This window comes from Variovorax sp. MSC1_012 (assembly GCF_023667525.1).
Taxonomy (GTDB): Bacteria; Pseudomonadota; Gammaproteobacteria; order Burkholderiales; family Burkholderiaceae_C; genus Variovorax; species Variovorax beijingensis_B.
Genome location: NZ_JAMOZJ020000002.1, coordinates 734633 through 790823 on the forward strand (window position 1 = coordinate 734633; position 56191 = coordinate 790823).

Annotated in this window: 56 protein-coding genes and 1 pseudogene (2 of these 57 cut by a window edge); 28 read left to right on the top strand and 29 right to left on the bottom strand. The window is 66.2% G+C overall.

Features of this window, described 5'->3' with window-relative positions; translation table 11 throughout:
• The 10 genes from L1081_RS28875 to L1081_RS28920 all read right to left on the bottom strand — a co-directional run.
• On the bottom strand, positions 1–1455 hold the 5' portion of the coding sequence (locus tag L1081_RS28875) for a hydantoinase/oxoprolinase family protein (protein WP_489416921.1). Its footprint begins 678 nt before the window's first position; the window shows 1455 of its 2133 coding nt (coding positions 1–1455); it begins with the start codon at positions 1453–1455; the stop codon falls past the left edge of the window.
• Entirely contained in the window at positions 1452–3128 is a 1677-nt protein-coding gene (locus tag L1081_RS28880) for a hydantoinase B/oxoprolinase family protein (protein WP_489416922.1), read from the bottom strand. The genes L1081_RS28875 and L1081_RS28880 overlap by 4 nt, the downstream gene beginning before the upstream one ends.
• Entirely contained in the window at positions 3121–4164 is a 1044-nt protein-coding gene (locus L1081_RS28885) for a LysR substrate-binding domain-containing protein (protein ID WP_489416923.1), read from the bottom strand. Before L1081_RS28885 ends, L1081_RS28880 begins: the two co-directional genes overlap by 8 nt.
• An 8-nt stretch (positions 4165–4172) precedes the next feature.
• The gene (locus L1081_RS28890; RefSeq protein ID WP_489416924.1) at positions 4173–5426 is read right to left on the bottom strand and encodes an MFS transporter; all 1254 of its coding nucleotides are present in this window, start codon (positions 5424–5426) and stop codon (positions 4173–4175) included.
• Positions 5427–5544: 118 nt separating this feature from the next.
• Positions 5545–7218, bottom strand: coding sequence for an AMP-binding protein (locus tag L1081_RS28895; protein ID WP_489416925.1), 1674 nt, complete (start codon positions 7216–7218; stop codon positions 5545–5547).
• Between the two features lie 5 nt (positions 7219–7223).
• Positions 7224–8285 (bottom strand): AbrB family transcriptional regulator, encoded by a 1062-nt coding sequence (locus L1081_RS28900; RefSeq protein WP_489416926.1) that lies wholly within the window; start codon positions 8283–8285, stop codon positions 7224–7226.
• A 48-nt stretch (positions 8286–8333) separates the two neighbouring features.
• Positions 8334–9317, bottom strand: a complete 984-nt coding sequence (locus tag L1081_RS28905) for a tripartite tricarboxylate transporter substrate-binding protein (protein WP_489416927.1) — start codon at positions 9315–9317, stop codon at positions 8334–8336.
• Between the two features lie 68 nt (positions 9318–9385).
• Complete coding sequence (locus L1081_RS28910; RefSeq protein WP_489416928.1) at positions 9386–9694, bottom strand: DUF4387 family protein; 309 nt, start codon at positions 9692–9694, stop codon at positions 9386–9388.
• Positions 9695–9697: 3 nt separating this feature from the next.
• Positions 9698–11113 (bottom strand): acyclic terpene utilization AtuA family protein, encoded by a 1416-nt coding sequence (locus tag L1081_RS28915; protein WP_489416929.1) that lies wholly within the window; start codon positions 11111–11113, stop codon positions 9698–9700.
• 77 nt (positions 11114–11190) lie between these two features.
• On the bottom strand, positions 11191–12279 hold the full coding sequence (locus L1081_RS28920) for a porin (RefSeq protein WP_489416930.1): 1089 nt from the start codon (positions 12277–12279) through the stop codon (positions 11191–11193).
• A 240-nt stretch (positions 12280–12519) separates the two neighbouring features.
• Here L1081_RS28920 and L1081_RS28925 point away from each other — a divergent pair, with 240 nt between their 5' ends.
• The 4 genes from L1081_RS28925 to L1081_RS28940 all read left to right on the top strand — a co-directional run bounded on the left by L1081_RS28925 (position 12520) and on the right by L1081_RS28940 (position 16359).
• Positions 12520–13320 (top strand): UTRA domain-containing protein, encoded by an 801-nt coding sequence (locus L1081_RS28925; protein WP_489416931.1) that lies wholly within the window; start codon positions 12520–12522, stop codon positions 13318–13320.
• Positions 13321–13469: 149 nt separating this feature from the next.
• Positions 13470–14315, top strand: a complete 846-nt coding sequence (locus L1081_RS28930; RefSeq protein ID WP_489416932.1) for a MipA/OmpV family protein — start codon at positions 13470–13472, stop codon at positions 14313–14315.
• A gap of 15 nt (positions 14316–14330) precedes the next feature.
• Positions 14331–15017, top strand: a complete 687-nt coding sequence (locus tag L1081_RS28935) for a response regulator (RefSeq protein ID WP_489416933.1) — start codon at positions 14331–14333, stop codon at positions 15015–15017.
• On the top strand, positions 14986–16359 hold the full coding sequence (locus L1081_RS28940; RefSeq protein ID WP_489416934.1) for an ATP-binding protein: 1374 nt from the start codon (positions 14986–14988) through the stop codon (positions 16357–16359). The genes L1081_RS28935 and L1081_RS28940 overlap by 32 nt, the downstream gene beginning before the upstream one ends.
• Before the next feature lie 32 nt (positions 16360–16391).
• Here the strand turns inward: L1081_RS28940 and L1081_RS28945 are convergent, their stop codons facing one another.
• Complete coding sequence (locus L1081_RS28945; protein ID WP_489416935.1) at positions 16392–16655, bottom strand: hypothetical protein; 264 nt, start codon at positions 16653–16655, stop codon at positions 16392–16394.
• Between the two features lie 287 nt (positions 16656–16942).
• Positions 16943–17242 (bottom strand): annotated as a pseudogene (locus L1081_RS28950) (DUF3363 domain-containing protein); the annotation flags it as partial.
• Between the two features lie 332 nt (positions 17243–17574).
• Here L1081_RS28950 and panD point away from each other — a divergent pair.
• The 4 genes from panD (at position 17575) to L1081_RS28970 (ending at position 19918) form a co-directional block, all read left to right on the top strand.
• A complete protein-coding gene (gene panD / locus L1081_RS28955) occupies positions 17575–17976 on the top strand; it encodes an aspartate 1-decarboxylase (protein ID WP_489416936.1) in 402 nt (133 codons plus the stop codon).
• Positions 17977–18267: 291 nt separating this feature from the next.
• A complete protein-coding gene (locus tag L1081_RS28960) occupies positions 18268–18660 on the top strand; it encodes a VOC family protein (protein WP_489416937.1) in 393 nt (130 codons plus the stop codon).
• A gap of 116 nt (positions 18661–18776) precedes the next feature.
• Positions 18777–19169, top strand: coding sequence for a DUF2845 domain-containing protein (locus L1081_RS28965; RefSeq protein ID WP_489416938.1), 393 nt, complete (start codon positions 18777–18779; stop codon positions 19167–19169).
• A gap of 347 nt (positions 19170–19516) precedes the next feature.
• Positions 19517–19918, top strand: coding sequence for a GreA/GreB family elongation factor (locus L1081_RS28970; protein WP_489416939.1), 402 nt, complete (start codon positions 19517–19519; stop codon positions 19916–19918).
• A 44-nt stretch (positions 19919–19962) separates the two neighbouring features.
• Here L1081_RS28970 and L1081_RS28975 read toward each other — a convergent pair whose 3' ends face one another.
• Complete coding sequence (locus L1081_RS28975; protein ID WP_489416940.1) at positions 19963–20613, bottom strand: hypothetical protein; 651 nt, start codon at positions 20611–20613, stop codon at positions 19963–19965.
• A 122-nt stretch (positions 20614–20735) separates the two neighbouring features.
• Between L1081_RS28975 and L1081_RS28980 the strand changes: the two genes are divergently transcribed.
• Positions 20736–21095 carry a hypothetical protein gene (locus L1081_RS28980; RefSeq protein WP_489416941.1) on the top strand — a complete coding sequence of 120 codons (360 nt, stop codon included), beginning with the start codon at positions 20736–20738 and terminating at the stop codon, positions 21093–21095.
• A 60-nt stretch (positions 21096–21155) separates the two neighbouring features.
• Complete coding sequence (locus L1081_RS28985) at positions 21156–22616, top strand: diguanylate cyclase domain-containing protein (protein WP_489416942.1); 1461 nt, start codon at positions 21156–21158, stop codon at positions 22614–22616.
• A gap of 25 nt (positions 22617–22641) precedes the next feature.
• On the opposite strand, the gene L1081_RS28990 is transcribed toward L1081_RS28985, so the two are convergent.
• Positions 22642–23901, bottom strand: coding sequence for an MFS transporter (locus L1081_RS28990; RefSeq protein ID WP_489416943.1), 1260 nt, complete (start codon positions 23899–23901; stop codon positions 22642–22644).
• Between the two features lie 346 nt (positions 23902–24247).
• On the opposite strand from L1081_RS28990, the gene L1081_RS28995 reads away from it, so the two are divergent.
• A complete protein-coding gene (locus tag L1081_RS28995; RefSeq protein ID WP_489416944.1) occupies positions 24248–24634 on the top strand; it encodes a tripartite tricarboxylate transporter TctB family protein in 387 nt (128 codons plus the stop codon).
• 10 nt (positions 24635–24644) lie between these two features.
• Positions 24645–26165, top strand: a complete 1521-nt coding sequence (locus L1081_RS29000; protein WP_489416945.1) for a tripartite tricarboxylate transporter permease — start codon at positions 24645–24647, stop codon at positions 26163–26165.
• A gap of 237 nt (positions 26166–26402) precedes the next feature.
• Here L1081_RS29000 and L1081_RS29005 read toward each other — a convergent pair whose 3' ends face one another.
• A complete protein-coding gene (locus L1081_RS29005) occupies positions 26403–27371 on the bottom strand; it encodes a helix-turn-helix domain-containing protein (RefSeq protein WP_489416946.1) in 969 nt (322 codons plus the stop codon).
• A 124-nt stretch (positions 27372–27495) separates the two neighbouring features.
• Between L1081_RS29005 and L1081_RS29010 the strand changes: the two genes are divergently transcribed.
• The 6 genes from L1081_RS29010 to L1081_RS29035 all read left to right on the top strand — a co-directional run bounded on the left by L1081_RS29010 (position 27496) and on the right by L1081_RS29035 (position 33816).
• The gene (locus L1081_RS29010; RefSeq protein ID WP_489416947.1) at positions 27496–28209 is read left to right on the top strand and encodes a fumarylacetoacetate hydrolase family protein; all 714 of its coding nucleotides are present in this window, start codon (positions 27496–27498) and stop codon (positions 28207–28209) included.
• A gap of 25 nt (positions 28210–28234) precedes the next feature.
• Positions 28235–29113 carry a polysaccharide deacetylase family protein gene (locus tag L1081_RS29015; protein ID WP_489416948.1) on the top strand — a complete coding sequence of 293 codons (879 nt, stop codon included), beginning with the start codon at positions 28235–28237 and terminating at the stop codon, positions 29111–29113.
• A gap of 63 nt (positions 29114–29176) precedes the next feature.
• On the top strand, positions 29177–30427 hold the full coding sequence (locus L1081_RS29020) for an MFS transporter (protein ID WP_489416949.1): 1251 nt from the start codon (positions 29177–29179) through the stop codon (positions 30425–30427).
• A gap of 5 nt (positions 30428–30432) precedes the next feature.
• On the top strand, positions 30433–31179 hold the full coding sequence (locus L1081_RS29025) for a TSUP family transporter (RefSeq protein ID WP_489418006.1): 747 nt from the start codon (positions 30433–30435) through the stop codon (positions 31177–31179).
• 93 nt (positions 31180–31272) lie between these two features.
• Positions 31273–32691 carry an amidohydrolase family protein gene (locus L1081_RS29030; protein WP_489416950.1) on the top strand — a complete coding sequence of 473 codons (1419 nt, stop codon included), beginning with the start codon at positions 31273–31275 and terminating at the stop codon, positions 32689–32691.
• Between the two features lie 69 nt (positions 32692–32760).
• On the top strand, positions 32761–33816 hold the full coding sequence (locus tag L1081_RS29035) for an RNA methyltransferase (protein ID WP_489416951.1): 1056 nt from the start codon (positions 32761–32763) through the stop codon (positions 33814–33816).
• Here L1081_RS29035 and L1081_RS29040 read toward each other — a convergent pair.
• From L1081_RS29040 to L1081_RS29075, 8 genes are all read right to left on the bottom strand, one after another.
• The gene (locus L1081_RS29040; protein ID WP_489416952.1) at positions 33783–34535 is read right to left on the bottom strand and encodes an alpha/beta fold hydrolase; all 753 of its coding nucleotides are present in this window, start codon (positions 34533–34535) and stop codon (positions 33783–33785) included. The genes L1081_RS29035 and L1081_RS29040 overlap by 34 nt on opposite strands.
• Positions 34536–34575: 40 nt before the next feature.
• Positions 34576–36216 carry an SMP-30/gluconolactonase/LRE family protein gene (locus L1081_RS29045; protein ID WP_489416953.1) on the bottom strand — a complete coding sequence of 547 codons (1641 nt, stop codon included), beginning with the start codon at positions 36214–36216 and terminating at the stop codon, positions 34576–34578.
• A 213-nt stretch (positions 36217–36429) separates the two neighbouring features.
• Positions 36430–37422 carry a tripartite tricarboxylate transporter substrate-binding protein gene (locus tag L1081_RS29050; protein WP_489416954.1) on the bottom strand — a complete coding sequence of 331 codons (993 nt, stop codon included), beginning with the start codon at positions 37420–37422 and terminating at the stop codon, positions 36430–36432.
• 23 nt (positions 37423–37445) lie between these two features.
• On the bottom strand, positions 37446–38444 hold the full coding sequence (locus L1081_RS29055; RefSeq protein WP_489416955.1) for a tripartite tricarboxylate transporter substrate-binding protein: 999 nt from the start codon (positions 38442–38444) through the stop codon (positions 37446–37448).
• Between the two features lie 24 nt (positions 38445–38468).
• Positions 38469–39065 carry a 2-dehydro-3-deoxy-6-phosphogalactonate aldolase gene (locus L1081_RS29060; protein WP_489416956.1) on the bottom strand — a complete coding sequence of 199 codons (597 nt, stop codon included), beginning with the start codon at positions 39063–39065 and terminating at the stop codon, positions 38469–38471.
• The gene (locus L1081_RS29065) at positions 39062–39973 is read right to left on the bottom strand and encodes a 2-dehydro-3-deoxygalactonokinase (RefSeq protein ID WP_489416957.1); all 912 of its coding nucleotides are present in this window, start codon (positions 39971–39973) and stop codon (positions 39062–39064) included. Before L1081_RS29065 ends, L1081_RS29060 begins: the two co-directional genes overlap by 4 nt.
• A complete protein-coding gene (locus tag L1081_RS29070) occupies positions 39970–41157 on the bottom strand; it encodes an enolase C-terminal domain-like protein (RefSeq protein WP_489416958.1) in 1188 nt (395 codons plus the stop codon). Before L1081_RS29070 ends, L1081_RS29065 begins: the two co-directional genes overlap by 4 nt.
• On the bottom strand, positions 41154–42074 hold the full coding sequence (locus tag L1081_RS29075) for a dihydrodipicolinate synthase family protein (protein WP_489416959.1): 921 nt from the start codon (positions 42072–42074) through the stop codon (positions 41154–41156). The genes L1081_RS29070 and L1081_RS29075 overlap by 4 nt, the downstream gene beginning before the upstream one ends.
• Positions 42075–42262: 188 nt before the next feature.
• On the opposite strand from L1081_RS29075, the gene L1081_RS29080 reads away from it, so the two are divergent.
• Both L1081_RS29080 and L1081_RS29085 read left to right on the top strand, forming a co-directional pair.
• On the top strand, positions 42263–44209 hold the full coding sequence (locus L1081_RS29080) for an ATP-binding protein (protein ID WP_489416960.1): 1947 nt from the start codon (positions 42263–42265) through the stop codon (positions 44207–44209).
• Positions 44210–44218: 9 nt separating this feature from the next.
• A complete protein-coding gene (locus L1081_RS29085) occupies positions 44219–44689 on the top strand; it encodes an AAC(3)-I family aminoglycoside N-acetyltransferase (RefSeq protein WP_489416961.1) in 471 nt (156 codons plus the stop codon).
• Positions 44690–44723: 34 nt separating this feature from the next.
• Here L1081_RS29085 and L1081_RS29090 read toward each other — a convergent pair whose 3' ends face one another.
• A complete protein-coding gene (locus L1081_RS29090) occupies positions 44724–45602 on the bottom strand; it encodes an oxidoreductase (protein WP_489416962.1) in 879 nt (292 codons plus the stop codon).
• A 116-nt stretch (positions 45603–45718) separates the two neighbouring features.
• Here L1081_RS29090 and L1081_RS29095 point away from each other — a divergent pair, with 116 nt between their 5' ends.
• Entirely contained in the window at positions 45719–46666 is a 948-nt protein-coding gene (locus L1081_RS29095; protein ID WP_489416963.1) for a LysR substrate-binding domain-containing protein, read from the top strand.
• Here L1081_RS29095 and L1081_RS29100 read toward each other — a convergent pair.
• From L1081_RS29100 to L1081_RS29115, 4 genes are all read right to left on the bottom strand, one after another.
• Positions 46630–47451 carry a glycosyltransferase family 25 protein gene (locus tag L1081_RS29100; protein WP_489416964.1) on the bottom strand — a complete coding sequence of 274 codons (822 nt, stop codon included), beginning with the start codon at positions 47449–47451 and terminating at the stop codon, positions 46630–46632. The two genes, L1081_RS29095 and L1081_RS29100, sit on opposite strands and share 37 nt — an antisense overlap.
• A gap of 86 nt (positions 47452–47537) precedes the next feature.
• Positions 47538–48923 (bottom strand): ATP-binding protein, encoded by a 1386-nt coding sequence (locus tag L1081_RS29105; RefSeq protein WP_489416965.1) that lies wholly within the window; start codon positions 48921–48923, stop codon positions 47538–47540.
• A complete protein-coding gene (locus tag L1081_RS29110; RefSeq protein WP_489416966.1) occupies positions 48892–49578 on the bottom strand; it encodes a response regulator in 687 nt (228 codons plus the stop codon). Before L1081_RS29110 ends, L1081_RS29105 begins: the two co-directional genes overlap by 32 nt.
• Positions 49575–50183, bottom strand: a complete 609-nt coding sequence (locus L1081_RS29115) for a MipA/OmpV family protein (RefSeq protein ID WP_489416967.1) — start codon at positions 50181–50183, stop codon at positions 49575–49577. The genes L1081_RS29110 and L1081_RS29115 overlap by 4 nt, the downstream gene beginning before the upstream one ends.
• Before the next feature lie 505 nt (positions 50184–50688).
• On the opposite strand from L1081_RS29115, the gene L1081_RS29120 reads away from it, so the two are divergent.
• From L1081_RS29120 to L1081_RS29130, 3 genes are read left to right on the top strand one after another with little or no spacing between them, the layout of a single operon-like run.
• Positions 50689–51033 carry a hypothetical protein gene (locus L1081_RS29120; RefSeq protein ID WP_489416968.1) on the top strand — a complete coding sequence of 115 codons (345 nt, stop codon included), beginning with the start codon at positions 50689–50691 and terminating at the stop codon, positions 51031–51033.
• On the top strand, positions 51030–52478 hold the full coding sequence (locus L1081_RS29125; RefSeq protein WP_489416969.1) for an efflux RND transporter permease subunit: 1449 nt from the start codon (positions 51030–51032) through the stop codon (positions 52476–52478). The genes L1081_RS29120 and L1081_RS29125 overlap by 4 nt, the downstream gene beginning before the upstream one ends.
• A gap of 46 nt (positions 52479–52524) precedes the next feature.
• Positions 52525–53283 carry an MlaA family lipoprotein gene (locus tag L1081_RS29130; protein ID WP_489416970.1) on the top strand — a complete coding sequence of 253 codons (759 nt, stop codon included), beginning with the start codon at positions 52525–52527 and terminating at the stop codon, positions 53281–53283.
• 35 nt (positions 53284–53318) lie between these two features.
• On the opposite strand, the gene L1081_RS29135 is transcribed toward L1081_RS29130, so the two are convergent.
• On the bottom strand, positions 53319–53996 hold the full coding sequence (locus tag L1081_RS29135; RefSeq protein WP_489416971.1) for a TonB family protein: 678 nt from the start codon (positions 53994–53996) through the stop codon (positions 53319–53321).
• A 162-nt stretch (positions 53997–54158) separates the two neighbouring features.
• Here L1081_RS29135 and L1081_RS29140 point away from each other — a divergent pair, with 162 nt between their 5' ends.
• The 4 genes from L1081_RS29140 to L1081_RS29155 form a co-directional block, all read left to right on the top strand.
• Complete coding sequence (locus L1081_RS29140) at positions 54159–54659, top strand: GNAT family N-acetyltransferase (RefSeq protein ID WP_489416972.1); 501 nt, start codon at positions 54159–54161, stop codon at positions 54657–54659.
• 121 nt (positions 54660–54780) lie between these two features.
• Complete coding sequence (locus tag L1081_RS29145; RefSeq protein ID WP_489416973.1) at positions 54781–55143, top strand: GNAT family N-acetyltransferase; 363 nt, start codon at positions 54781–54783, stop codon at positions 55141–55143.
• Positions 55144–55213: 70 nt separating this feature from the next.
• The gene (locus L1081_RS29150; RefSeq protein WP_489416974.1) at positions 55214–55858 is read left to right on the top strand and encodes an FMN-binding negative transcriptional regulator; all 645 of its coding nucleotides are present in this window, start codon (positions 55214–55216) and stop codon (positions 55856–55858) included.
• A 10-nt stretch (positions 55859–55868) separates the two neighbouring features.
• Positions 55869–56191, top strand: partial view of a TRIC cation channel family protein gene (locus L1081_RS29155; protein ID WP_489416975.1) — the 5' portion only. 286 nt of this gene lie beyond the right edge of the window; only the first 323 of its 609 coding nucleotides appear in the window; the start codon lies at positions 55869–55871; the stop codon falls past the right edge of the window.

Sequence of the window (56191 nt, forward strand, 5' to 3'; positions counted from 1 at the left end):
GCCCATCGGCACGATGAGGCGCGGAACCTTGAGCAGGCGCGCAAGCGCATAGCCGTGCACGGCGCCTGCGCCGCCAAACGCAATGAGCGAGTGCGCCCGCGGATCCTTGCCCTTCTCGGCGAGGTGCATCCGCGTTGCCGCGGCCATGGTCTCGTTGGCGATGGCCTGGATGCCTCGGGCCGCATCCATCGCGTCGATGCCGAGACGGTCGCCCAGACGCTCTTGCATCGCCCTCCTGACGGCTTCCAGCGACAGCGCCATCTCGCCACCCAGGAAGAACTTCGGGTTCAGATAGCCGAGCACCAGATCGGCATCGGTGACCGTTGGTTCGGTGCCGCCCCGCCCGTAGGCGACCGGACCCGGCTCCGAGCCTGCGCTACGCGGTCCGACCTTCATGAGCCCATTGGCATCGACGGCGGCGATGGACCCGCCACCGGTACCGATCTCGATCAGATCGACCACCGTGAGCTTCAACGGCAAGCCCGAGCCCTGCTTGAACTTGCGGATGCGACCGGCTTCGAACTCATGTTTGAGGTTGGGCTTGCCGCCCTCGATCAGGCACATCTTCGCGGTGGTTCCCCCCATGTCGAAGGAGATCATGTGGTCTTCACCGATCTGGCGCGCCACGAACGCGGCGGCCATGGCACCCGCTGCGGGGCCGGACTCGATGAGGCGCACCGGGAAGCGGCAGGCGTCCTCGATGGTCGTGATGCCCCCACCAGACAGCATGACGTAGAGCTCGCCTTCGAAGCCGATGCCCGCCAGGTCGCTCGCAAGCCGGCCCAGGTAGGCATGGACGCGAGGCTGGACGTAGGCGTTGACGCAGGCGGTGTTCGTGCGCTCGTACTCGCGGATTTCCGGCGCGACCTCTGAAGACAGGGTGACCAGCAGGTCCGGATACAGCGCGCGGACCGCCTCCAGCGCGCGCCGCTCGTGGTCCGGATTGCGATACGCGTGCATGAACGCGATCGCCAGCGCTTCGATCCGCTCCGTCTCCACGAGCCACCGCACTTCGCGCAACACGTCGTCGAGGTTCAGCGGCTCATGCTCGACGCCGCTGGCCAGCAGCCGGCCCCGCACGGGGCGGCGCAGCCGTCGTGCAACGATGACAGGCACCGGAGGCAGGAAGAGGTCATCGACGTCGTAGCGGCTCTCGCGTCCCATTTCCAAGACGTCGCGGAAGCCCTCGGTACACAGCAGCCCGATCTTGGCGCCCGTGCGCTCCAGCACGGTATTGGTGATGAGCGTGGTCCCGTGAACGATGCTGCCGATCTGGGCCGCATCGGTATTCGTCTCGGCCAGCAGCCGCTCGATGCCCTCCACGATGGCCCTGCTCGGTGCATCGGGCGTGGTCAGACGCTTGCCGATTCGCGTGACGCCACGCGAGTCGTCGTGCAGCACGAAGTCGGTGAAGGTGCCGCCGATGTCGACGCCGATGCGGGTGCTGCGCTTCATCGGGCACCTCCATGCACCTGCACGGAGCCCTGGGGATAGACCTTGCGGACCTGCTCCAGAGAGACGAAGCCATCCGCCACGTCTGCCGCCACCGCGGCGATGTCCCGCTGCGCCGGATCTCCGAACCCTCCCCCGCCGGCAAACCGGATCACCACGCGGCCCCCGGGCATCAGCGTGGATTGGGACTTCAGGCTTGCAGAGGAGCCGTCGGGCAGGATGACCTGCGCCACCGCACCCGGCATGCCACCGTGCAGGCCCAGCGCCGGATGAGACTCGCGGTCTCCGAGCATCCCCATCATCACGGGCCGCCCGGCAAGGCTCTGGACGATGCACTCCTGGCCCAGGCCTCCGCGGAACCGGCCAGGGCCACCGGAGTCCTGCCGATACTCCTTCCGGGTCAGGAGCAGCGGCACCACCGCCTCGAGCGCCTCGATGCTTCCGGCACCCGAGTTGGTCGGAAAGGCCGTCGTGGACAACCCATCCTGCCTGGCCGACGCGCCCATGCCGCCGCTGGCGAACAGGATCTGGCCGAAGCGCTCGCCCGCATCGTTCACGCCTGCGAACCCCAGCCGGAAGGCTGGCGCGCCGCCGCTGTCGGCGATGACCTGTTCCGGAATGACCTTGCCCAGGGCCTGGTAGATCGCGCATGAAAGCAGATGCCCGGTCAGGTGGCGTGCGGCGACTGCCGCCGGGTAGTGCGCGTTCACGATCGTGCGCTCGGGAGCCCGCACTTCGATGGCCCGGTACGAGCCCTCGTTCCTGCGCGTGAGCGGATCCACCGCGCACTTGATCGGGTAGACCGAGTAGGCCCGCGTGTAGTTGATCGTGCAGTTCGTGCCCTTGTCGACCTGCGCGGAAGTCCCGTCGTAGTCCACCACCATCTTGTCGCCCGCGACGGTGATCGTGCAGCGGATGCGGGTCGGATGGCCTGGGAAACCGTCGGCCTCGATGGTCGAGACATAGTGGCCGTCAGGAATCGCCGCGATGGCCTTGCGCATGGCCGAATCGGCCTTTTCCAGCACGGCCACCGAAAGGCGCTCGAAGTCGGGCTCACCGCTGTCGTGAAGGAAGTCGGCCGCGCGTTCGCAGCAGACCTGGTTCGCGGTGCACTGGGCCTCCAGATCGCCGAGCACCTGCTCCGGCAGCCGAACGTTGTTCAGGAAGAGTTCCACAAACGGCTCGTTGCGTTCGCCGGCCCGATACAGATGCATCGGCGGAATGCACACACCTTCCTCGAAGAGATCTCGACAGGTGGCCGACAGGTTGCCACCCACGTCGGGCGAGTGCGCGGCGCAGCCGGCGAAGCCGACGATTCGCCCCTGGTGGAACACCGGGCTCACCACCGTGATGTCCGGCAGGTGTCCGGTGGCGATCCAGGGATGGTTGGTGAGGACGCAATCGCCTTCGCGCCACGTCGCGAGCGGAAACTTCTCGAGCATGACCCGGATCGTTCGCGGGATGATTCCCGCGAAGGCGGGAATGCCGCCGCTGCACTCCGCGATCGACTCCCCGCGCAGGTTCGTCAGCACGGTGGCAAAGTCGTTGGACTCCCGAACGATCGTGGAGAAGGCGGTGCGAAGAAGCGCGGTCGCGCCTTCGTCGACGATCGCGACGAGTCGGCTCCACCATATCTCCAACGTAATGGGGTCGATGCCGTCTGCTTGCTCATTCATGCGTTGTCTCCGGGTCTTCATTGGGAAAGACTGGATCGTAGGAAGGGGGCAAGCTCGCGTGTTTAGCTTCGTGCGACAGGTCTTTCGCGGCAGACGAAACCTCTGCGGCCGCAGCGCTGCCGATCGGGCCCGGCAAGTGCCGTTGCGGCCGCGCCTCGCCAGCGTCGACGCAGCGGCGCAGGAAGGCCCGCGCCGCGCCGCTGAGCCCCTGCTTCGAGCGTGCGCCCACCAGCATCTGGCGCGCGGCCCAAGGCTCGTCGAGCTCGACCAGCGCGATCGAGAAGCAGTCCCGGTAGTTCTCCACGATCAGCCTGGGCGCTATGCAGATTCCCAGGCCCGCATGGACCATCCTGCAGGCCGCATCGACACTGCCGACGCGGATCCGCACGCGGTAGTCGACACCGCCCTCGGCCATCAGCTTCTGGCTCAACGAACTCTGGGTCTCGGTGCCGATGTGGCCGTAGACCAGCGTTTCGGCAAAGCCCACGCGTGCCTGCGCCGTGAGGTGGTGTCCTCTCGGCACGACGACGCAGAGCTCGTCGCGGCGGTACGGAAACGTGACCAGCCCGTTGCCCGCGACCGGTTCGAGAAAGATTCCCAGGTCGGCCCGCCCGTCCAGGACCGCCTCCACCACCTTCTGGCTCGTGCCTTCCGTGAGGTCGATGGCCACCCCGGGGTGCACGTCCGAGAACGACCGCAGCTCCTGCGGCAGGAACTCCGCAACGGCGGACGCGGTGGCCGCGATTCGCAGCAGTCCGTGGATTCCGCGGGAATAAAGCAGCAAGTCGCTTTGCATCCGCTCGACGCCGTAGATGATCTCCCGCGCGTGCTGCAGCAGCGCCCGGCCGGCCGGCGTGAGCGCCATGCCTCGGGCCTGCCGTTCGAAGAAGCGCGTGCCGGCCGAGGCCTCCAGGTCGGAGATCCGTTTGCTCAGCGCGGCGATGGCGATGTTGCACTTGTCGGCAGCCGTCGTCAGGCTGCCGCCATCGGCGACCGCCAGGAAGAGCTTCAGCGTCGTGAACTCGAACTGCTTCATGGCAAGGCTCAGACGCCCTCCGGCTGTTCGCGCGGCCGGGGCGCCGCGCCGCGCACCACCTTCAGCATCAGCAGCGCGGACAGGCAGGACAGCACGGCGGCATGCAGCATCATGTAGCGCCATGCCGTCAGGTCGACCAGCAGGCCCAGGAAGGCCGGCATCAGCGTCTGGCCGATGGCCGCGGCGGTCCAGTACATGCCCGTGTAGGTGCCCAGGTAGCGCTGGTTGGGCACGATGCTCCAGAGGATCGCGACCGCATTGATGGCGAAAGCGGCCCACCCGACGGCGACCAGTGCCATGGCCGCGGCGACCTGGACCGTGCTCGTCGCGAAAAAGACGGCCACGCAGCCAAGGGCGACGATGATCATGCCGAGCATGCAGACCACGGCACGGTTCGTCCGATCGGCAATGATGGCCACCGGTATGGCCGCCACGAGGAACGCGATCCCCGCCGGGAAGCCGATGGAGCCCGCGGTGCCTCGCGTCAATTCGAGCACCTCCATCACATAGGGGGTCAGCTGGGACCGGATCGCCGTCCAGGTGCCGTTCGCGCCGAACACGGCCAGCAGGAGCAGCAGCCGGCGCTTGTCGGGCGAAGTGAAGACATCCAGGACCAGCTCTTTCAGGTTGAGCTGCGCGTGGTCGTCGACGCTTTGTACCGGGCGATGCGCCTCTTGCGACGACAGTCCCCTGCATGCGATGTACATGCCGATGACCAGGAGCACCGCTGGAATGAAGAATGCCAGCCGCAAGTCCTTGTCCACCACGATGAAGCTGATGGCGGCGGACGCAAGGATGGTCAGCGCCACGCCGATGCGGGCCACCGCATTGCCCTTGCTCCGATGGTTCGGCGCCTGGTAGTCGGCCGTCAGCGACTCCGCGATGGACTTGAACCCGTTCGCCACGAACGCGAAGCCGATCATCGCGACCAGCAGCATTTCGAACGAGATCGCCCACGGAATGAGCGCAAAGAGCATCGCGGCCACGGGCGCACCGATGAGCAGGAAGCGGAACCGGCTGCCGCCCTTGGCCTTGTGCTGGTCGGACATGTGCGCCATCCAGGGCTGAACGAAGATTCCCAGCAGGTTGTCCACGCCCATCAGCAGGCCGATGACAGCCGCGCTGCTGATGTACTGCCTGAGCGAGGCGGGAACCTGCGCGTCGTAGAAGTTCCAGACCGACTCTTGGGCGAACATCGCCAGCGCCACAAAGAATGCAGCCTTCTTGTTGAAGCGGTTGATTTCAGGATTCCGGGTGGCCATTGCTTGATACCTTTTCGCTTCACGGTCGCGGCCACCTTGTGGCAAAGACGGGATTCCAGACACGGTCGTCTCCTCCCCCGGGACCAAGTCCAGCGAGGGTTCCGAGTGGTTTTTGGGACTAGGTGGGCGCGGCTCGCAACTCACGGCGAAGGATTTTCCCGACCGAGGACTTGGGAAGCTCGGTGCGGAACTCCACGAGCTTGGGTCGCTTGTAGGCCGTCAGGTTTTCCTGGCAGTGGCGTCGAATGGCTTCCTCGCTCGGTCCATCCGCCTTCTTCACGACCACGAGTTTCACGGCCTCCGCAGTGCCTGGATCCGGCACTCCCACCACGGCGCATTCCAGGACGCCCGGGATCCTGGAAACGACGTCTTCGATCTCGTTGGGATAGACGTTGAAGCCACTGACGAGAATCATGTCCTTCTTGCGATCGACGATCTTGTAGTGACCCCTGTCCGTCCGGATGCCGATGTCGCCGGTGCGAAAGAAGCCGTCAGGGGTCATGCACTTTTCGGTTTCATCGGCACGCCGCCAGTAGCCGGCCATGACCTGCGGTCCACGCACCGCGATCTCGCCAGGCTGCCCCGGGGCGACCGGTGCGCCGTCGTCGTCGATCAGTGCGATCTGCGTGTTGGGCAGCGGCAAACCGATGCTTCCCGTGTAGGAGGCGCTGTCGACCGGATTGCAGGTGACCGACGGACTGGTCTCGGACAGGCCATAGCCTTCGCAGATCGGGCAGCCCGTCTTCTCCAGCCACAACGCTGCGACTCCACTTTGAACGGCAGCGCCCCCACCGACAGAAAGGACCAGATTGCGCCAGTTCACCGTGTCGAAGCCGGGATGGTTCGCCATCGCGGCGAACAGCGTGTTGACTGCCGGGAAGCTGTGGAACGTGATGGCCTGCAACTCCTTGAACACGGCCTTCAGGTCGCGCGGATTGGGAATCAGGATGTTCCTGGCACCCATGTGCAGCCCGAGCATCACGCAGGCGGTGAAGCCGAACACGTGATAGATGGGCAGCGCGCAGACAAAGGTCAGCTGCTGCCGCGGCGGAACCTTCTCGAGGGCCGGCACGTACCATTCGGCCGACTGCAGGATGTTGGCGACGAGGTTGCGCTGCAGAAGCATGGCGCCCTTGCTGACGCCGGTGGTACCGCCCGTGTATTGCAGAACGGCCAGTTCATCGGGCAACGGCGTGACGCGCTGCAGTTGACGTTTTCGCCCTGCGGCGAGCGCCGCGCGGAAACCGACCGGGTTCGGCAAGGTGAACCGTGGCACCAGCTTCTTCACCTTGCGCACCACCTGATTGACCAGCAGGCCCTTGAGGCCGAGCAGGTCGCCCAGGGTCGCGACGACCGTGTGCCTGACCTCCGTGCGCGCAATGACCGCCTGGAGGGTGGCCGCGAAGTTCTCGAGGATGACGATGGCCTTCGCGCCCGAGTCGACCAGTTGATGCTCGAGCTCGCGCGGCGTGTACAGCGGATTGACATTCACCACCACCAGCCCCGCGCGCAGGACCGCCGCGACGGCAATCGGGTACTGCGGAACGTTGGGCATCATCAGGGCCACGCGGTCGCCTCGCGCCAGGCCGATGGACTGCAGATAGGCGCCGAACGCCCTGGACCATGCATCCACCTGCCCGAAGGTGAAGGACCGCCCCATGAAGATGTATGCCTCCGAATGGGCGTGCCTCGCGAACGCGACATCCATGAGCTCCACGAGGGAGCTGTATTGCGCGACGTCGATGTCGCTGCGGACGCCGCTGGGGTAGAGGTGCTGTTGCTCGTTCTTCATCTGGTTTACCTGGGTTCGCAATATCTGGCCACGAGCCGCGCCATCTGCGGCGCGAGGATCGTGACGACGATGAGCCGCATCACCTGCACGGCAAGGATCACCGGCACGGAGGCATGCATGCCGTGAGCCACCGCCACGGCGGCATCGATGCCGCCGGGCATGATGGCGAGGAACGCCGTGAGCGCATCGACGCCTTCGAACGAGCGAAGGATCGGCCACATCAGCGCGATGCACGAGCCCGTCATCAGAAGGATTCCGAGCAGCATCGCCGGCATCAGGTGGAGGCTGTCGAGCAGCACCTTCTTGTTGAAGCGCAGTCCCGCATAGCAGCCGCCGAAGGCGAACGCGACCGTCGCGACTGCCACGGGAATCTGCACGGTGCTCAGCTGTGCCAGCTGCAATCCGCTGCCCACGACGAGGGGCAACCAGAACGCCGCCTGCCGCCACCTGGTTGCGATGGCGACCGCAACACCTGCGGCGATCAGCACGGCCAGCACCGCGATCACATCGGCAGACACCGCACCGGAGAGGAACACGGTCGCCGGCGGCGAAGCGGCGGGCTTGCCACTCGTCCCGACAAGCCCCGCCACCGCGACGGCCGTCAGCGTCACGAAGACAATGCGAAGGTGCTGCATCAGGGCGATCACGCGCGGGTCTGCCCCTTGCTGTTCTCCCAACATCATCATGGTCGAGGCCGCACCCGGGGACAGCCCCCATATCGCGGACTGTCCCGGGAGCCAGCCACGGCGCGTGAACACCACGGCGACGATACCGGCAGCAACAACGCTCAGGACGTTCACTGCCAGTACCACCACCCAGTGGTCCGCAATCAGCTGCAGCAGGTCCCGGCTGACGACAGAGGCGACCATGCAGCCGAGCACCGCTTGAACGGGCAGGAAGATGCCGGGCTTCAGTTGCAGGCCCGCGCCGCTCAACGCGAAACCGATGGCCACGAGCATCGGCCCCAACAGCACCGCACCGGGAACATGCAGTGCGCGCAACAGCACCACGGACGCGCCGGCTCCCGCCATCAGAAGCGCCCATTGGAGGATTGTCTTGGATGGCATGGATCGTCGCGAACGGGTTTGCAGCAGCCGGTGCGGATGTCGCAGCGCTCAATCGGCCTTGATGCCGGCTTGGGCGATCAGCCGGCCGTACTCGGTGAAGTCGCGCTGGAACAGGCTCTCGCAGTCCGTGACCGTGCCTCCGATGACGGCACCGCCGCTGTCGGCGACAAACCGCTCGAACTCCGGCGCGCGAAGCGCGTTGTTGAATTCGGCATTGAGGCGCTGGACGATGGCCGAAGGCGTTCTCTTCGGCGCGATCAGTGCCAACCAGCCATCGACCTCGAAGCCTGGAAGGCCGGACTCCGCCAGCGTAGGCACCTCGGGCAATGCCGACAGCCGCTTGAGCGTGCTGACGCCCAGCGCCCGGACCTGCCCGGCCTTGATCAGCGGAGCCGCTGCCACCAACGGAAGGAACCCGGCCATGACCTGGCCTCCGGCCAGGTCCGTCGAGTACGCGCCGATGCCTTTGTAGGCGACATGGAGCGCCTTGAACCCGCCCTTCAGCGACATCAGCGCGCTCGCGATGTGCAGCGGCGTACCGTTGCCGGGATTGCCCATCGCGACCGACTGCTTCTCCGGAAGCGACCGGGAGTACGAGACGAACTGCTGGACGTCCTTGGCGGGCAGGCTCGCATGCACGACGAAGATCAGCGGCCCCGAGGTGAGTGCGACGACGGGCTGCACGTCCTGAACAGGATGGAAGCTGGCCTTGTAGAGATGCGGCGTGATGCAATGGGTCGAGGCCACGATGGCCAGCATGTAGCCGTCGGCGGCACTGCGGACCAGTTGCGCGGTCGCGATCAAGCCCGCGGAACCCGGCTTGTTCTCGACGACCAGCGGCTGGCCCAGCGGTCCTTCGAGCACGGGGCCGAGGCGCCGCGCGGTCGCGTCGATGGCGGAGCCCGGCGAGACCGGCAGGACCAGCTTGATGGGCTTGTCGGGATAGCTTGAACCCCAGGCCGGGCCCAGCATGGCGCTGCCGAGCGCAGCCGCAACGAATGTCCGCCTTTGCAGCACGTGGTGTGGGGTCATCTTCTGTCTCCTGCTTTCTTGTTCAACGCGGATCACCTCTTCGAGCGGCAGGCCTCCAGGCCGGCCGCCTACTTGAGCTCGATATCGAGCAGTCGCACGTATTGCTGGCCGGAATGCATGTCGCGCTCGACCATTCCACCTTGAGGGCTGGCTCGCGGAAAAGAGATCTTCAGGACATGCAGCGAGTCGACCGGAATGCGCTTGACCAGGTTCGGGTCCACGCCATACAGCCGATGGAAGAGGTCCGCGGACAGCTCTTCGCAGTCGCGGTACTTCCGGTACTTTTCCTCCCCATCGAAGAAGAGATCCACCGTGACCCAGAACGGGCCGGCGACCTTGGAGCGGATGTGGTGACAGACTTCACGAAGCTTGGGCATGACTCAGTTCCTTCCAGGTTCCGTTGCGGCCGCGATGGTTTTTCGATCCGGGCAGTCCGGCCAGACCATGCGAACCAGCGACAGCGGGTCGTCGATGGCAACAACATGGTTGAGCTTGAATTCGAAGACCTGGCCGCGCGGAACGTCTGCCGGGCTGAAGGCGAAGCCGTAGCTCGGCAGCTCCTTGTTCATCACCATCGGGTAGTGGAAGAAGTAGGGGTTGCATGCATGAGCGATCGCGTTGGCCAGTTCCTGGGTGCCGGCCGTGGCAACCAGCAGCACGCCGATTTCCCGTGGCGGCGGAACGTTCACCGGCACGTCGCCGGTCACGGCGTTCCAGCCATACATGCGAAGCGAGATGTGAAATTCACCGAGCTCGTCCGCCGGAATCGACTTGCGGGTGCGTTCGTAGAGTGCCTCCAGCAGGCGGTCGTGGAACGCGTTGACATTGTTGAGAACGTCGGGATCCTGGATACCGATGAGCATCAGCGTCTGGTAGTTTCCAGCGGCCGCGCCTTCGAGCTTCATCGTGTAGGGCTGCGTCACCCACTTGGCACCTTCCACTCGGACGGCACGCTCGCCGTGCTCTGCGTACACTGCGCCGGTGACGTCAAGAAGCCCACCCGGTTCGTGGAGAAAGTGAGGATCGCTGTTTTCATACAGCATGTGCTTGGACACGCTGTGCGGCGTACAGCGGTTGGTTGTGGACAAGGGCTCCACCTCGAAGCCGCTCTCATCAATTGTCAGCAGAACCCCTGCGCCGTCAGCTGGGTTGAGACAGCACTGGGCGCCGCATTCGGCAATCTTGCCGGCGTGCCACGAAGCTCCCCATGGCGCGCCCTTCCAGATCGGATAGCTGGCCAGGACGGCCGTGTCGGTGGACCTGCCGCCGATGACGATGTCTGCGCCCGCCTCGAGCGCGGCAATGAAGGGCTCCACACCCATCAGGCCGACGATGTGCTCGCAGGCGTCGATGGCCGAGTCTTCCAGCAGGCCCAGCGGCGGCAATGGCCGCACCTTGCCTTGCCGGTTGAACGCCTTGACGCTCGCCTTCTCCTGTTCGGAGTACAGCAGCGCGATCTTCGGCGCGATGCCGAGCTCCCGCGCGAGCTCCAGGAGAATGTCGCGGGTCCAGTCGACGTTGAGGTCTCCGCCCGCCTGGCCCGCGGTGCCGACGATGATCGGAATCCCCGTCTTGGCATGAGCGCGCAGCAGGATGCCCAGGTCTCGCTTGACCGCTCCGCGGTTGTTCTTGGATTTGCCCAGCGCAAGATAGGCCGCACCACTGTCGGTGGAGCCGGCATCCGTTGCAATGACGTTGGCGCCTTTGGCCAGCCCATACTCGATTTCGCTCTCGCGGACCCCGGACCCCAGGGAGCCGCAGGGAACCATTACTTTCACACTGCCTTGCAGGGCCATGACTGTCTTTCTTTTCAAACGATTGGAAGGTCGTGTCGACCTGGGCGGCTCTGCCCGCTCAGGTTGAACGAAGGAACTCAGAAGTCGTGCCGGACCCCGACGGCATAGCCGGAAGTGGAAGAACGCGACGGATCTCGGCCAAGTCCGGCGATATTGACGGGGTCGAGCCTGTAGCCATCCGAGAAGGAGTTGCTGAAGACCGAAAAGCTCAGTGCCGTGCGCCGGGAGAGTTGATAGTCGACGGCGGCAATCGCGGTCTTCTTCTTGCCGTCGCGGCCCGCCACGTTGTTGATGTTCTTGCCGCGGTCCAGCGTGTACGAGAACTTGAAGATGAACGGAGCCATGTCATACCGGAAGCCCGGTGTGATCAACGTGTTGGCCTGTTCCGGCCGACCCCTCGCAGAACCGTCGAGCGTGGCCCTCGCCACATTCAGGTAGAGGCGCGCACTGCTGCCCAGGCGAAGCTGGCCGCCCGCACCGAGTACGGTGTGGTCGGGATGTTGACCCGTTGCCGCAAGCGTCGGTGACTTGAAGGTCACGCCGTAGAGGGCAATGGTGTAGGCATTGGTGATCTGGGCCAGGTCGAAAGCCATGCTTCGGCCGGAGCCTTCATTCGGCGCGGCGCTCAAGGCTGCGGTAATTCCCGCCGGACCGGCCCAACGAACCTTGATGACGTCGTCGCTGCGCGAGTCGTTGCCTGCGAACTTATTGACACCGAAAAGCGCCAGCGGCGTGACGTGCAGGCTCGTACCGCTGACACTGAAGACATCCAGGCTTCGGGTGACACGGTCCGTGGAGGCATGGAACTGGCGACCGAGCGTCAGCGTGAACGCCTCGTCGGCAAGGCCGACTGTCGATTCGCGATGCCAGAACTTCCCTCGGGAACCGAGCTCACCGGTGTCCGTGTCGATGTTGGTTTCGAGACGGAAGATCGCTCTCAGGCCACCGCCGAGGTCCTCGCTGCCGCGAAATCCCAGGTAGGACCCGTTCAGCACGTAGTTGCTGACCTCGGTCGTGGCACCGGTTTGATCTGACTTGTGCGAGATGCCAGCAGAGATCCGGCCATAGATCTGCACGCTGCCCGTCTGCGCAAAAGCAATGCCACTCACGGCAAGCGTAGCGCCCCCCGCGACCGCAATGCGGCGCCTCATCGTTCCGTTCTTCACAGTGTCTCCTCTGGCGGATGAATTGGATTTGTTGGCCGAATGTCACGCGCCTGGGCCGCTCACAAATCGGTGAAGAGATTATGCAAGCATGATGTCATAATGACATGCTAGTAAAAACCCGCTCCGTCGATCGATGCGGGGCCATGGGGCCATGCTGTCAACGCACGAACCGTGTTGGGACGCGCGACAGACCTCGCTCACAATGCAACCTTCAGCCACGAGATGAGTCGAGAAGACACAATGTCAGTGATCCTTCGCCGCGAACGCGGTGACCTCTTGCATCGCCAGCTGTTCCTGGCTCTTCGGGAACAGATCAGGCGGGGCGTCTACAGGGAAGGCGACCCGATACCCAACGAGGATCAGCTATGCCAGTCCTTTGGTGTCTCGCGCATCACGGTGCGGCGCGCGGTAGCGGATCTGGTGGAAGAAGGATGGCTGGAGAAGCGCCTCGGACGAGGCACCTTCGTCAAGCAAACAGCGGCCAAGCCTCAGAACCGCACCGGCTCCACATTCACGGAGTCCCTGGCGAAACGGTCAAAGCAGACAAAGGTCACCGTCCTCGAGGTATCGAAGTGCTCGCCACCGCCCCCGGTCGCAGCGGCCATGGGGCTGGCGGAAGATGCGCAGGTGATGTACGCCAGCCGTCTTCGCTCCATATCCGGTGTCCCCCTGCTCTTCATCGACTCCTGGGTGATGCCGGAGTACGCGGGCACCATCAAGAATGACACGCTCGAAAAACGCTCGATCACCGAGATGCTGTTGTCAGAGGGCGTCCGATTTCGATACGTGACCGAGGAGATTTCCGCTGTCGCCGCGGATCCTCACGTGGCGGCGAGCTTGCATGTGGAGGTCGGTTCACCGCTGCTGTGCGTTGCGCGTCTCGTCAGCAAGGATGTGGGCAAAACGGTGATGTACCTGATGGCTTACATGACGTCGGAGCGCAGCCGCGTCGTGTTCAGCCACGAAGAGCAAGACCTCGACCGCATGTACGAAGCCAAACTCATTCACGACATCCATGGCTATGGCGCTGACCAAGGATGATCCTGGTTTCTCGGTCCAGCCGTGGGTCTGCGCGCTTGGAAGGTAGCCGCATACAAGCCAGCATCGGCGCGCGGCCGACCCCGGTAAGAATTCGGTAAGACCAGTGCCTCGACGATCGGAGCTCCCTCACAACCCTGATTGGCTCCGTCATGCCGCGCGCTTCGTCGACTCGTGTCTTCTTCGCTTTCCCCCCATTGCTTTTCAGTGCTTCGCTGACGCTGCTTACTTCGCCCGCCACGTGGGCGCAGGAAGGCAGCCTCGATCAACCTCCGGCCGCCGTCGAGTCGCAGCCTCAGCTGTCGGCCGACGCCTCTCGCTGGGGCATCGGCATTGCCGCCGGCGTCAAGCAGCAGCCATACACCGGCGCGGGCACAAAGACCCAAGGCATTCCACTCATCTACTATGAAAACCGCTATGTGCGAGTGCTGGGTGCAGGTGTGGAACTCAAGCTGCCGGAGGTCGAGCTGGGCGCCAATTCATCCTTGTCCTTCGGTCTGCGCGCCAAGTACGGCCTGGGAGGCTACGAGCCGAGCGATGCATCCATTCTGGGGGGTATGCAGGAACGCAAGGGCAGCGTGTGGCTCGGCGCCGGCGTCACCTGGCACAACGAGATCGCCGACGTCTCGGCCGAATGGCTCGGCGATGCCTCGGGCAAGAGCAAGGGCCAGCAGTTTCGGCTGGGCGTGCAGCGCGATTTTCGCGCGGGCAGTTTCACGGTGACCCCACGGGTGGCAGCCAACTGGCTGGATAAAAAATACGTCGACTATTACTACGGCGTGCGCACCGAAGAGAGCCTCCCCGGACGTCCTGCATACCTGGGCGCTTCGACCGTCAACACGGAAATCGGACTGCGTGTCGGCTACACGATCGATTCTCACCAGTCGGTGTTTGTCGACGTCAGCGCCACGCAACTGGGCAAGCAGATCAAGAACAGCCCGCTGGTCGACCGATCGAGCCAGACGTCGCTTTCCGTGGGCTATCTCTATCGTTTTTGACGCAACGCCGGCCGCATGAATCGCATCGCGCTGATCGAAGACCACGATCGCATGGCCACCTTGGTGTGCAAGGCGCTTCTCGGCGCGGGGATCGAGGCCGATGTGTTCGGGCGCATCGATGTCGCCTGGCACGCGCTGCGCCGGACGTCGTATGCAGCGCTTGTGATCGATCGCGGGCTGCCCGATGGCGATGGCCTCGAACTGGTGCGGCGGCTGCGCGCAGTCGGCACGCGTACGCCGTGCCTGATGCTGACGGCGCGGGATGCCCTGCATGACCGCGTCGATGGCCTGGAGTCGGGCGCCGACGACTATCTGGTCAAGCCCTTTCCGATGGAAGAACTCGTCGCGCGCGTGCGCGCGCTGCTGCGGCGCCCGGCCCAACTGCTGAGCCTGTCGCCTGTGTATGCCGACATCTGCGTACACCCCGAGAGCGGAACGCTGACCTGCAACTGCGATGCCGTCACGCTCGCGGCCGCCGAGCTTCAGATCATGCTTTGCCTTGTACGCAGCGGCGGCCAGACCGTGCGCCGCAGCGCGCTCGAATCAGCCGCGTGGGGACTTTCGGAGGCTGTCACGCCCAACGCCCTCGATGTGGCGCTGCATCGCCTGCGTAGAAAGCTGCAGGCCGTGGGCTCTGCGCTGCAGATCATCACTGTAAGGGGACGTGGCTATGCGCTTCGCGAAACTCCACTGGCCACATAGCCTCGGCACACGGCTGCTGGCGACGTACGTGGCCGGCATCCTGGTCTGCATTGTGGTGATCGTTGTCGTGAGCGCTGCCACGCTGCTTCTGCGCGGGGACACCTTGAATGAAGGAATCTCCACCCATGCACGGCTGATCGGGCGGCAGCTGCAATTCGATGCGACAGGACGCCCGACCGGATTAAACGAATCGGAACTCCCGAGCTGGTTGTACTCAGGCATGGGGAAAGAGACATCCGTTCGCGTACTCGACGCGGCCGGCGACGTCGTGATGCCGGCAATGCAGAACGCTTTAGCGCTGCTCGAGGAAGGCAAGGGCTTCGAGCCGCGTGACCACACGTTCGATTCGGTTTCAGACGGCCTTGCGGTGCGTGCCGCGACACATAGCCTCGATCACGAGGGGCAGCGATGGTATGTGCAGGTGGCGGTGAGCCAGCGCCTGATCGAGGTCATGGACCGCAGCGTCGGTCTGCCAGCCCTCGGGCAAGGCATTCTGCTTGCGTGCTTCGCGTCGGTCCTGGTGTTCGCCGTGGCCATGCATTTCACATTGGGCCGCATGCTCAGGCCGCTGCGGATAGCGTCCGAGAGTGCCGCACGCATCACGCCGCGCACGCTCGACGCCCGCTTGAGCGTGCAAGGACTGCCCTCGGAGATGCTGCCGCTGGTCGAGGCCTTCAATCGCGTGCTCGACCGCCTGGAAAGCGGCTACGTCGCGCAGCAGGATTTTCTTGCGGCGGCTGCGCACGAGCTCAAGACACCGCTCTCGTTGATCCGGGGGCAGATCGAACTGGGCGGCGACAGTGATGCCACCTTCGACCGCGGCGTCTTGATCCGCGACGTGGATCAGATGGCTCGGCACGTCAGTCAACTTCTGCACCTGGCCGAGGCGACGGAGTTGTGCAACTACGAGGTCGGCCTTGTCGGTGCAGCCGCACTGGTTGACGAAGTGGGCGACTATCTCGAACGACTGGCCGCACGCCGCGAGGTGCATCTGGACTTGCGGGTCGTGCCGGACTCGCTGTCCTGGCAGGCTGACCGAGGTGCGCTCTTCACGCTATTGAAGAATCTCCTGGAGAACGCGATCCAGCATTCGCCACCTCATGGCGTGGTACGTCTTAGGGCCGACGCACGGCGGATCTCGGTTCGCGACGAAGGTGCCGGTATCCCGACTGGTGATCTGCCGAGGATTTTCGATCGCTTCTGGCGCGGCGCGGGCCGGCGCGACGAAGGCGCGGGACTGGGCCTCGCCATATGCCGGGAGATCGCACTGGCGCACGGCTGGCGATTGACAGCACACGCGGCATCCCCCGGGACGGACTTTGTGCTCGCATTCGCACCGTAGCGACGATCGCTGCTTCAGCAGCTGTCAAGGATTCAGTGTTCGAAGCAAAGCAGCAACCAGAAGGTGATGGCGCCATCATCAATGAACCGCCGAAGCTTGAACGCGACGGCGATCAGCGCAAGGCCAGTCAGGACGTCCAGCAGCCAGGTATCGAACAACCATGACCCGAGGCTTCGGGCCCAACGGAATTTCGCGAACAGCTTGACGGCTGGTCTCATGTCGGCGAACTGAAGGGCTGAGCCGCAGACTTCGGTTTTCGGTGCGGGCGGGTGAAGGTCGAGCGCATTTGGCGTCACGGCGAATCTCTTGGGCCGCAGAGAACGGGGGTGACAGAGGCACACAACATGACGAGGTCTGATGGTGATGAAGCCTGGATGCTCGGTCCATCGGCCTTACCCTCTGCTTACCCGGCAAATGGCACCGCACTTTCGAGCCGGGCAGGTCCGGTAAGGATGCAGCAAGGCTAGAGGGTGGAGCATCCGGACACGATCAAACCGGAGCCCATGTGTCCTCAGTTCTTCTTCCGAAACGGCGGCGCCCAAGCTGCCAAGTGACGGACTGATCACGGATCACGGATCACGGATCACGGATCACGGATCCTTGCAGAGACTTGTTGGCCTAAGCTGCGTTCGATCACCAGCCGCCAAGGAACCAAACTGAAGCCAACTCCATCCTCGAGCATTGCGAAGCGCCCACTGGCAAGTTGGATGCTCCGGCGGTAAATGCCGCCGACCTGCGCGCCCTCCTCTGGCCTTCTGTAGACGAGACCGGTCTGGTCCTGCAAGGATTTGCCAGCCGCCGCCAGTTCCCGATTCCACAAGGTCGACAGCAGGTCACGTGCCAGCACAACGCGCCGGCCCCGGCGTTCGGCCAGGCCCTGCTCGACAGAGCAAGGCGCAGCCCACCGAACTGGCGAAGGTGGTGCGCTCGCGGCGCGCGCCGCAGGCGGTGGCCCTGCGTGCCTGCATCGTGTTGGTGACCGCCGATGGTGTCTTGCACGGAGCCATCGGCGAACGGTCTGGCCTCGTCGAGAAGGCGCGCGACATCCCCCGGCCGCCAGCTCGCCGATGTATCAGGAGAGGCAAGGGCCGCGAAGTTCGCCCGGTGAGGATCGGGCTATCCTACGGCCGCCGCGCGTGCGGCACCCTTCGTTCCGCCGTGCTCACCGAGGGACGCCGGTCCGACCACCTTTTCGCAAAGAGAAAGAGCTCACTCATGTTCCGCACCCTGCTCAAGTCCAAGATCCACCGCGTTGCCGTCACCGACTGCGAACTGCACTACGAAGGCTCCTGCGCCATCGACGAAGATCTGCTCGATGCCGCCAACCTGGCCGAGAACGAACAGGTGCACATCTGGAACATCAACAACGGCGAGCGTTTCGTGACCTACGCGATCCGCGGCGAGCGCGGCACCGGCATCATCTCGGTCAACGGCTCGGCCGCACGCCGGGCCTCGGTAGGCGACCTGATCATCATCGCGGCGTTCGGCCTGGTGCCTGAAGACCAGGTGGCGGGCTACAAGCCCAAGCTGGTGTTCGTGGACGGGGCCAACCGCATCAAGGAAGAGCGCGCGCACATTCCGGTGCAGGCTGCTTCGGGCGAAACCATCGCGGTCTGACGCGGCGACGCAAGGGATGGGCCGCGCGCGCAAGTCGCTCCCGACGAAGAAGTGACGGAAAGCCCGCATCGCCTCGAATGCCCTCCACGCCGTCCGAAGAAGAGCGGCAGGATTCGGACACCCGAGTTCCCGGAAGAGGCGCGATGAAAGGTCTTCCTCGTTGACGCCGCCTGCAAGCTCGGTCATCGCCTTGCGCCGCAGAGGCTCATGCCGCCGGACGACGGCCAGAAGCCGTGGTCCGCGGGTCGGGCAGAATTTGCCGGGCCGACCACCACACCCAGAGGACATCCGATGTCGCAAACCAACCAACTGCGCCCGTTTTCGTTCGTGCTGGCGGTGCCGGATCTCGAGCGAAACACCGCCTACTTCAGGGATGCCCTGGGCTTCGAGGCGCAGTGGCCGGAAGGGACCGGGTGGCAGCTTCTTTCGCGAGGGGATGTGCGCATCATGATCGGCCATTGCCCGGACGCCGCCCCACCGTCTGCGACGGGCGACCACAGCTATTTCGGATATCTGTATGTGGATGACGTCGATGCACCCCACGAAGAATTCGTCCAGCGCGGCGCGTTGATCCTGCAGCCGCCGGCAAACAAGCCGCATGGCATGCGCGAGTTCCCGGTCGCCACGTCTGACGGACACCGCCTCATGATTGGCCAGGACGTTGCGCCGAGGGCGGAAAGCTGAGCCGGCTTGTCGCGCGAAAGCCGACGGACGTTCGAACCTGGCTCGGAGCGACCGACGAACCCGCCTCGACTCGGAAGCAGTACAGTGACGGGCACAGGATTTCTTCGATGGTCAGCATGAAGCGCTCTCACACCCGGCCTGTGCCATTGCGTCCTCGCCGCTGGGCCACCTGGCTGACCGCGGCGTTCACGGCCGTCCTTGTTCCCTCCGTCGAAGCTTCCCAATCCATGGGCTGCAACGGCTCGCTCGTGAGCAAGGGAGACTCGCCTGTGTCGCTGCTTCAGAAGTGCGGCGAGCCGATCTATCGCCAGGGCGTCTGCGTGCCGATGCTGCAGTTGGGCTGGGTCGTGACGCCCTATCGCGCGGGCAGTCCCAGTGCGATTCTTGCGAATCAGTGCGTGCCCATGGAGGAGTGGACGTACGACCGGGGACCCGGTGCGTTCTTCGGGGTCGTTCGCATCTACAACGGCGCGATCGAGTCCGTGCGCGACGGCGAACGCAACCGATGAAGACCAGGCCATCGGAGGAGCCGGGCAGTTCATCGAAGCAGGACACGGCAATCTGGCAGGAACCCTGAGGGCATTGCTTGCCCCGCCACAGTACGCTGAATAGACTACGCAGCATGTCGACCCCTCTCGTCCTCGCCCGCACCGGCGCGGCGCTGCTTGCCGCAGCGGCGTGTGCGCGTGCACGCGCGGCCTGGAAGGCGGGCCGCAGGCAACCGCCCGCACATTTCTAGGCCCGGCGGTCGCTTCCTTTCTTCCTTTTCAGCGCAACCATCCACCGCCGGGCACAAGTCCCGCGCGTCCGCGGCCATCGTCGTCCATCGACGGGTCCGCACGAATGGAGTGCGTCAATGCATGCAACGATCCACGGCGAGCGCACGCTCACCGAACTTGATTTCGCCCGCCTGAACAAGCTGCCCAGGCTCAACCTGCCGCCCAGCCTTGCGGATCTTCTGGACTGTGCCGAAGTGACCAGCTCGAGGGCCGTGCCCGGCAACATCGTGACGATGTGCTCGCGCGTCGAGATCGTCGACACGCACACGCGTCGGCGGCAGACGCTGACCATCTGCTATCCCGAAGAGGCCAAGCCCGCGGCCGGTCTCATCTCGGTGCTGTCGCCGGTGGGAACCGGCCTGCTCGGCCTGAAGGTCGGAGACACCGCCAGATGGCAAGCCCCGAACGGGGAGGCATGCGCCGCTGAAGTCGCGGCGATCCTCTTTCAGCCCGAGGCGACCGGCGACTACACCACGTAGGCGGTCCGTCGAGCGCCGGCGTCCATGCCCGGATGGATCCCGGCTCAGGAGGACGGGCGGGACAGCGTTGCCAGCTTCTTCTTCGCGCTTTGCAGGAGCCCGATCCGTTCGACGGGCGGCTGGGCCTTCGTGTCTCCGAGCGCGATGATCTCGAGCGCGCAAGCCGCTGCCAGCTTGGACGCGAGCGGGTCGCGCACCGCCAGGCTGTTGAACCTGGGGTTCGATATCACGTGCACCTTCAGGTGACGGTGGATGATCTTCGACAGCTTCTGGCAGGCGGCTGCCATGGCGGCTTCATCGGGTATGGACTGGCCGTGCACGACCAGGAGCTCCACGGTGCCGTCCTTGTCCTCTCCCAGCAGGAAGGCGCGCAAGACCGAGTCCTTGAACTTGCTGCGCAGCATCGAGCGAAGCGGTTCAGCGGCAGCGAACGACTTCAGCGCGATGCTGCGCAGTTCGTCGTGGAAGACGAAAGAGCGGTCGAGCGTGATGGTGTCGGACTCATCCGCCTTCGACTTTTGCCTCTTCAGGATGCCGCTGCTGATGAGGTGCTCCAGCGTGCGCGCCACATCAGCAGGATCGAGCTTCGAACGCTGGGCCAGCTCGCCTGGCGCAAACGGTTGGTCGGGAGCCGCGTAGACGACCTTCAAGAGCTTTTGCACCTCGGGCGCGAAAAGAAAATCTGCGGCACTCATTTTTTCTGGATCCGGACAAGAGGAACGCATTATCGGGTTGAGACCTTGGCGGGCTCCAATCTTTGGCTCCGCCGAAGGTTGCACCTGACAGAATCACTGGCAACTTCACTTCCCCCGCGAACATGCTGCGCTTCGTCCTCATGACTGCGTTGAGCCTCGCCATCGTGGATGGGGCGGCCGCTCAATCGTCGCAACCGCGGCCGGCCGAAGCGGCTGCAGAAGCAGCGCCGGTGACCACGTATGCGCGCCTCGTCTCCGCCAGGGAGGAGGCCGACGGCAAGCTGTATGTCCGACTGAAGCTGCTTCCGAAAGCCAAGCTTCCTTTCACGGTCCAGAGGTTCAGGGTGAGGGACCGGACGCTGCTGGCCGGCATTGCGGAGGGTTCGTGGGTGAGGTTCACCGCGAAACACATCGATGGCGAGAACACGCTGACATCCATTCGCGTCACCGCCGAATGCAAGCGCTTTCAGGAATGCGGCTGAAGCTGGAGCCTGCCGGAGGGTGCATCATGGCGGGCGCGATCCCTCGCACGAAGGAAACCCATGCCGTCCTCCTCCGACTACGAATCGATGTTCGAGTTTGCGCCGATGTCGCTCTGGCTCGAGGACTACAGCGGGCTGCGCCAGCTGTTCGAGTCGTGGCGAAGCGCCGGTGTGGTGGACTTGGTGAAGCACCTGAATGCCGAGCCGGAACATGTGCGCGAATGCATGGCGCAGCTGCGGGTGCTGAGCGTCAACCAGAGCACGCTCACCCTCTTCGGGGCCCAGAGCCAGGCCGAGCTGCTGTCCCGGCTCGACAGCGTCTTTCGCGACGACATGACCGCGCCCGTGATCTACGAGCTGGACCAGCTCTGGCGCGGAAACCTCTGCTTCGGCAACCAGACGGTCAACTATACGCTGGACGGCCGCAGGCTCGACGTGCATGTGCGCGTGCAGGTGCTGCCCGGACATGAGGCGACTTGGGACCGCGTGCTGGTGTCTCTGGACGACATCACCGAGCGCGTGCGGGCCGAGCAGCTGCGCCTGGAAAGCGAGCGCTATGCGCGCGAGCTGTTCGAACGTTCGCCGGTGTCGTTGTGGGTGGAAGACTTCAGCGCGGTCAAGCTCCTGCTCGACGATGTCCGCAAGCGCGGCATCAGCGACTTCACGACCTTCATCAAGGTGCACCCCGAGTTCATCACGCGCTGCATGCGCGAGATCCGCGTGATCGACGTCAACCGGGAGACCCTGCGCATGTTCGGGGCGGCCGACAAGAACGAGTTGCTGGAGAAGATCTCGGACATCTTTCGCGACGAGATGCACGACTCCTTCGCCGAACAGCTGCAGGATCTCTGGAACGGCAAGATGCTGCAGCAGCGGGAGGTCGTCAACTACGCGCTGACGGGCGACCCGCTCAACATCCACATGCAGTTTGCCGTGCTGGAAGACCGGCTCGCGACCTGGGACCTGGTGCTGGTGTCGCTGATCGACATCACGGCCAGGAAGAAGGCCGAGGCCTACCTTGAATACCTGGGCAAGCACGACGTGCTCACGCAGCTGCGCAACCGCGCCTTCTTCTCGGAAGAGCTGAACCGGCTGTCGCGCAAGGGGCCGTGGCCGGTGTCGGTGCTGGTGATCGACATGAACGGCCTGAAGCCGGTCAACGACGAGGAAGGACACGCCGCCGGCGACGCGCTGCTGCGGCGCGTGGGCGAGGTGCTGGGCAAGGCGGTCGACGAGCCGGGCTGGCCCGCGCGCATCGGCGGCGACGAATTCGCCGTCGTGCTGCCGAAGACGGACGAGCGCGGGGCGGAGGCGATTCGCGATCGCATCGCCTCCATGCTCGATCTGAACAACCAGTTCTATGCGGGCCAGAGCGGACGGGTGCTGAGCCTCGCGGTCGGCGTGGCGACCTGCGAGGCCGGCGACCAGCTCGACGCGGCGCTGCAGCGCGCAGACCGTGCGATGTACGAGGAAAAGGCGCGCCACTACCGCGACAGCGGGGCCGAGCGCCGGCGCGACTAGGGCGCGCCGGCGGCAATGCCGGTTTTCACTCCGCGTCGAGCCGGTCCCGCCGCATGGCGCGCCAGAGTGCGAGGTCGTAGCAGATCTTGAGCAGCCCGCAGGCGACGAGCGGCAGCGAGATCCATCCGGCCGCGAACAGCGCGCCGCTGAGCGTCGGGCTGATGGCCGCGGCCAGGCTGCGCGGCACGGCGGTGAAGCTCGCCGCGGCGCTGCGTTCGGGCGGCGTCACGACCGCCATCACGTAGGCGGTGCGCGTGGGCACGTCCATCGACGACAACGCACTGCGGACCATCAGCAGGCCGAGCGCGATCGGCAGGCTCGGTGCCAGCGCCGCCAGCACCAGGCAGACATTGGCGGGCAGGTGCGTGAAGACCATGGTGTTGAGCAGGCCGATGCGCCGGGCCACCACGGGGGCGGCAAGCTGCGACGCCGCGCCGAGCAGGCCGGTCCAGAAGAAGAACACGCCGGCCTGGGTCAGCGAGAAGCCGAAGCGCTCCAGCAGCCACAGCGACATCAGCGCGTTGACCATCAGTCCGCCGGCAAAGGCATCGACGCTGAAGAGCGCCGCCAGCCGCACCACCACGCGGCGCGACGGCCCAAGGGGCGCCGGTGCCACGGGTGCGCTGCCCGCCTCGTGGATGCCGGCATGGTCAGGCAGCTTGCGGTAGAGCCAGAAGACGGCGAGCCCGATCGCAGCGTAGACCGCGAACATGCCGCGCAGCGCGTCGGGCCGCGCGAAGTGGCTGTGCCGAACCAGCCAGTCCGGCACGGCGGCCGCGAGCGCCCCCATGGCCGCGCACAAGGCACCCAGCAGGCTGTAGCGCGCGAACAGCGCGGTGCGGGCATGGCCTTGCGCCGCCGCCGCAAGGCGCGCGTGCTCGAGCGGAAGGAACACGCTGACGTCGCCGGAACTCGGATTGAGCGTGCCGACCAGCGCGACCACCAGCAGCGGCCAGAACGAGGACAGGCCCGCAAAGCCGAGCCCGGTGGCGGCCATCAGCAAGGCGGCGCCGCGCAGCAGCCGCCCGCCCGCGAAGCGGTAGCCCCAGGCGCCCACCGCGAGCGTGGCAAGGGCCGAGCCCAGCATGGTCGCCGTGCTGACGATGCCGACTTCCAGCGTGCCCAGGCCGATCGACAGCAGGTAGGCCGGCAGCAGCACCGCCATGTAGCCGTCGCCGAAGGCGCGCAGCCCCCGCGCGGCGAGCAGGGGCAGTGCATCGGCGCTGACGCCTGCCGGCAGCAGGCGCGCAAGTCCGGTGCGCGAAGGCGATGGCGCCGCGCTCATGGGCTGGGCTCCACGGCGTGTGCGGGGGGTGTATCAAGCAGGGCGGTGTCCACGGATGGCTCCATCACGGGTTGCCAGCGCTTGGACGGGACACCGTCTGGTTGTGCAGGCCGGGAGGCTGTTTTCCCGGCAAGGGCATGCTAGCAGAGACCCCATCGCGGTACGTAGTTCCCCTCAGCTTCTCGTCAGATTGCGATCAGCTCGGCGCAAGACCATTCGACCGTCCGGAGTTCCATCCGGATGGAGACAAGCCCGGGCGGAGTCCACCTGCGCCGGTTGCGTTCGACAACCCTCAATGCATCGGGAACGTATGAGAAACAGAAATCTTGTCAGGGGACTCTTCCTCATGGCAATCGCGCTGGCCTTCGGCCTCACGGCGCTTCGCTACCCCATCGGAGACCTGAGCCGCGCCGGCGCGGGTCTTTTCCCCGTCATGGTGAGCGGCCTGCTGCTGCTGATCGGCGTGTCGACGGTCGTGCGCTCGTTCTTCGTGGCGCCGGTGAAGCTGGATCTGCACTTCAAGAACATCGCGCTCATCCTCACGAGCCTGTGTGGCTTCGCGCTGATCTCCATGTACCTGAACATGATCGCGGGCATCGTCTTCATGGTGTTCTGCTCGGCCTTAGCCGGCAGCACGAACTCCTGGGTGCGCAACCTCAAGATCTCGGCCGGACTGATCGCCATGGCGCTGGCGCTTCAGAAGCTCCTCGGCCTCAACCTGCCGCTGTTCTGAGGACACGACGATGGAAGTCCTGAACAACCTCGCGTTCGGTTTCTCGCACGCCCTGACCTGGCACAACCTGATGTACTGCGCCATCGGCTGCACGGTGGGAACACTGGTGGGCCTGTTGCCCGGCCTGGGGCCGCTGGCCACCATCAGCCTGCTGCTGCCGCTGACCTATTCCATTCCCACCACCGGTGCGCTGATCATGCTGGCGGGCATCTACTACGGTGCGCAGTACGGCGACAGCGTGAGCGCGATCACGATGAAGATCCCGCATGCGAGCAGCATCGTGGCCTGCATCGACGGCTACGCGATGACGCTCAAGGGCAAGACCGGCCTGGCGCTGTTCACGGCCGGCTTCTCCAGCTTCATCGGCGGCACGGTTTCGATCCTGGTGCTGTCCTTCCTTGCGCCCGTGCTGGGCGAGGTCGCCTTCCTGTTCGGCCCGGCGGACTACGTCGCGATGATGCTGGTGGGCTTCGTGTGCGTGAGCTTCGTCACCACCGGCAGCCTGCTGAACGGCCTGGCAATGTGCATGATCGGCGTGCTGCTCGGCACCATCGGCACCGACGTCAACAGCGGCATGGCGCGCTTCACCATGGACATGCCCTTCCTGACCGACGGCGTGGGCATCGTGAGCATCGCGCTCGGCTGCTTCGGCATTGCTGAGATCACCAAGAACCTCGACTCCCGCGAGGAACGCTCGCCCTTCAACGGCAAGATCAACCTCATTCCGACCTGGGCCGAATTCAAGCGGATCATCCCCAGCGCGCTGCGCGGCAGCGTGGTCGGTTCGTTCCTGGGCATCCTGCCCGGCGGTGGCCCCACCATCGCGCAGTTCGCGGCCTACGCGCTGGACAAGAAGGTCAGCAAGTACAAGCACGAGATCGGCACCGGCTGCATCGAGGGCGTGGCCGGCCAGGCCGCAGCCGACGAAGCGGCGGCGCGCACGAGCTTCATCCCGCTGATGAGCATCGGCATTCCCGAGAACGCCGTGATGGCGCTGATGCTGGCGGCCTTCATCATCAAGGGCATCCAGCCCGGGCCGAACATGATCGCGAGCCACCCGGAGCTGTTCTGGGGCCTGGTGGCCAGCATGTGGATCGGCAACGTGTTCCTGCTGGTGCTGAACGTGCCGCTGGTGCGCTACTGGCTCTCGGTGTTCAAGATTCCGTACAGCGTGCTGTTCCCCTCGATCCTGTTCTTCTGCTGCATCGGCACCTACAGCGTCAACAACAACCTGGACGACGTGTTCATCACCGCCGCCTTCGGCTTCATGGGCTACATGTTCATGCGGCTCGAACTCGACGCCGCGCCGCTGATGCTCGGCTTCATCCTCGGGCCGATGCTCGAGGAGAACTTCCGCCGCGCGATGCTGCTGAGCCGCGGAAGCTTCGGCACCTTCGTGTCGCGTCCCATCAGCGGCACCTTGCTGAGCCTGATCGGCGTCTTCGTCGTGTGGCAGGTGGTTTCGTTCGTGCTGCAAGCCCGAAAGAAGATCGCCGTTGCGCCGCCCATGGCACTGGAGCCGCAGGAGTAGCAACCAACGACGCGGCAATCTGGTCCTCCATCGACGGGTCCGCACGAATGGAGTGGGTCCATGCATGCGGCAACGATCCACTGCGAGCGCACGCTCACCGACCTTGACTTCGCCCGCCTGAGCTGCCCGGGCTCAACCTGCCGCTCAGACTCGCGGACCTCCTGGACTGTACCGAGGTGACCAGCTCGAGGGCCGCGCCCGGCAAAAGGCGCGCCACTGCCGCGACAGAGATCGCGATTACTCATCCCAAGTCCGGGCTCCCTCCCGCTGAAAGCGGCGCCTGTAGGCCGAAGGCGTCGAGCCCGTGATCTGCCGAAAGCGGCGCGCAAAGTGGGTGGGCTCGCCGAAGCCGGTGCTTTCCCCGATCTCGGCCGCCGAAGCGCTGGTGAAGGCCAGCAGCGTCTTGGCCCGCTCGATCCGCCGTTCGGTCACGAGCTCCAGGAACGTCTTGCCGGTTTCGCTCTTCAGGAGATGGGACAGGTGGGTGGCCGACACGTGGCTGGCCTGCGCCGCGTCGGCCAGGGTCAGCTCCTGCGCGAGGTTCTGGGTGATGTAGCGGATGCAGCGCAGCACGGCCTGCTTGTACGACTGCAGCACCATCCCCTGGGCTTCGCAGAGCCGAAACTCCTCCCCGTAGCGCCGCCACACCATGCCGATCAGGTTGAGAAGATGGCTGCGGATCAGCAGGTGGCTTGCGGTTGCTTCGCCTGGGGGCCGCTGCGCTTCCTGTGCCATGCGTTCGCACAGGTCTTGCAGGTGCTGGGTATCGGCGGCGTCGAAACGGAAATCCAGGCAATGCTGGAAGCGGAATGGCGCGAGTTCGGGCGCACGCGAAAGCGGCACTTCCGACAGCTCGAAGACGTCGAGGTCCAGCGACGGCAGCAGATAGTCCTTGCTGATGTTGATGACGTGGAACACGCCATCGGCCGCATTGGGGATGTAGTGGGCCAGGAACGGCAGCACGAAGCTCACCGTGCCGGGTCCGATGGGCCGCTGGCTGCCGCCGATGTAGTGCCGGGTCTCGCCCCGGGTGTTCACGTAGATCTGGAAATACTCGTGCCGATGCGGGGCCGGGTTCGGCAGGCAGTTGCTCTGGTCGTGGATGCCGAAGTAGGCGCGCTGTGCCCGCGCTGCCATCGTGTAGTTGCGGATGGCAGGGGCACGGCGAGTGGGCAGCGGATCGTCGGAAAGGGTGGCTGTTTGCATGAGAGGGCCGGATGCAGGATCGCAAGGATTGCACATCTTTGCGCAAGCCTGTGCATTGAGGCTGGTGAATGTAGTTTCTAGACTCTAGTTCCTCCCTTCCCAACCTTCCATAGAGAAGAACCTCATGCCACTCAACACCACGATCGACGTCGCGCAAGCGGCCGAAGCCCTGCAGGTCGCCCCCATCTCCATCGGCATCGTCGGCAGCGATCGGCGCTTTCCCGTGCGGCGCGTTTACTGCGTGGGACGCAACTACCTGGCCCACATCCGGGAGATGAAGGAGGGCGACGAGCGCGACCCGCCGTTCTTCTTCCAGAAGCCGGCCGACGCCGTGGTGACGGACGGGCGCGTGCCCTACCCGACCCTCACGGACGACTTCCAGTTCGAATTCGAGCTCGTCGTCGCCATTGGCAGCGAGGCTTCGAACGTGGCGCCCGAGACCGCGCTGGACCATGTCTTCGGCTATGCCGCCGGGCTCGACATGACGCGGCGCGACCGCCAGCGCGAGTGCAACAAGCGCGGCCTGCCGTGGGAGCAGGGCAAGTCGTTCGACCATTCGGCGCCCTGTGGCCCCATCCATCCCGTGGCGCAGGTCGGCCACGTCCGTTCGGGGGCGCTGAGCCTCGCGGTGAACGGCACCGTGCGGCAGGACTCCGTGCTCGAGAAGATGATCTGGAACGTTCACGAGATCGTCAGCGAGCTGTCGAAGCAGTACCGGCTGCTGCCCGGCGATCTGATCTTCACGGGCACCCCCGAAGGCGTCGGCCCGGTTCAGCGCGGCGACCGGCTCACCGGCCGTATCGAAGGACTCGACGCCTTGCAGGTCGAGATTGTCTGAACACCCGAAACCCGCAGGAGACACCATGAAGCCACTCGAACGCATCTCGTACTCGCCCATTTCGGAGCGTCCCGCGCTCAAGCTGCCGGACGGCAAGCGACTGGCCGTCTGGCTCATCGTCAACGTCGAGGAATGGGACATCAACGAGGCCATGCCCCGCACCGTGCTCACGCCCCCGGCCGGCGGCTCGCCAATGCCCGACATTCCGAACTGGGCCTGGCACGAGTACGGCAACCGCGTCGGCTTCTGGCGCATGCTGGAGGTGATCGACGGACTGGGAATTGGCGCGACGCTCGCCATCAATGGTTCGGCGATCGCCGCCTACGAGCCCATCGCCAAGGCGGCAATGGCGCGCCAGTGGGAGTTCATCGGCCACGGATTCGGGCAGCGCAACATGCAGAAGGTGCCCGACGAGGTCGAGGACATCGCGAAAACGACCGAGGCCATCCGCGCATACACCGGCAAGCGGCCGCGCGGCTGGCTGGGCCCGGGGCTGACCGAGACGTGGAACACGCCCGACATCCTGGCGGAGCAGGGCTACGAATACGTGTGCGACTGGGTGCTGGACGACCAGCCCGTGCGGCTGAAGACACGCAATGGCGGCGCCATCGTGAACGTGCCCTACACGCAGGAGTGCAACGACGTGGCGATGATGTTGATCCAGCATCACAAGGCCAGCGAGTATCGCGACCGCGCCATCGACCAGTTCGAACAGCTCCATGCCGATGCGAAGGACTCGGCCCGCGTGATGGCACTGGTGGTGCACCCGTACATCATGGGCGCGCCGCACCGCCTGCGCTACTTCCGCGAGGCGCTGGCACACATCCGGGCGCACGACGACGTCGCCTTCCTCACGGGCGAGCAGATCCTCGACTGGTACAGCGCGGCACGCACCGCAGCGTAAATCACCCGCCGCACCGCCGGCGCACCCGAACAAATTTCTCGCTCGACGAGAAGGAGACAAATCGTGCATACCTCAACCTCGGCCATCCCGCTGGCCGGCGATGTGCGCAGCGAAGCGCCCATCACCGCGCTGGAGATCGGCATGTTCCTGCTGCTGCTCGCCTCGTATGCGCTCAACGCGATGGACCGGCAGATCTTTCCGCTCATTGCCGCGGACGTCCGCAAGGAGTTCGGATTCGGCCTGGCCGATACCGGCCTGCTGTCGACCATCTTCACGCTCGGCATGGCGGTGGCCGGCGTGCCGACCGGCTACCTGCTGGCCCGCCTGTCGCGCAAGGCGGTGCTGCAGATCGGCATCGCGATCTTCTCGCTCGGCACCTTGCTGACCGCCTACTCGCAGGGCTTCGCAGACATGCTCGTCTACCGGGCCACCACCGGCATCGGCGAGGCGATGCAGCTGACGGTGGTGATCGCCATCGCTGCGAGCTATTTCGTGCGGTTCCGCTCGACGGCGGTGGGAGCGATCAACTTCTCCTTCGGCATCGGGGCGATCGTGGGGCCGCTGCTCGGCGGCCACCTGATCGGCATCGAGCGCGATTGGCGCCTGCCGCTCGTGGTGTTCGGCGTGGCGGGCTTCGGTGCCATGGCGCTGATCGCGGCGGCCGTGAGCAAGCGGATGACCGAAAACGCATCGGCCGCGGACGCGCGCAGCGACCTGAGCGGCGCTGCGACGATGTGGAACCGCAACACGATCCTGCTGACCGCCATGAGTGTCATCGGGGGGCTGTGCATCTACGGCTATCTCGGCATGTACCCGACCTTCCTGCGGGAGCATCTGCACTACACGCCCTCGGATACCGGCCGCGTGATGAGCATCTTCGGGTTCGGCGTGTTCGCTTCGATCTTCGGCGGCTGGCTCGGGGACCGCTTCCATCCCAAGCTGGTGCTGTCGCTGAGTTTCGCGGGCACCGGCCTGCTGGGCTTCCTGCTGTTCTCCGGGCCGGCGGGCATGCTGGTCCAGTCGGCGTTGTCCTTCGCATGGGGCTTCGTGGTGAGCGGCGTGCTGTATGTGAACCTGGCGGGCTACCACATCAAGTCCGTCCGCGCCTCGCTCACGAACCGTGCCACCGGGGTGTTCGTCACCACGCTGTACGGCGCGGGTGCTTTCGCGGGCTTCATCATCGGTGGCATTGCCGCGCGATTCGGCTGGAGCGTTGCCGGCCTGGTGCAGATCACGCTGCTGGCGGCCGTCGGAATGGTGCTCTCGGCGCTGCTGCGCACCGATCGCATGTCGCTGCCCGTGCGCAAGCCGTGACGGCGCTGGACTGGGCACTGCTCGGCGGCGCGGCGACGTTGGCCGGCGCGCTCAACGCCGTGGCGGGCGGCGGCAGCTTCCTGACCTTGCCTGCGCTGGCGATGGTGGGTGTGCCGCTGGTGTCGGCCAACGCAACCGGGACCGCAGCGCTGCTGCCTGGCTACCTGGCCGGCGCCTGGGCGCTGCGCAAGGATCTGTCGGGCCCGATGTCGCCTTCGCTCCTGCGGCTGGTCGTGCTGTCGGTGCTCGGTGGCGCTGCCGGCGCGGCGCTGCTGCTGTCGACCTCGAATCATGCATTTGCCCGCATCGTGCCATGGCTGCTGCTGGCCGCGACGCTGCTCTTCGCCATCGGACCCGGCCTGGTGCGCCGCAGGTCCGCGGCCGCCAGACCCCGGGGCCCGTGGGCCGCCGACCTGTGCATCGTCGCGGTCGCCGTCTATGGCGGCTACTTCAACGGTGGCCTCGGCATCCTGTTGCTCGCCGTGCTCGGCGCGTTGGGGCACACGGACATGGGGCGCATGAACGGCATCAAGAACTTCGTCTCCGCGATCCTGACGCTGATCGCCGTCGCCATCTATGCGGCCAGCGGCGCGATCGTCTGGACGCACGCACTGTGGATGGCCCTTGGCGCCACGGTCGGTGGCTATGTCGGCGGCATGGCGGCGCGGCGGCTGAAGCCCGATGTCGTGCGTGGTTTTGTCGTGTTGACGGGGCTGGCGATGACCGCGGCATTCCTTCTCAAGGCGTATTGACCGGACACCCGTTTCTTCTTTCCATCACTTCAATCACTGGCGCGAAACATGAAAACAACCAAGAGAGACTTCACCCGCCTTGTCGGCGCCCTGATGGTCGCCGCCACCGGCGCGCCGGCGCTCGTCGGCTCGGCGCCGGTGTCGGCCCGGACGACGCCTGCACCGGGATCGCCCGGCATCCGCCGCGGCAACTACCTGATCCGCAACGGCGCGGTCATCACGGTCGACCGAGCGAAGGGCGTGTTGCTGCGCACCGACGTACTGGTCCGCGGCGGTGTGATCGAAAAGATCGGGCGAGGCCTGAGCGCACCGGGCGCGGAGATCATCGATGCGACCGACATGATCGTCATGCCGGGCTTCGTCAATTCCCACTATCACATGTGGAGCGCCATCGGCCGCAGCTTCACCGCAAGCGATGGCGGCTTCTCTTACTACCCCGCCAAGAATGCGACCTCGATCCTGTATACGCCCGACGACTTCTACAACAGCGTGCTGCTGGGCTGCGCCGAGCTGGCGAACGGCGGCACCACCACCGTGCACAACTGGTCGCACAACACGCGCTCCCCGGCCCACGCCGATGCCGAACTGCGTGCGCACCAGCGCTCGCTGCTGCGGGCCCGCTACGCCTATGGCCACATCGACAAGATGCCCGCCGACGAGGTCAACCGCTACGGCGATCTGGCACGCATACGGCGCGAGTGGTTCGGCGAGCGCCGGCATTTCGACGGACTGGTGCACCTGGGGCTGAATCTGCGCGGCCCGCAGCAAAGCACCGACGCCGTATTCCACGAAGAGATGAAGTTCGCCAAGGCCAGCGGACTGCCCGTCGCGATCCACGCGCCGCAGGAGGCACCGAACAACGTCGATGCGGTCGACTACGAGCGGCGCGGCTACCTGGGGCCGGATTTCATGATCGCCCACTACGTGCCCGCCACCGCGGCCGACCTGGCCGCGATGGCGCGCACGAAGACGCCGCTGTCCTTCGCGACGCATTCGGAGCTTCGGCTCAGCAGCACCGGCGATGCACGCGCCGCACTGTTCGCGATGCGCGAAGCGGGCCTGACGCTTTCGCTGTCGAGCGACGCCACATCCATCGCGCCGCCGGACATGTTCGAAATGATGCGCTTCACCTGGAACCTCGGGGTGCCATGGACCGGGACGCCGAGCGAAAAGGCGAAGGCCGTCGGTGTACAGGAGGTGATCGAGATGGCGACGATCAACGGAGCCATTGCCATGGGGCTGGGCGACGTCACCGGGTCGATCACCGAAGGCAAGCGTGCCGACGTCATCCTGGTGCGGACCAGGGATCTGAACATGTGGCCGATCGGCAATATCGAGACTGCGATCGTGCAAGGCGGCAGCGCCAGCAATGTCGATACCGTGCTGGTCGACGGGCGCATCCTGAAAAGAAACGGCCGCCTCCTCGCCTATGACGTCCCGGATATTCTTCGGCGTGCCCATCGATCGGCAACCCGGATTCGCAACGTGGCGGGCGAGGCCTTGACGTTCTGAGTCCGGGCCAGGAGGCGCGCGAGGCCGCGGGTGCGCACGCCGGGACTGCCATGCACAATCTGCCGCAGCATGCGAATCCACGAACTGAAACAACGACTGCGGGAAGCCGGTGCAGGCCCCAGCCACGAGCAGCGCATCTTGCGGCTGTGGTCCCATGCGCTGCCCCGAAACAGCGGCAGGCGCCTGCCGGCGAGCTTCTTTCCGTCGTCGCTGCTGGCGGCCCTGCCCGCCATCGAAGCCGAGCTTGCGAGCCTCGCGCGCATCCACGCGGTGCATCCCGGCGCCGATGGGTCGGAGCGGCTGCTCGTCGCGCTGGCGGACGGGCAGACCGTGGAGAGCGTGCTGCTGCCGCGCGACGGGCTGTGCGTCTCGTCGCAGGTGGGGTGCGCGGTCGGATGCCGGTTCTGCATGACGGGGCGCGACGGGTTGCTGCGCCAGGTGGGAAGCGCCGAGATCATTGCCCAGGTCGCCCTCGCGCGCATGCGCCGGCCGGTGCGCAAGGTGGTGTTCATGGGCATGGGCGAGCCGGCCCACAACCTGGACAACGTGATGGAGGCGATCGAACTGCTCGGCACGGTGGGCAACATCGGCCACAAGAACCTGGTGTTCTCCACCGTGGGCGACCCGCGCGCGTTCGAGCGGCTGCAGCAGGCACGCGTCAGGCCCGCGCTGGCGCTCTCCTTGCACACGACCAAGGTCGACCTGCGCAAGAAGCTCCTGCCGCGCGCGCCGAACATGACACCCGAGGAACTGGTCGGCGCAGGCGAGCGCTATGCACGGGCCACCGGCTACCCGGTCCAGTACCAGTGGACGCTGCTGGAAGGCGTCAACGACGGGCCGGAAGAGATCGAAGGCATCGTGAGGCTGCTCTCCGGCAAGTTCGGCGTGCTGAACATGATTCCCTTCAACGCCGTGGATGGCGTGGCCTTCAGCCGCCCCTCGCTGGAGCGCTGCGAGCAGATGGCGCGCACGCTGCACCAGCGGGGCATCCTGACGAAGCTGCGCCATTCGGCCGGCCAGGATGTCGACGGCGGCTGCGGCCAGCTGCGGGCGCGCGCGGCCGAGACACGCGTGGTGCCGATTCGGTTCGCTCAGGTGAACGAGGCCACCCAGTCCCAGACCTGACCGGGCGCCTCGACCATCACGTTGTGGCCGTGCGGCCCCAGCTCCCGGGCCTCGGGATCGAGTGAGCGGGTCTGCTCCATCGTGACCAGCGCATCGTGTGCCCCGCGGGCCAGATGGACGGGGCAGCGCGCGAGCGTCGCCAGATCGGCCAGCGGAGGCTTGCCCACGGCATGGGCCCGGGGATCCATCGCAAGACGCCAGCCATCGGTGCCCTGCGCGATGCCCCGCCTGGCGACGGGTGCCGCTGCGCCGGCGAGCCCGGCAAGGCCGGAGACCTTCAGGTACCGGGCCCACGCTTCTTCTTCCGTGGCGAACTTCTTCGCGGGCTGCGATGCCAGCGCCTCCATGCGGCGGAGTTCTTCATCGCTCCACGCGATCTTGATGCCGGCTGCGAAAACCCGGTGCGGCGCGGCGCCGAACCAGCCCGTCGCCAGCGCGAGGCCGATCACCCCGCCCAGCGAGTGCCCGAGAACGACGAGGCGGCCCGCGGGATGGATGTGCGGCAGCGCGGCGCGCGTCACGCTTGCGGCATATTGGCCGATGGCATAGGAGTCCAGCCGGTCGGATTCGCCATGGCCCGGCAGGTCGAGAACGACCCAGCGGCCGCCCCAGCGAGCACCGGCCTCGGCGCACATGGGCGACCACACCGCGCCTGTCGCGCCCATGCCGTGCAGCATGAGCAGCAGGTCCGGGCCTTCGCCGCCTTGTTCGATGTACATGTGCATTGCCTCCATCGCATGTTGTCAAGAATGACGCACTTCAACCAGCGAAAGCCGCCTCGGGCAAGCCCCGCGCGTCCGGCAGCTGAATGGCGAACAACGACCCGGACAGCGGCGCCGTCGCCAGTTGCTCCTCGCTGAGCCGCAGCGACGCGCTCGTGACAAACAGCGTGTCCAGGTTGTCGCCGCCGAAGCAGCAGCTGGTGGGACGCGGAACCGGCACGCGCAGGCGCTGCATGAGCTGGCCTTCCGGCGAGAAGCGCGCGATCTGCCAGGCATCCCAGAGAGCGACCCACAGGCAGCCCTGGTCGTCGACCGTCAGGCCATCGGGCTTGCCGTCGGAGGCTGCGATGGTGATGAGCGGGCGCCGGTTGCCAACGGTTCCGGAGGCGAGGTCGAAGTCGTAGCGGTAGATGGTCTGGCGGTACGTATCGGTGACGTACATGGTCTTGTTGTCGGGGCTCCAGCCAATGCCGTTGGGCACCGTGAACCCGGTGTCGACCTGCTTCCAGCTGCCGTTCGCCTCGATGCAGAACAGGTGGCCCCGGTTGGCCGCCGCGGCCATGTCCATCGAACCGACCCACAGGCGTCCGCGCCGGTCGCACTTGCCGTCGTTGTAGCGGACATTGGTCCGGCCCGCTTCAGGGTGACAGAAGGCGGTCAGCCGCCGTGTGGAGAGATCGAGGGCCATGACCCCTCCTGGCGTTGCAACCAGCAGACCACCACTGGCCTTGGGCACGACCAGGCTTGCCATGGTTCCGAGCGGCGTCTCGGTGTCCGCACCCGTCGCGGCGTCGTAGCGGTGCACCGAGGGCGTGAGGATGTCGACCCAATAGAGCGCATTGTCGCGAGGCGACCACATCGGTCCTTCGCCCAGCAGCGAACGCACTTCGCTCACGCAGCGCACCTCGACGGACAACGTGGTTTCAGGCGGCGCCTGAGTTGCAATGGACATGGCCTTGCCCGCGGCGCTGTGGGTGATGCTGCGCGAGGCGCCCATCAGCGCGGACGACAGCGTATGGGCGCGCGCGGCGTCCAGCCGGCTCGCATCGGTGGCGATGGCGACGGCGCCGATCGGGCGGCCTTCGTAGTCGAAGATCGGCGCGGCCACCGCCGCGCGATCCGACGCGCGTTCGCCCTGCTCGATCGCATAGCCGCGTGCACGCACCAGGTCGAATTCGGCATGCAGTTCAGCCGGCGTCACGATCGTGCGCTGGGTAAAGCGCTCCAGATCGAGCGCCTGGATCAGCCGCCGCTGGCCCGAGGGATCGAGATTCGCTGCAATCGCCTTGCCCGCCGCGGACGCATGCACCGGCAACCGCTGCCCGACGGCGGAGCGCGCGCTCGACGACTCGTCCCCCGGCTCGCTGGCCAGGATGACCACGCACCTGCCATCAAGCACCGTGAGTTCCACGGTTTCGCCCAGCGCATCGCGCAGTCGCGCGAGTTCGTCCTGCGCCGCCACGCGCAGATCGAACTCGCTCCACACGTCGTGCGCAAGCTCGAGCAGGCGCAGCCCGAGCTGGAAGGTCTTGTCGTAGGCGTTGTGCCGCAACAGCCCTTCGCGCACCAGCGTCGCGAGGATGCGGTGCAGCGTGGCCTTGGGCAGGTCGCAGGCGCGCAGCAGCTCGGTGAAGGTCATCGGCGTGCGGCGTGCCGACACGATGTTCAGCAGATTCATCGCCTTTTCCAGCACGCCGAGACCTGAAGTCGACGGCCGCGCAGAGTCGGATGTCTGGTCGTGCGTTTCAGTCGCCGGACGTTGGGATGTGCTGTCTCCCTGAGAGATCGCTCCGGTGGTGCGTGTCATGAATACGTGGGAAGGAGTTCCGAAGAGCGGAACATGGGCCGAATTCTAGTTCGGGCATTCCTGCACGCCGGCGCCCGTCGCGCCTCACTCGAGCTTGATGCCGCGGCTGCGCACCACGTCGCCCCAACGCGCGGTTTCGCTGCGGACGTACTCGCGCAGCTGCGACGGCGTCGAAGCCGCCGGTGTCACGCCAAAGCTGGCGAAGCGCTCGCGCACCGCCGGCGTGTCCATGGCTTCACGCAGCAGCTGCTCGAGCCGCTCCACGCCCGCAGCTGGAACCTTCCTGGCTGCGAAGAATGCGGCCCAGCCGGAGATGACGAACTCTTCGCCGCGTGAGCGCAGCACCGGCACCCCGGGCAGGTTCGGCAGGGGCTGCGCCGAGGTGACGGCCACCGCGCGCAGGCGGCCGGCCTGGATCAGCGGCAGCGCGACCGGAAGATTCATCACGCCCATGGACACGGTGCCCGCTGCGACATCGGGGATCAGCACGCTGTCTCCCTTGTAGGGCACGGGGAGGATGCGCGTGCCCAACTTGCGGTTGAGCAGCTCGGTGGCCAGGTGCGAGAGCGTGCCGACGCCGCTGTTGCCTGCGCTCAGCTCGCCCGCGCGGCCGCGGGCCACGAGGTCGTCGAGGCTGCGGACCGGCGAACCTGCGCCCACGGCCAGTACCAGTGGCTGCGTCGAAATCATGCCCACCGGCTGGAGGTCTCGCTGCACGTCGTAGCCGAGGTCGCTGCGCAGCGCCGGCAGGATGGTCATGGTGGTGCTGCCCATCAGCAGCATGTGGTCGTCATTGCTCGAGGCCACCATCGCGGTACCGGTGATGCCGCCCGCGCCCGGACGGTTGTCGACCACCAGCGGCTGGCCGATGCGCGGCCCGATCAGCTCGGCCAGGATGCGCACGGACCCATTGCCCGCGCCGCCCGGCGCGAAGGGGACGATCACGGTGAGGGGTCGCGTGGGCCATGGGTCCTGTGCGTTGGCGAGCACAGGCCAGAGGGACGACGACGCCGATGCGGCCAGCAGGCCGAGCACGCTGCGGCGCGGGAGCAGGAAAGCAGTCTTTGGAGAACGCATGGCCTTGTCTCTGGTTCGGCGGCTCATTCGGCCTTGATGCCCGCGTCGGCCACCAGCTTCCTGTAGAACGCGGCTTCATCGCTGAGGGTCTTCGCGAACTCCGCGGCGCTGGAGCCCACGCGCACCACGCCGCGCTCGCGCAGCTTGGCTTCGGTGTCGGGCTGGCGCAGGAACGCCTGGATCTCGGCCGCGAGCTTGTCGACGATGGCGGGCGGCGTGCCGGCCGGCGCCATCACACCATGCCAGGGATTCATCTCGAAGCCCTTCACCGACTGGGCAATCGGCGGCAGGTCGGGGGCGAAGTGCACCCTTTGCGCGGTCGAGACGCCGAGCGCGCGCAGCTTGCCCGATTGAACCTGCGGCCAGGAGGTGGTGGCCGCATCCATTGCGGCATCGATCTGCCCGCCGAGCAGGTCGGTCAGCATGGGCGCGGAGCCCTTGTAGCCGACGTGGACCATCGAGGTGCCCGTTTTCCGCATGAAGAGCTCCATGCCCACGTGCAGCGCCGAACCCGCACCGGAAGACCCGTAGCTGAGTTGCCCCGGATGCGCCTTGAGGTAGGCGAGGAACTCGGGCAGCGTGCGCGCCGGCACCTTCTGCGGATTCACCACGAGGATCAGCGGCGTGATGCCCACCATCGTGACCGCCGCGAAATCCTTCACCGGGTCGTAGGGGAAGGCCTCGGGCCGCACGGCGGGATTGATGGCGTTGGCCGCGACATTGCCCATGCCGATGGTGTAGCCGTCCGGCGCGGCCTTGGCGACCACTGCCATCCCCACGCTCGAACCGGCGCCGGGCTTGTTGTCGACCACCACGGCCTGGCCCCAGGTGGTCTGCAGGTGCGCGGCAATCATGCGCGCCATCACGTCGGCCGCACCGCCGGCCGGCACCGGCACCACGAACTTGATCGGCTTGGACGGATACGCGGGCGGCGCGGACTGCGCCTGCACGCTGCCGAAGCCGGGAAGCATCGCGCAGGCAAGCGCGAGGCGCAGGACGATTCTCTTGTCTTTGTGGAACACGATGTTTGTCTCCTTGAATTTCCTTCAGGCCGCCGACCAGCGCGCGATCAGCGCCTTCGCGCGGCGGGCCAACTCGTCGATCGAAATGCCCGGCGCATAGAGGCCGGACCCGATGCCGACCCCCGATGCACCGGCCGCCTTGAAAGACCCGATGTTGTCGATGTTGACGCCGCCGACACTGAACATCGGCGTCCCCGCAGGGAACACGGCGGACCATGCCTTCAGTGCCGCGGTACCCAGCAGCTCGGAGGGAAAGAGCTTGAGTGCGTCGGCTCCCGCCAGAAGGACTGCAAAGCCCTCGGTGGGGGTGGCCACGCCCGGCATCGAATACACCCCGCGTGCCTTGGTCCGGCGCACGACGTCGGGGTCGACGTGGGGCGACAACACCAGCTGCGCGCCAGCGTCGACAGCGCGATCGACCTGCGCGGCAGTCATGACGGTGCCTGCACCGATCTGCAGACGATCACCGAATTCGCGCGCGAGAGACTCGATGCTGACGAACGCCTGCGGCGAATTCAGCGGCACTTCGATGCAGCGAACCCCGCACGCTTCCAGTGCATGCCCCACCTGGAGCACCTCGTCGGGCGCGATGCCGCGCAGGATGGCAATGACCCCGTTCATGCCATTTCCCTGGCGAGACCGGCCTCGATGGCGACGCGCCATTGGCCTCGCGTGGTCGACCCGTCGCTCGCGCGGCGCGTGTCCACCCCGGCGATGCCGAGCGCGGTTTCGTAGCGGCTGCACAGGTCGTCGTCACCCAGCAAGGTGACGCTGCGCTGCGGGTGCCGCGCGGTCGCGCCCGCGATCTCCAGGCCGATCAGGATGCCCGAGAGATAGTCGGGCAAGCCCTCCGGCTCGATGTCGCCCATGAGCCCCGCGGTGCGCGCCGCGAACACCACGTGCAACGCGTTGCCATGTTGCGCCAGGCCCAGCCTGACGCCGGCATCGAAGGTCTCGGGCCGCGCCGTGCCGAACGCCATGAGCCGGCCGAGGATGCCGTGCTTCGTCAGCAGGCCGTAGAACTCGCCGGTCATGAAGGTCTCGAAGCGGTCGACCTTGCTCTGCGCGCCCAGCCAGGCCCATTTGCTGTGCGTGCCCGGCAGCACGCAGCAGTCGCCGGCCGCAAGGCCGGCGCCCCAGAGCTGGGTTTCCTCGCCGCGCATCACGTCGTGCACACCGTCGATGCCGATGCAGCGGATGCCGGGCACGATGTGCAGCACCGCACCGGGCCTGACCTCGACCCGCACCAGCTGCGATGCGGCGGCCGGCAGCCCTGCCGGACAGGCGACGTAGGGCGCCTCCTGCCAGCCCTGGCGGCTGCCGATCATCCCGCTCGCAATCAGCGGCACCGCATGCGTGTCGATCCAGTCACCGCACAGTGACAGCAGTGCTTCGGCGAAACGCCGGTCGGGCACGGCCATCACACCGCCGGCTGCGCTGCGGGCTTCGAGGAGGCCGCCATGCGCATCGAGCAGGCTCGCGCGCAGGTTGGAAGTGCCCCAGTCGATGGCGATCAACGACGCCTTCATTGCGAAGCGCCTTTCTTTCTCAGGAACTGCCAGACTTCCGGGGCGGGCTCGATGCCCAGACCCGGGCCCTCGGGCAGATGGAAGGCCCCGGCGTCGCAGCGCATCGCGGTCCGGACGTACTTCAGGTTGCGGTCGAAGACCGAGTGCTGGTATTCGTGCATCGGCGCATTGGGCAGCGCCGCCGTGGCGTGCAGGCTGGCGGCCTGGTAGATGCCCAGGCCGATGCTGGCGTGCGGGATCACTTTCATGTGAAAGGCATTGGCCATGCGGCCGATCTGCATGAACTGGCTGATGCCGGTGTGCCCCATCTCGGGCTGCACGATCGACATCGCGCGCCGCTCCAGGCGAGGGCGGTATTCGAAGACCGTGCGCCATTCCTCCCCCAGCGCGAGCGGCACGCGCACGCTCGCGCCCACATGGGCCTGGCCCTCGATGTCCTCGGGTTGGCAGGGTGCCTCGACGAAGTAGGGCCTGTAGGGCGCGAGCTGGTCGATGAGCTGCACCGCTTCCTGCGCGGTGAACTTCCAGTGCAGGTCGACCATCAGCCTGACGGCATCGCCCAGGCCCTCGCGCAGCGTTCGCATCTCGGCCACGATGCCGTCGAAGGAGACGGCCGCGTGGTACTTGAAGGCATCGAAGCCCTCGGCGACGAAGCCGCGCGCGAGTTCGAGCCGGTCCGCAAGGGTCGCCCCCGGAAGGCCGGACACGTAGGCCGGCACGGTCTCGAGCCGCTGGCCGCCGAGCAGCTTGACCACGGGCTGGCCCAGCAGCTTTCCGAACAGGTCCCACACCGCGATGTCGACACCTGCGATGGCATCGACGTAGAAGCCACCGAAGAAGCCGCGCACGCGCATCAGGTCGTACAGGTCTTCCTGGATCACCACCGCGTCGCGCGGATCACGGCCCACGATCACCGGCCCGATCACGTCGTCGATGATGCTCGTGACTGCGTCGGGTGCGACGATGCCGTAGGTCTCGCCCCAGCCGACGGTGCCGTCGTCGGCGGTGATCTTGATCAGCACCGACATGTCGGTCGACGGATAGATCGCGCGATTGCCGCTGCGCACGAGGTAGCCGCGCGCGTTGATCTTCTCGCCGGGCCCCAGGGGCCCGAGGTAGGGCGTGTCGCGCGGCAGCGAGACGATGAAGCTCTCGACCTGCGCGATCTTCGCGACGCCGGTCATGGCAGCTGGTCCTGCGGCAGCAGCAGGTCCTCGATGTCCGCCAGGAACGCATCGACATCCGCCATGTCCAGCGCGTCGAGCAGGGGCCCCGGCATGCGCTGGCGCGTGTCGGCGACGAGGCCGCGCTTCTTGAGCACGTATTTCGTCAGCGACCAGCGAAACACCGCCTGCACGTTCAGCACCGGCAGCATGCGCGTGAAAAGCGCGCGGACCCGATCGGCGTCGCTCTCGCGATGCGCCTTGAAGAGCGCGGTGTGCACCTCCGCCAGCTCGATCGCGGGCATGGTGCCGGCCGCGCCCCGGCGCAGTTCATCCGTGATGTAGCGCCCCCCGGCGCCGCCGAAGACGCCAAGCAGATTGGACGGCGCCTTTTCGCGCAAGACCGAGAGACGCTGCCCGCTCGGCAGCGTCTCCTCCTTGACATACCGGATCGACGCAACGGCCGCCAGAACCTCGAGCACCACCTCCGGATCCAGCCCTGCGCCCACCGGAGGCGGCACGTTCTGCAGCATGAGAACGGCACCTCCGGCAGCCTGCGCAACCTCGGCGAAGTAGGCGATCTGCTCGGCAGCGCCTTTGCGATCCGGCGGCACGGCCACCATCAGCACCGCCGCGCCGCGCTCGCTTGCCGCAGCCGCGAGACGAATGGTTGTCGCAGCGTCGCTGCTCGAAACGCCTGCGATCACCGGAACGCGGCCAGCCACTTGGGCCAGTACGACATCGAGGAGCGATTGCCGCTCGTCGGGCGTCAGCTGACCTACCTCGCTCGCGACGCCCGGGTAAGTCATTCCATCCACGCCACATCGGATCAGATAGTCGACCAGCCTGCGCAGCGATTCCGCGTCAGGGCGTCCCTGGGCATCGAAGGGCGTGGGAAGAACAGGAAAGACACCGGATAAGGAAAGAGACGCGGCCATGAAAGATATGCAGTTAGTTCCAATGAATGGAATTATCAGCACATCGCATTTGCAATAGCCGAGGACAAACCCTTGTTCTTCACCCCCTTTCGGGCAGCTGATTGCCGAGGAAGCCTTGAGGTCGTAGCGGTTTAGTACGAATTTTCCATTTACTGGAAAAGACTGGCTGGGGACATAATTGTGTCCTGATGAAACCATCCCGCGTTGCCCTTGGCCGGTGGATCGCAACGCTGTGGCTGGCCTTGCCTTTCGCCATCCTGCCTTGTGCGGGCGCCGCCGAGCCGCCGGCAACAGATGCAGCCGCGCAGCACAGCGATGGCGCTGTCCACATCACGCGGGCCGAACTGCTGTCCATTCCCGGCACCGGCTATTCCGCCCCGCCGCGGCGCATCGAGGATGCCGGGCTGCCGAGTGACGGGTGGCAAGTAATCAGCCTCCCGCATACGGCCGGACGAGAGCTGGTGCCCACATCCGCAGGCGGCGTGCACACGGTCACCGACTGGTACCGCATCGATCTGGCCGGGCTCGCGCCCTCGTCGCAGCCGCGCCTTCTCTACCTCCCGCGCTGGAAGACCCTGGGCCGCATTGCGGTGTACGGCGACGGCATCCTGCTGCATCAATCGCAAGGCAGCGCCGTGCACAACGGCTACAACCATCCGCTGCTGCTGCCGCTGAACGCGGCGGCCCACACGCCTTCACCTTCGACCGTGCTGATCCGCGTCGACCGCCTGCGCAGCAGCGGAAGCGGGTTTTCGACGGTGTGGGTGGGCGACCAGGATTCGCTGCGCTGGCGCTACCAGGGCCGCCAATTGCTGCAGGTGCTGCTGCCGTTCATGGGCAGCGCCGCGTTCCTCGCGGTGGGCGCCTTCGCGTTCGCGGTGTGGCTGGTCAAGCGGCGCGAATCGCTCTACCTGCTGTTCTTTGCCATCTCGGCGGCCGCCTTCCTGCGCACGCTGCACTACTTCGTGAGCGGCGACCACCTGCTGATGTCGGACGAGTGGTTCGAGTGGATCACCGTGGCTTCCCTGCTCTGGCTGATCATCTTCATCCACCTGTTCCTGCAGCGCCTGCACCAGCAGCCCTCGCCCTGGCTCACCCGTTCGTCGGTGGCGCTCGGGCTGGCTTGCAGCGTCGCAACGCTGCCCCATGCGTCGACGGCGGTACCCAGCCTCTATCTGTTCACGCCCCTGCTCAACCTGGCGGTGTTGCCCATCGCAATGCTGATCTTTGCAGTGAACCTGCGCAAGGCGCTGCGCTCCCAATTTCCCGAGGGGCGACTGGTGGCGGGCTGGGCTGTGCTGGCCCTCGCATTCACCTCCTACGACGGGCTCCTGCAGAACAACATGGTGAGTCCGGAGAGCGTGTACACCTCACCCTACGCCATCATCAGCCTGTTCTTCATCTTCTCGTACATCATGTTCCAGCGCTACACGGGCGCTTTCGCCGAAGTGGCGCGGTTGAACAAGGGCCTGGCCCAGCGGCTGCAGGCGCGCGAGGCCGAGCTGGAGCAAAGCTACCAGCGGCTGCGCGTGATCGAGAACGAGCAGATGCTCAGCGCCGAACGCCGGCGCCTGATGCAGGACATGCACGACGGGCTCGGCTCGTCGCTCATCAGCGCCATCCGCTCGGTGGAGCAAGGTGCCATGACCGACACCGAGATCTCGGGCGTGCTCAAGGGCTGCATGGACGACCTGAAGCTGGCCATCGATTCCATGGAGAGCGTGGATGCCGATCTGCTGCTGTTGCTGGCGACCTTGCGGTTTCGGCTGGCGCCGCGCATCGAGAGCGCCGGCGTCGCGCTGCGCTGGGAGGTGCAGCCCGTGCCCGCGCTGTCGTGGCTGGACCCGGGCGGCGCACTGCACATTCTGCGCATCATGCAGGAGTGCGTGGCCAACGTGCTGCGCCACACGCGGGCCACCACCATCCGCTTCAGCACTGCGACGGAGGGCCAGGGCGTCTGCGTGGTGATCGAGGACAACGGCGCGGGCTTTGCCGTGGAGGAGGCCCTGAATCGAAGCGGCCGGGGGCTGCGCAACCAGCAGCGGCGCGCACTGGCCATCGGCGGCACGGTGCGCTGGGAATCCGGCAGCGAGGGGACGCGCTTCACGCTCTGGCTGCCGCTTCTTCGTTGCTAGGATTGCGCCATGTCCAGCTACACAGTCCAGCAGCTCTCGGTTGACGACGGGGCACTGATGAATGCGCTTCTCGGCGTTTTCGGCGAAGCCTTCGGCGACCCGGATACCTACGGCACCCGCCGCCCTCGCCCTGCCTACCTCCGGGAGTTGCTGGGCAGCGGCTATTTCATTGCGCTGGTGGCGCGCGAGGGACCGCATGTCATCGGCGGCCTTGCGGCCTACGAGCTGAGGAAGTTCGAGCAGGAGCGCAGCGAGATCTACATCTACGACCTGGCCGTGGCCGCCGCGCACAGGCGCAGGGGCGTTGCGACGGCATTGATCCGCGAGCTCCAGCGCATCGGCACCGAGCGCGGGGCCTACGTGGTCTTCGTCCAGGCCGATCCGCCCGATGCGCCGGCGGTCGCCCTGTATTCGAAGCTCGGCATACGCGAAGACGTGCTGCATTTCGACATTCCAGTGCCGACGGCGCAGGCGTCCTGAGGCGAACGTCCGCCTAACCGAGCCTGCAGTGCCGTCACCCGGCCGCGGAAGCCGCCACGCGGTCCAGCGCGTCCATCGCATCGTCCGGCAGCTCCAGCTTCGCCGCGGCCAGGTTCTCGCGCAGGTGCCCGACCGAGGAGGTGCCGGGAATCAGCAGGATGTTGGGCGAACGGCGCAGCAGCCAGGCGAGCGCCACCTGCATCGGCGTGGCGCCGAGGCGTTGCGCCACGTCGGAGAGTCCCGAAGACTGCAACGGGGTGAAGCCGCCGAGGGGGAAGAACGGAACGTAGGGAATGCCGTCGCGTGCCAGCTCGTCGATCAGCGCGTCGTCGTTGCGATGCACGAGGTTGTATTGGTTCTGGACACAGGCGATGCGGCAGATGCCGCGGCCTTCTGCGATCTGGGCCGGCGTCGCGTTGCTCAGGCCGATATGGCGCACGAGCCCCTGGCGCTGCAGATCGGCCAGCGCCGCGAGCGGTGCCTCGATCGATCCTTCGGCCGGGCCGTGCACGTCGAACATGAGCCGCAGGTTCACGACCTCCAGCACGTCCAGGCCGAGGTTGCGCAGGTTGTCGTGCACCGCCTGCCTCAGCTCCTCGGGCGAGAACGCCGGCAGCCAGGCGCCGGTGTCGCTGCGCCGCGCGCCGATCTTGGTGACGATGGCGAGGTCCTTCGGATAGGGCGCGAGCGCCTCGCGGATGATCTGGTTGGTGACGTGCGGCCCGTAGAAGTCGCTGGTGTCGATGTGATCGACACCGCTGGCGACCGCTTCGCGCAGCACCGCCACGGCGGCCGCGCGGTCTCTGGGCGGGCCGAACACGCCGGGGCCGGCGAGCTGCATGGCGCCGTAGCCGAGCCGATGGACGGTGCGGTCGCCGAGGGTGTAGGTGCTGGGGGTCTGCGTGCTGGACATGGTGTCTTTCCTGAGGCGCTGGAGTGATGGAGCGGGGTCGTGAAGCCCAGTCTAGGCAGCTCTTCGCTGCTTGATAACCCACCATAATCGGCACAGGCTGTGCGGAATTCCAAACAATGAACGTCGACCTCGGGGATCTGAACGCCTTCGTGGCGGTGGCGGGAGCCAAGGGCTTTCGCGACGGCGCGCGCCTGAGCGGCACCAGCGCATCGGCCTTGAGCGAGGCGGTGCGCCGGCTGGAGGCCCAGCTCGGCGTGCGGCTGCTTCACCGCACCACGCGCAGCGTGCGGCCCACGGAAGCGGGAGAACGCCTGCTCGAGCGGCTGAGGCCCGCGCTCGGCGAGGTCGAGGCGGCGCTCGACGTGGTGAACGGCTTTCGCGACCGGCCGGCCGGCACGCTCAAGCTGAACGTGCCGATCAGCGCCGCGCGGCTCGTGCTGCCGTCGATCGTGCCGCGCTTCCTTGCCGCCTATCCCGACATCTCGCTCGAAGTGATTGCCGAGGACGGTTTTGTCGATGTGCTGGCAGCCGGCTGCGATGCCGGCATTCGCTACGACGAACGGCTCGAGCAGGACATGATCGCCGTGCCGATCGGCCCGCGTTTCCAGCGCTTCGCCGTGGCGGCCGCGCCCTCCTATCTCGATCGCCACGGCCGGCCGGAGCATCCGCGCGACCTGCTCGGCCACGCCTGCCTGCGCGGGCGCTTTGCCAGCGGGTCGATGCCGCTGTGGGAGTTCGAGCGCGACGGCGAAACCTTGCGCGTCGACGTGACCGGGCGGCTGATCGTGCGGATCGGCTCGTCGGCCGATCTGGCGGTGGACGCGGCGATCGCCGGCACCGGCGTGATCTACCTGTTCGAGGACTGGCTGCGGCCCCACCTCGACAGCGGCGCGCTCGAGCCGATCCTCGAGCCCTGGTGGCTGCGCTTCTCGGGCCCGTTCCTCTACTACTCCGGCCGCCGGCTGCTGCCCGCGCCGCTGCGGGCGTTCGTGGATTTCATTCAGAGCATGCAAGCCAACGACGCCGATCACCGGATCCTTGTACCGAAGGCCGTGGCGACCTGACGGACGCCGAAGGCGAGGCGAAGCATTTCTGTCTGGAGCCGGAACAGCATCGCGGGGACTCGCCGGAGCATCGGAAACTTGAATCGCTTCAGATGCGCCCTGTCCCCGATGGTCGAGGTCATTCCGGTGTCTGCCGGGCACGGTGTGGGGGTGACGATGCGCGGCTTCAGCCCATGGAGCCATGCCCGCTCCAGCGCATGGTCGAAAGGCAAGCTCATCGGCCGCAGGCGCTGGCTCAGAATCCCGGCGGCTCGCCGCGAGTAGAGGATGCAGTTGGCATTCATATGCCGCGACAAGGGCACGGCCAAGGCATAGGGCCCGGCCAGCTGCTCGATATGGATCGGCGTTCCCGAATGGAAACCCGACAATTTGACGAGGTCCCACAGGTGATCGACCTGAATCAATCGTTCCAGCAGGCTCGGGAAATCGGCGGGAAACGCCGCATCGTCCTCGAGCAGCAATCCGTACTCGGCATCGCTGCGCAGAAACTGATCGAGCGCTCGAAGATGCGACAGGTAGCAGCCCACTTCGGCCGGGTTGAGAGACTTTCCGTGGCGCCATCTGTACCCGGCGGCGTCGACGTCCTCGAGCGAGGAGAGTTCCAGCCGATGGCCATCGATCGCAGGCACTCGATGCCACTGGATCGGTTGGCTGCTCAGCCGCCGCTTCATGTTTGCCATCCGCTCGGGCGATCGGTCGAGGTTGATGACGAACGCCTGGACGGCCAGGGGCGCCGTCTTCCTGCCTGGACGGGCGCCAATGGGCGCAGATAGGTACTTGATCACAGCTTCCTCCAAGGATCGGGGCGCGCCAGCGCTTAGTTCCGCGCTGTCGTCGCACCGATGATCGAGCTGCAAGACTTTCTGAACTCTTACCGTGGCGAGGCATTGGCCGCTTTGCCGTTCGACAGCTTGAACCGCAGTCCCGGCTCTGCCCGCTCGGCCGTGAGGCGCCAGCCATGGGCCACGGCAATCTCGTGGCAGATGGCCAGGCCCAGTCCCGCACCATGGTCCCGCCGATGTGCTCCGCGCCAGAAGCGCTCGAACAACAAGGGGAGCTGCACGGCATCGACGCCCGGCCCAAGATCCCTGACGATCAATGCGTCGCGCTGGATCTCGACGCGCACGGGCGTCTTCGCGGGCGCATGCTGGATGGCGTTTTCCAACAGGTTCTTCAGCAAGGTGAACAAGGCGCCGCGATCCGCTTCCCACGCCACGCCTTCGGCCGCAGCCGACACCACCAGCTGCACGCCGGCCGTTTCGGCCATGCGCTGCAGGTAGGCAGCGGCCTCGTCGGCGATCTCCTGCAAGCGAACGTTCGCGAGCTTGTAGTTGCGCACCTCGCTGGCTTCGGCCAGCAGCAGAAGCTGCTGCACCTGGCGGGTCATGTATTCGACGTCGCCCAGCAACGAGTCGCCGTCGCCCGCGCCGTCCTCCTTCAACTCGATCTGCGCGCGGATCAATGCGAGGGGCGTCTTCAGCTCGTGCGCCGCGTTCCCAAGAAACTCCTGCTGCACGCGATAGCCCTGTTCGAGACGCTCCAGAACCCGGTTGAAGCTGTCGACCAGCGGGGCGATCTCGGCAGGGACCGCTTCCGTCTTCAAGCGCGCATGCATGGAACGCGGGAAGATGGCCGCGGCGGACTCCGACACATCACGCAGCGGCTTGAGCGTGTAGCGCAAGGTGATGTACGCACACAGGCCGAAGGCGAGAAGCAGAACCAGGCCGAACACCGTGACACCGACGCCCACCAGCGGAAGCGCGACACGATGAAGAAGCGTCATGAGCCGCGCGCTGGCCGCAACCTGGAAATACCAGGTCCGCCCGCCGTTTTCGACCGGCTCGGTGGCGCCGTACAGGACCACACCGTCGTGCTCGAACTCGAAGCGCCCGCGCGCCGGGTGGGAAAGGCCTTCGCCGGTCGGCCAGAGCGTCTCACCAGCAGGCGACAGGAGTGCCGCGTTGCCGGCCTGGTCGAGAACCCGGTAGGCCGTCTCGCGCCGCAGACTGTCGAACACCCATGCCAGATCGTCCTCGTCCGCCTCCAGTCCGACGGGTATGCCGTTGCTGTCGAACCGGATCCTTTCCGCCATGTCTTCCGCGAGGCCCGCCAGATCCATCTGGGCCAGATTCCGGCTTTGAACCATCACGACGGCGGCGACCACGAGCAGCGCAATGCTGAGCATCGTTCCGGCCAGATAGGCCAGCAGCACCTTGAAGCTGAGACTATTGAGGCGAATCGCCTTCACGAAGCGCATACCCCAGGCCTCTCTCGTTGATGATCCGCTGGCGCGAGCCGATGGCCAGCAGCTTGCGGCGGATGCGGTGCAGGGCCACGTCCAGCGCGCTCGGCGTGACTGCCTCGCTCAATCCCCAGGCCGCTGCTTCCAGCGCACTGCGGCGCACGACCTCCTCGTGCCTGCGCAGGAGCAGCACCATGATCTGCACTTCCGCCGGGGCAAGCGTGATCTTCTCGTCCCCGCAGTGCAGGACGCTGGCGCTGGAGTTCAGCGTCAGGTCGCCATGGCTGAGATCGAGCGTTCGGAACTCCACCGGGCGACGCAGCAAGGCGCGCGCGCGGGCCACCAACTCGTCCATGGCGAATGGCTTGGGAAGATAGTCGTCGGCGCCCGCTTCGAGGCCCTCGACACGATCGTGCAGCGCATCGCGCGCCGTCAGTACCAGGCAGGGCACGCGAATGCCGGCGCTGCGCAGCCTCTGCAACAAGGCAAGGCCGTCGCCGTCCGGCAATCCTCGATCAAGGATCAGGGCCTGGTAGGGCATCTGCCTGATGGCGCCCCAGGCCGAGTCGGCGCGGCCCACCACATCGACACCGATGCTGGCGGCCATCAAGCCCTTGCGTATCAGTCGAGCCAGGCGGTCATGATCTTCGATCAGGAGTATTCGGCTCATCGGAAGCGGTACGTGTATCCCAGCAGCACGCGGTTCTCGGTCGAGCGGTTCACGAGCGGGCTCTCCTTGATGGACTTTGGCAGACTCGACACGGACACATCGAGGAACACGGAGTTTTGCTGATCGATCATGTAGACGCTGCGCAATCCCAACTCGGCACTCGTTCCCGCTTTCCCGGCATAGGCCGGGCGGCCCGCGCGGGCCTCGCTGGCGCGCACGCCGTAATAGTAGTCGACGTACTTCTTGTCGCGCCAGACCGCTTCCACGCGTGGCATGAGCATCACGCTCTGGCCGACACGCCAGGCCCTCTGCAGGCCGATGCTGAACTTCTGGCCCTTGCTCTTGTTCGATGCGTCGGTCATCCATGCCAGCTGAACATCCGCGAAGTCGTTCTTCCATTCCATCTCGGCGCCGGCCCAGAAGCCGCCCTTGCGTTCGCTCATGCCGGTGAAGATGGGGGCATCCTTGGCCTTGTAGCCGCTCCCGTCGAACTTGCCGATGATGCTGAAGTTGAGCTTCTGCGAGTCGCTGATCTCGACACTTGGCAGCTTGAGACCGATCTGCGGTCCGAAGATCTGAACGTACCTGTTCTCGAACCGAAGCATGGGCAGGACCTTGGTCTCCCGGTCCATACCGATGTAGGCTTCTGCATGCTAACGGCGGCGGCGCCCAGCGACCAGGACGTCGACCCCGGATCGCCGGGCGGCTGCTGGGCATGGGCAAGCGCTGCGCAGGACAGTGCTGCTGCGAGGGCGGAAGTTCGCGCCAGGTCGATGGCGACGGTCCGGAAGCGAAGCGGAAGGCAATGGAGAGGGGGCACGAAGAGATTCCTCGGTGAGTGTGGAAGCCCGCATGCTCTGGGCCGCCGTCTTACTCGACACTTACTCGGCTCATGGCCTGCACCCCGTCGCATCCGGCTTCTCCGGTAAGTGTTCGGAAAGGCTCGCGACCAGACAGTCCCGTTCATTGCAGATGAAGGCGAAGGCACTCCTGCCTTCGACAGCCCAGTCAATGAACGTCCACTCCAGACTCCCAAACGCTTCTCCGAAGTTTCTTGTGCAGCGGTTGCACAGGAAGGTGTGCGGCCTCGCGTCGTGTGCAGCCGTCGGCATGCCGCTCGTGCTTGCGGGATGCGCCTCGACCTCGCCGGCGTCCGCGCCGGACCACGCCAACGCGCAGGTGGCCGCTCGATGGCACGCGCCACTTCCGCACGGCAGGCGGGTCGACGAGCTCGCGAGATGGTGGTCGCGGTTCGACGATCCGCTCATGCCTCGCCTGATCGAGGCGGCCCAGCGTGCGAGTCCGACGCTGGCGCAGGCCGCGTCGGCCATGGCCGATGCGAGGGCGGTGAAGGTTGGCAGCGGCGCGGCCCTGCTGCCCTCGCTGGGCCTCTCGGCGAGCGCCTCGAAGGGGCGCCAGGCGTTCCGCCCGACGACGATGCGCAGACGCAGGTGACGCTCACGCTGGCGCCGGGCAGCGAACTGCGCGACACGGTGGCGCTGGCCGAGCGCGCGCGCCTGCTGCTCAGGCAGAACATGCATGTGCGCATGGTCTATGCGGCCATCGGCGGCGGCAGCACGGGCGGCAACCCGGCCGAGGCGGAACCCGCATCGGCCTCGGACGTGCGCACCGCCATGCTCACGGTGCGCCTCACGCCACGCGGCGAGCGCAACGGCCTGCGCAAGCAGGAGATCGAGCAGCAGCTGCGCACGGCGCTGATGGCGCTGCCCAGCGCGCGGGTCTCGGTCGGCATGGGCGGCTCGGGCGAGAAATACGCGCTGGTGTTGGCCGGCGAGGACAGCCGCGCCCTCGAGCAGCACGCGCAGCAGGTCCAGCGCGAGCTGCGCACCCTCCCGGACATCGGCGCAGTGACGTCCACCGCCAGCTTGTTGCGGCCGGAGCTCACGGTCAGGCCCGACTTCGCGCGCGCCGCGGACCTGGGCGTCACCTCCTCGGCAATCGCCCAGACGCTGCGCGTGGCCACCATCGGCGACCACGAACAGGAGCTCGCGAAGCTGAACCTCGGCGAACGGCAGGTACCGGTGATGGTGCGGCTCGCCGAGGCCGGGCGCGACGACCTCGAGACGCTCAGCCGCCTGCCGGTGCCCGGCGCGCGCGGGCCGGTCGCGCTCGGCAACGTCGCCACGCTCGAGTTCGGCAGCGGCCCCGCGGAGATCACGCGCCACGACCGCATGCGCAACATCGGCATCGAGATCGAGCTCAACGGACGTCCGCTGGGCGATGTCGAGCAGGCGGCGCTGGCGCTGCCCAGCCTGCGGCGGTTGCCTCCCGGCGTCGCGCGCAGCGCACTCGGCGAAGCCGAGGAAATGAAGGAACTGGCCACCAGCTTCGGCCTGGCCATGCTGACCGGCGTGCTGTGCATCTACATGGTCCTGGTGCTGCTGTTCAAGGACTTCGTGCAGCCGGGAACGATCCTGGCCGCACTGGTGCTGTCGGTGCCCGGAGCCGTGCTGGCGTTGCTGGTGACCGGCTCCGCACTGTCGATGCCTTCGATGATCGGCCTGATCATGCTGATGGGGATCGCGACGAAGAACTCGATCCTGCTGGTGGACTACACCATCATCGCGCGCCGCGATCACGGCCTGGGGCTCAGCGAGGCCATCCTCGATGCCTGCCGCAAGCGGTCACGGCCGATCGTCATGACCACGATCGCCATGGGCGGCGGCATGCTCCCGGTGGCGCTGGGCTTCGGCGGCGATCCGAGCTTCCGCATGCCCATGGCCATCGTCGTGATCGGCGGGCTCGTCACCTCTACCTTTCTGAGCCTGCTGGTGATACCGGTCGTCTACAGCTGTGTCGACGGGGGCGTGCAGCGGCTCAAGCGGCGCTTCATGCGCCGTGCTGCGCCACTGGAACCGCAGACCGAGGCTGCGTCATGACCGCCCCGGCATTTCTCCACGCTTGTACATGCGAACGGATACTCAAATGAAAGCAATCCCGACCACCCTGCTCATGACGATGGTGCTCACCAGCAGCGCCTGGGCCCACACGGCCCCCGCGGCGCCCATGGCCGAGGAGCCAGCCCGGATCGAGCCGGATGCAGATTCGATCAACGCCAAGGCGCCGGTGCGAGACCCCTGGGAAAACTTCAACCGGAAAATCCACAGCTTCAACAATGCCGCGGACAGCTTCGTTCTGCGTCCTCTGGCCGTCGGCTACAACAAGGCCATGCCGGACGCGGCAAAGGCGGGCGTCTCGCGCTTCTTCTCCAATCTGGGTACGCCGGTCACGGCAATGAACCAGGCCCTGCAGGGACGCCCCTGCGATGCGGCGCAGTCGGCAGGGCGGTTCATCGCAAACACCACGGTCGGCATTGGCGGCATTTTCGATCCGGCTTCCCGCTTCGGCATGCCCAAGCGCGGCGGCGAAGACTTCGGCCAGACGCTCGCGACCTGGGGTTGGAACGATTCGAACTATCTGGTAGTTCCGCTCCTGGGGCCCCGCACCGTGCGCGATGCGCTCGGCATGCTGGGTGACCAGCCCCTGTCGCCCATCGGCCAGATTCAGGACAGCGGCGTCGCCACGGGGTTGCAGATGCTGGAGATCGTCGATAGACGGACGCAAATGCTGCCCATCGACAGGTTTCGCCGCGACGCCATCGACGACTACATCTTCGTGCGCGATGCATGGGCCCAGAGACGCAACCGGCAGATCCGGGAGGATCGGCGAGACGACAGTGATTGAGTGCGCGGGGCTGCGGCCCCCATCGAACGCGCGGGCTATGGCTTCGGCGCGTCGGGCACAGCGATCTTGAACGGCACCTCAAGCACGACGAAGCTCTCGACCGACCGCCCCATGCGCCGCGCCGCGCGGCAGCGTGCCTGCACAATCGCAGCCCTGGCCGCCTTGTCGAACATGCGCGCGTTGGCAGGTTCGCGACCGACCACTGTCATGGAGGCACTGTCAACCCACCCTGTCTCGTCGACCTTGACCAATACGCCGACCACGGCTTCGGCACCCAACGTGCGCGCTTCGGCGGGATAGTGCGCAGCGGTGTCCATGTCGCAGGTGGGTGAATGATCACCTTCGAGGCCTTGCAGCTTGAAGGCGATCGGCTGCCGGATCGAAGCAGCCACTGGCTTGCCTTCGGCGTCGAGCGCCGGATCGAAGCTTGCGCGCATCACGGCAGCCTGAGCCGGCGCATCGAACAGATCGACGAAACGCGGCGAACGCGACCTGATGATCGTTCTTTGCGGCTTGCCTTGTGCATCGACGAGGACTTCGACGACGACATGCCCTTCGAGCCCCGCCCGACTTGCGATCTGGGGATATTCCAGTTCGACTGGTTGCTGAAGGCGCGGCAACCTGGGCCCAGAGCTGACCTGGGATGCCGCACGCCCTTGGGCTTGTTCTTGCGGTGTTTCGATTCCGGCGGCAAAGCCAGACGCGTGCAGCATCAGCGCTACCGCCGCACATCCCCCTCTTATTCGCGACCCTTGCATCCATTCCTCCGAAAGAGGATTGATCGTAGCCGACCGCTGACAAGCAACAACTTGGGCCCGGCTCGTGCCGCAGAATCGAGCGCGATCTCAGACTTCGCGAGTGAGGAAACAACGACCATGCTTCAGATACGAAAAGCAGTTCCGGCGGACGAGGACGGCCTCTGGCAGATTCTCGAACCCGTCATTCGCGCCGGCGACACCTATGATTTTCCGCGCCAGACGAGCCGGGAGGAAGCCCTGGGTGCCTGGCTGGCGCCTGCCAATGTCTGCTACGTCGCCCAGGAGGGAAGCGAACTCGTCGGAACCTACGTTCTGCACCCCAATCGCAAAGGCGCGGGTTCGCACGTTGCGAACTGCGGCTACATGAGCGCCAGCCATGCCCACGGCCGGGGCATCGGAAGCGCCATGTGCGCACATTCGCTCGAAGAAGCCCGCGCGGCAGGGTACCGCGCGATGCAGTTCAACTTCGTGCTTGCAAGCAACCACAGGGCCGTCGCCCTCTGGCAGCGCATGGGCTTCCAGATCGTGGGCCGGGTTCCTGAGGCGTTTCTCCATCCGGTGCAGGGCTACACCGACGCGCTTGTGATGTATCAACGGCTCCAGCATTCGCCATCATGAAGATCGAGCAAGCACGCGCCTCGGATGCACACGAGATTGCCTCCGTCCTGCAGGAACCGCGCAATGGCTCTCCGATGACGGCAGAGCGCTGTGGTCCGATGCGGAGATCGGCCACGAGCGCGTGCTGCGTGACACGAGCTCCGGGCTTTTCTATGTCGCACGTGCCAACGAGCAGTTGGCCGGCGTGATGAAATTCGAGCTGGAGGATCGCTACTTCTGGCCGGAGCTCGCGCCCGGCACCTCGGCCTTCGTTCACAAGCTGGCCGTACGCCGGGCGTGGGCGAAGAAGGGGGTGTCGACCGAGCTGCTGTCGTTTGCCCGGGCACGCGCGCGGGCTCTCGGCCTGCCATACCTTCGGCTGGACTGCGTCGCGGATCGGCCTGGGCTGCGAAATCTCTATGGGCACTTCGGCTTCGCGCTGCACAGCATCATCCAGAAGGGCGCCGTCTCGTTCGCACGATACGAGATGCAGACAACACAATAGCTGCGGCAAACAGGCGAGGGAATTCCTCCCAGAGCAGCCGCCATGTTTCAACTGGCTCCTTGGAGTTTTCGTGTACGTATCAAAGCACCACGCGCTGCCCGAGGCGGACGAAGCCCAGGCACTGATCGAGTCCCACCCGCTGGGCGCATGGGTCGTGCCCGGCGCCGAAGGCCTGGTCGCCAACCATGTGCCCTTTCTGCTGGACAGGTCGCGCGGCCCGTTCGGAACACTGATGGGCCATGTGGCGCGTGCCAATCCCGTTTGGAAGCAGTTGCCCGCCTCAGGGCACTCGGTGGTCATGTTCCAGGGCCCGCAGTCGTACATCACGCCCGGCTGGTATCCGGGCAAGCAGGAGCACGGAAAGGTCGTGCCAACCTGGAACTACGCCGTCGCACATGCGCACGGGGCGGCGCGCGCCATCGACGACGAACACTGGCTGCGCGACATGCTGACGCGCCTCACGGCGGCCCATGAGTCCTCGAAGCAATTGCCTTGGCAGATGACGGACGCGCCAGCGGATTTCATCGACAAGCTGCTGCGTGCCGTGGTGGGCATCGAGATTCCGATCGAACGCCTCGTCGGCAAGCTCAAGGCGAGCCAGGACGAGGCACTACAGGACCGGTGGGGCACCGCGAACGGGCTGGCCGCCGAAGGCACCGAGAACGCGGCGGCGATGGCGTTCCTCGTCGAACGCGCTGCCCGGCAGCAGCGCTGACGGAATTGCCGTGCTGCTGTACCTGCTCGATCTCGCCGGCATCGCGGTGTTCGCCATCAGCGGCGTGCTGGCGGCGGGCCGCGCGGGCCTCGACTGGCTGGGCGTGGTGGTGATCGCCTCCGTCACGGCCGTGGGCGGCGGCACCTTGCGCGACCTGTTGCTCGGCCGCCATCCGGTGTTCTGGATTCGCGAAGTGCGCTATGTGTACGTGATCCTGGCGGCGGCCGCGGCCACCATCGCCTGGGTCCATTTCCTCCCTTTGCCCGAGCATGCGCTCGCATTGGCCGATGCGCTGGGCCTGGCACTCTTTGCAATGACCGGCGCGCAGGTTGC

Bases quoted from the DNA above. Each gene is read 5' to 3' on its own strand.
- L1081_RS28880 (WP_489416922.1), bottom strand. From the start codon at position 3,128: ATGAATGAGCAAGCAGACGGCATCGACCCCATTACGTTGGAGATATGG.
- L1081_RS28885 (WP_489416923.1), bottom strand. From the start codon at position 4,164: ATGAAGCAGTTCGAGTTCACGACGCTGAAGCTCTTCCTGGCGGTCGCC.
- L1081_RS28890 (WP_489416924.1), bottom strand. From the start codon at position 5,426: ATGGCCACCCGGAATCCTGAAATCAACCGCTTCAACAAGAAGGCTGCA.
- L1081_RS28895 (WP_489416925.1), bottom strand. From the start codon at position 7,218: ATGAAGAACGAGCAACAGCACCTCTACCCCAGCGGCGTCCGCAGCGAC.
- L1081_RS28900 (WP_489416926.1), bottom strand. From the start codon at position 8,285: ATGCCATCCAAGACAATCCTCCAATGGGCGCTTCTGATGGCGGGAGCC.
- L1081_RS28905 (WP_489416927.1), bottom strand. From the start codon at position 9,317: ATGACCCCACACCACGTGCTGCAAAGGCGGACATTCGTTGCGGCTGCG.
- L1081_RS28910 (WP_489416928.1), bottom strand. From the start codon at position 9,694: ATGCCCAAGCTTCGTGAAGTCTGTCACCACATCCGCTCCAAGGTCGCC.
- L1081_RS28915 (WP_489416929.1), bottom strand. From the start codon at position 11,113: ATGGCCCTGCAAGGCAGTGTGAAAGTAATGGTTCCCTGCGGCTCCCTG.
- L1081_RS28925 (WP_489416931.1), top strand. From the start codon at position 12,520: ATGTCAGTGATCCTTCGCCGCGAACGCGGTGACCTCTTGCATCGCCAG.
- L1081_RS28930 (WP_489416932.1), top strand. From the start codon at position 13,470: ATGCCGCGCGCTTCGTCGACTCGTGTCTTCTTCGCTTTCCCCCCATTG.
- L1081_RS28935 (WP_489416933.1), top strand. From the start codon at position 14,331: ATGAATCGCATCGCGCTGATCGAAGACCACGATCGCATGGCCACCTTG.
- L1081_RS28940 (WP_489416934.1), top strand. From the start codon at position 14,986: ATGCGCTTCGCGAAACTCCACTGGCCACATAGCCTCGGCACACGGCTG.
- panD (WP_489416936.1), top strand. From the start codon at position 17,575: ATGTTCCGCACCCTGCTCAAGTCCAAGATCCACCGCGTTGCCGTCACC.
- L1081_RS28960 (WP_489416937.1), top strand. From the start codon at position 18,268: ATGTCGCAAACCAACCAACTGCGCCCGTTTTCGTTCGTGCTGGCGGTG.
- L1081_RS28965 (WP_489416938.1), top strand. From the start codon at position 18,777: ATGAAGCGCTCTCACACCCGGCCTGTGCCATTGCGTCCTCGCCGCTGG.
- L1081_RS28970 (WP_489416939.1), top strand. From the start codon at position 19,517: ATGCATGCAACGATCCACGGCGAGCGCACGCTCACCGAACTTGATTTC.
- L1081_RS28975 (WP_489416940.1), bottom strand. From the start codon at position 20,613: ATGAGTGCCGCAGATTTTCTTTTCGCGCCCGAGGTGCAAAAGCTCTTG.
- L1081_RS28980 (WP_489416941.1), top strand. From the start codon at position 20,736: ATGCTGCGCTTCGTCCTCATGACTGCGTTGAGCCTCGCCATCGTGGAT.
- L1081_RS28985 (WP_489416942.1), top strand. From the start codon at position 21,156: ATGCCGTCCTCCTCCGACTACGAATCGATGTTCGAGTTTGCGCCGATG.
- L1081_RS28990 (WP_489416943.1), bottom strand. From the start codon at position 23,901: ATGAGCGCGGCGCCATCGCCTTCGCGCACCGGACTTGCGCGCCTGCTG.
- L1081_RS28995 (WP_489416944.1), top strand. From the start codon at position 24,248: ATGGCAATCGCGCTGGCCTTCGGCCTCACGGCGCTTCGCTACCCCATC.
- L1081_RS29000 (WP_489416945.1), top strand. From the start codon at position 24,645: ATGGAAGTCCTGAACAACCTCGCGTTCGGTTTCTCGCACGCCCTGACC.
- L1081_RS29005 (WP_489416946.1), bottom strand. From the start codon at position 27,371: ATGCAAACAGCCACCCTTTCCGACGATCCGCTGCCCACTCGCCGTGCC.
- L1081_RS29010 (WP_489416947.1), top strand. From the start codon at position 27,496: ATGCCACTCAACACCACGATCGACGTCGCGCAAGCGGCCGAAGCCCTG.
- L1081_RS29015 (WP_489416948.1), top strand. From the start codon at position 28,235: ATGAAGCCACTCGAACGCATCTCGTACTCGCCCATTTCGGAGCGTCCC.
- L1081_RS29030 (WP_489416950.1), top strand. From the start codon at position 31,273: ATGGTCGCCGCCACCGGCGCGCCGGCGCTCGTCGGCTCGGCGCCGGTG.
- L1081_RS29035 (WP_489416951.1), top strand. From the start codon at position 32,761: ATGCGAATCCACGAACTGAAACAACGACTGCGGGAAGCCGGTGCAGGC.
- L1081_RS29040 (WP_489416952.1), bottom strand. From the start codon at position 34,535: ATGTACATCGAACAAGGCGGCGAAGGCCCGGACCTGCTGCTCATGCTG.
- L1081_RS29045 (WP_489416953.1), bottom strand. From the start codon at position 36,216: ATGAATCTGCTGAACATCGTGTCGGCACGCCGCACGCCGATGACCTTC.
- L1081_RS29050 (WP_489416954.1), bottom strand. From the start codon at position 37,422: ATGCGTTCTCCAAAGACTGCTTTCCTGCTCCCGCGCCGCAGCGTGCTC.
- L1081_RS29060 (WP_489416956.1), bottom strand. From the start codon at position 39,065: ATGAACGGGGTCATTGCCATCCTGCGCGGCATCGCGCCCGACGAGGTG.
- L1081_RS29065 (WP_489416957.1), bottom strand. From the start codon at position 39,973: ATGAAGGCGTCGTTGATCGCCATCGACTGGGGCACTTCCAACCTGCGC.
- L1081_RS29070 (WP_489416958.1), bottom strand. From the start codon at position 41,157: ATGACCGGCGTCGCGAAGATCGCGCAGGTCGAGAGCTTCATCGTCTCG.
- L1081_RS29075 (WP_489416959.1), bottom strand. From the start codon at position 42,074: ATGGCCGCGTCTCTTTCCTTATCCGGTGTCTTTCCTGTTCTTCCCACG.
- L1081_RS29080 (WP_489416960.1), top strand. From the start codon at position 42,263: ATGAAACCATCCCGCGTTGCCCTTGGCCGGTGGATCGCAACGCTGTGG.
- L1081_RS29085 (WP_489416961.1), top strand. From the start codon at position 44,219: ATGTCCAGCTACACAGTCCAGCAGCTCTCGGTTGACGACGGGGCACTG.
- L1081_RS29090 (WP_489416962.1), bottom strand. From the start codon at position 45,602: ATGTCCAGCACGCAGACCCCCAGCACCTACACCCTCGGCGACCGCACC.
- L1081_RS29095 (WP_489416963.1), top strand. From the start codon at position 45,719: ATGAACGTCGACCTCGGGGATCTGAACGCCTTCGTGGCGGTGGCGGGA.
- L1081_RS29105 (WP_489416965.1), bottom strand. From the start codon at position 48,923: ATGCGCTTCGTGAAGGCGATTCGCCTCAATAGTCTCAGCTTCAAGGTG.
- L1081_RS29110 (WP_489416966.1), bottom strand. From the start codon at position 49,578: ATGAGCCGAATACTCCTGATCGAAGATCATGACCGCCTGGCTCGACTG.
- L1081_RS29115 (WP_489416967.1), bottom strand. From the start codon at position 50,183: ATGCTTCGGTTCGAGAACAGGTACGTTCAGATCTTCGGACCGCAGATC.
- L1081_RS29120 (WP_489416968.1), top strand. From the start codon at position 50,689: ATGCCGCTCGTGCTTGCGGGATGCGCCTCGACCTCGCCGGCGTCCGCG.
- L1081_RS29130 (WP_489416970.1), top strand. From the start codon at position 52,525: ATGAAAGCAATCCCGACCACCCTGCTCATGACGATGGTGCTCACCAGC.
- L1081_RS29135 (WP_489416971.1), bottom strand. From the start codon at position 53,996: ATGCTGCACGCGTCTGGCTTTGCCGCCGGAATCGAAACACCGCAAGAA.
- L1081_RS29140 (WP_489416972.1), top strand. From the start codon at position 54,159: ATGCTTCAGATACGAAAAGCAGTTCCGGCGGACGAGGACGGCCTCTGG.